Here is a 53,321-nt window from a genome sequence, read left to right as displayed (position 1 = left end):
CACGAAGTTTTGCCTGTCACTAGATTTAATTCTCGCAGAATGTCCAGCGCCTGGCGCGAAAGGGGAACATTGTGCGGGCGTTTCATCTTCATTTTGCTCGCGGGGATACGCCATGTAGCTGTATCCCACTCAATTTCATCCCATGCAGCCGAGCATAATTCACCAGGTCGGACGAATAGCAACGCAGCCAGCTTAAGGGAACATCGGCGCTGGCAGTTGCGATAACGCTCAATCGAGGCCATGAGTTGGCCGATCTGGCGTGGCTCAGTAATTGCGGCACGGGGCTTGCCTTTATGAGGTGTCAAAGCCCAGCCAAGGTCACGGGCCGGGTCACGGCTGACCAACCCGCATGCGATGCCATAACGCATAATTTGAGAGATATGGCTTTTGACCTTGCGCGCCACAACTAAAGTACCGCGTTGCTCAATACGCCGTAATATCGTCAAAATATTAGGCGCAGTAATTTTGCCCAAAGGCTTGTCACCAAGCCTGGGCATGACCTCACGTTCCAACCGACGCCACGACTCTTCTGCATAATCAACTGATCCTTGGAGCATGTACCGCTCCCACCAGTCTCGGGCCACTGTCCGAAATAAAACGACTTGTGCCATCTTTCCTCCTATATTTTAGGAGGCTTATCGGCAGATATGCCAATCTCCCGGCGTGGGAGGTGTGCATGGGGACATGATCCGCAACATTGTAGGCACTGGCGTATCCTATCGCTCGACAACTGCCGCTTGGGGGGCAATCGAGATGCTGGCAGGGACAAACTGGAATACTGGCCGCGCGGAAAACGACATCTATATGTATAATTCAAGGCTCAACATCGCGCGCGTTGTACCTACTGGTAGTGCCAACAAACCCCGTGCGTGGGGTGCTCTGGCTTGCGCCTACCTTGGCACTCCGGCTTTATAATGCGGGCTGACCCAAATACGCGCATGCCAATGCTCCCCAACGCCGAGGGGCATTGGCGGCACCCGTTGGCACGACGAGCGCCGTATCAAGGATCAAGTCGGAATATCCAACTCCGGAGCCGTACCCCGAAACGGCTGTAGAGGTCTCTCGCCGGAATGCCCCGGAGATTGGCTCTAGATTTGATCCCCAAATTGCTTTGGCACGCCCCACAACTCGCCGTGCTTGATCCCCATGCACACCTCCCACGCCGGGAAATGTCCACAAGGACAACAATGCGGGTGCTAGGTTACAATTATCAGTACCCAAAGCCCCTGACGCCATCGAATGCATGACACAACTATTTACACTCATAGGAGCTTGTAACTAACACTTCTGTCCATTAACGGGATGCAATGAAATTATAAGGAGACATGTTTTAGGCCAACATATTTTGTATATTTGATTATTTGCTGTTGACGATGTGGGTACAGATGGCTGCAAGCTGTCCTGTCGAAATTTTTACGCCATTACAAGAGAAGGAGATTGTGTCAAATTTATAATTTATCCCTGTAACAGAGTTGCACTTTGCGAAATATTTATCTACGCTTTGAGTGTCCCTGCGGGGATAGAAGGCGGGCATTTCATACTGTGCCGTTGCACCGTATGGGCCATGATGCGACATTTTGGCGTCGCATCACACCGGCGGGGGTGCTGCCACGCCCCCGCCATAGCGAAAATCTTATTCCCCTATGCAATTGTCAAAGAAGCCGGTTAGACGGTGACAATGTCAAAAAAGCCCGTCAGCGGCAGACAGAGCCGTTCCGTCATGTCTGGGCAAATGGCCTCAATTTGCTTAACTATCTCCCTGGCGGCGGCCCGATCTATATAGTTGTTGCATCCGTCAATCTTGATCCAAGGCCGATTGCGGTAACAGCGCGTTGCCAGCACCAGCCCGCCTGTATCCGCCGTCAGTCCACGGCACGGGCCGGGCATGTAGGTGCGTGGGAACAGCATCGCACTGAGGCCGCGATCGTTAACAGCCTGGCCGATGTGGTTGGCCACGTCGCGGATGGCCTTGAATACATCATAGCCCCAAGGCCATATCTCTCCCTGCGTAAAAAGGCTGTCTTCCGCTATAATCCGTGCGCCACGGTGTGCCCAACCACCAAAAGCCCGCACGTTATAAGTTTGACCAAAATCATGTACCCAGCAGCGACGCATAATGACCGTTGTACCGTCCTGGGCTTCAGGGCAGCGGCGACCTGCGCCAATGATAACGCAATCCTCCAGCAACCAGCGTGCATAGTGCGCATCACTGCCGGGGTGGTCGCCGTTACCAGCTAATATTGCTTTGATCCCGCCTAAGATCACAACCCCCGACAGATAAACCTCGGCACCGTCAACACCGCTCAAGACCTCATCCTGATCAGCCGGACGGCAACCCCTGAAATCAAAAACCCGTTGGCGCACCTCAGTGGGTTGTCGGCTGGAGCCATACACAGTCAGCCCGTCGTCCTTTGGAGACGCAGGGCCGGTGCATACACCTCCGAAGATCTGGTTGATCACCCCCATAGCGTTGTTACACGGCGTAGCTGACGGTAATAGCCTGCACGGCTTCAGCCGTTTCGGCGGCTTCCACGGCTGCCAGTAACTCGTCGCGGCGTTTCGCATGGGTCTGCATGACAAATGCGAGCCCCTCCGCATCCTCCGCAGCAAAAGCGGCTGCACCGACAGTTACGTCCTGGGCCGTTGGGTTGGCCGTGGGCATGGTAAGCGATGCGGCTACAGCGGCGTCATAGCCTGCGGTTATCTCCGCCGTTTTGACTGCCCTGGCCTCGGCCAGCAACTCGTCTTCAGTTTTGGATGGGCGCTCGGTCAGAGCACCATCCGGCAGGGGACCGGGCTTGGTCATGTGGCGCGCAGGATTGGCGTTGGTGTCCTCCGGCAGCCAGTAATCTGTGGCATCCTGGGCCAGTGCTATGTCAAACAGCGGGGCCTTGCGCTCGCGGTGGTCTTCCACAAGTACCCACTTATTGCCTGTCCATTGCGGCCAGACGTGATCCCAGGGCTGTTTCGGCGGTGCTGTGTATGTGGCGTTGTTGGGCAGCAGGCCATAATCTTCAGCTTCTCCGGCGAAGTAGCCGTCAACAGTATATTGGTAGGCGATTGCCATTGGTTACTCCTTGAATTTATTTCCAGCTCCCGGCGTGGGAGGTGTGCATGGGGACATGATCCGGGATATTACGGGTGCGGCATGGATCCTGGATCTGCTGTCCACTACGTTGGGGTCGAATGGCGCTTTTATCAGCGATGCTGCTGGTACGCATACATCAACAGCTCAACTTGTTAATGCCTCGCATGCTCTGCCGCGGATATCTTTGCAGGCCTCTCGCGTAGTACCCACAGGCGCAACCAACAAACCCCGTGCGTGGGGTGCTCTTGCCTGCTGCTACCTTGGCACCCCGGTGGCATAGCTATGCTGGCTGGCCAAGATAACAACATGCCAACGCACCCCATGCACGCGGCTTGTTAGAACTACCAGTAGGCACAACGCGCGCGATGTTGAGCCTTGAGTTATACAGATAGATGTTGTTTTCCGCACGGCCAGTATTCCAGTCTGTCCCTGCAATGGCCTCGATTGCCCCCCAAGCGGCAGTTGTCGAGCGATAGGATATGCCAGTGCCTACAATGTTGCGGATCATGTCCCCATGCACGCCTCCCACGCCGAGAGAGTCGAATCCGGCAGCCTCCGCGTACATTCCGCGCACGTCAGCCATACGCAGGGTGCCAGCGCCCATATCCTGCACATAAAACGGTGCGCCGCCGATACCGTTCCAGCCTACCGTTGAGCCGTCCGCGTTTGTGTGCCAGATGACCCTGGTCATTGCCTGCCATTCGGACTCTGTCTTGAGCAGCAATCGTCCTTCTGCCGTCTGGAGGTATTGCCAGATGGGGTACTCTGTAATGTGTTTCCCTTGATAGTCCCCGCTAATCAGTCCGCCCTGAAGTGGAGCGAAGCCGGGCTTGAGCGTGGGATGCCGGAAATAGTAAAATTCGCCCAGATCATACTTGTCTGCCTGCACAACAGAGATCTTGCCGCTGGCATCAATTTTGATAGTCACACCGTCAGGGCGGCATATGCCGTTGACTTCCTCTGTGGCAATGCCGGGAAGTCGGGATTCCAGCAATCCCATAATAACAGACACAAGCGCCGCCTCAACTTTATCCAGGTCGCCATCGTCTTTAACGCCAGGCGCATAGCGACGGGCCAAAAATTGCGCCAAACCAGCGGACATGTGTGAAACCTGCCGCGCCTGTTTGTTGGCCAGCTCCTGCCGTGCGATGCCCGGTTGATGGCCAATAGAGCGCTGCACGTCAGTGGCGTAGGCCTCTTGAGTCAGCAGGTCACGCCCATCGACTCCCTGAGAGCAAAAGGGTAAGATATCGTTGATAACAGAGCCAGATTCAACGGTTACACCAGTATCTTTGGTAGTGGCCATAATGCCCTCCATGTCCCCGGTATAACCGGGGATAGATGTCTTTGGTCACCCTGATATTGTTCAGGGTATTACGCTGTTGGCCGCAGCACGATGGGCCACATGCCCATGCCCCAGCCAGCCAGTCCCTCGGACTGACAGCCCCAGGCCATCAGCGGGCCGCCATCCTGCGTAACGGCATACCAGCTCACGCGCACACCCTCGGGCTTGAGAGGTATGTAATTGCCCATGAGCAAAGCCTGGGTAACGGCATCTGGTCGCATGCCCGCTATGCCCACAACCATGCTCATGTCCTGGTTATCCTGTATCATTATGATGCTGCCGGTATCCGCAAACGCGGATTCCCATACGTCGTAAGCTCCAGGAATTGAGCCGTTCCATGCGTTAGCGGCAATGCGTGCTTTGATCAGTCGTCGAAATACGTCATCCGGCAGGCTTGTGAGGCCGCTTTCAGGGTCATACGGGCCTTTCCATATGCCTTGCGCCCAGCCGACACCTTCAACTCCCCAAGCAAAATAAACGCCCGATAGGGGCACGCGCAGCACGCGGGTAATGCCAGCCCACAAGCCCACGGCATCAAGCTGCACGCCCACGGCGGTGTCTACGTCAAAGGCGGCGGGCAATGATGCCAGCAGCGTCTGGGCGTCAACCAGCGGTTGCGTCAGCACCGCCACCAGAGCTGTAAAGCGCGATTGCTGGTGCTGGCTGGTTACAAGGCCGGGGTAATCGTTATTCGCCATCACTCAACCCCAGGCAGGCTGATGTCATCGACCACGCAGGTGGCGGCGGCATTGAAGGCGATGGAAATATTGCCTGTTAGCCATGTGGCTGCATCACCGCTGGCATCTCCCGTGCAGTACTCAATGCTTACCACGTCAAAAGTCCTCGCCCCGGAAGCGTCCGCTGCATTGATAGGCGTGAGCAGGCGGCTGGCAAGCACATCATCGCCAATGGTCAGCGCGTTGATGTAGGCCGTAAGGTTGGCTTTTATGGCCGTGCCGGTAGTGGATAAATACCCGGACAATGGGGAGAGAGTAACTCGCAGGCGCACGCGCACCGCCTTAGGACGGTAAAACCGAATGACATTGGGCAAGCCTTTGGCATCGCGCGTCATAACTTCAACATCGCCCATAGTGTAACAGCCCGGCGTTTTTTTAAGCGCTATGGCCTCGGCTATAGCAGAGTTGTCGCCGCCCTCCACAACCATGCAGATGCTGTGCGGGGGTAATCCGTTAGCATCAACGGTAGACGTATCGTTTTCGTAGCCTCGCCAGCGGCTGACTCCCTTTAGGTTTGCTACTGCCCCCAAAGTACCCTCAAATACCGTGCGGCTAGGTAGTGCCGTGGATACAGCCTGACGGGCCCGCAGAGCAGCATCTGTCTCAACTGCCGCACCAGGCGTGGCGGCCTGTGGGTTGTTGACGCTCTGCCAGCCACGGCATGGCGTGGCAATCTTGTTGACCTCGCCAGCTGCGGCGCGCACATCGCCGACATCCTGGGCAGTGGCTGTAACGCTTATCTCGCCAGACGTGGGGATGGTGACGGTTGCGGGCAGATCCCATTTTTGTCCGGCGGTATCCTCCACAATGCCCCCATTGATGATGGTGCCCGCAGTACCCACGCAAACCACAACTACAGTGCTATAGCTGGCTGGCTGCCTACGTATGCCGTTAATGACAACCATACGCGAGAGGCCAGCGCCCTGAGCAGTATGAGGACTAAACGCATTGTAAACGCTGGCGGCCAGGCTGTACGTGTCCTGCTGGGCCAGGGCAAAAATCGCTACCAGCTGGCCCTCCTGACTGTCCGGCTCCAGATACAGATCGTCGCCAAAAATGGCTTTGACCTTGGCTTGCAGCGTGGTCAGCGTGGTGGCGTAGTCGGGCAGGTGCATGCCGTCGCGGTCGATATATGCGCCGTCAGCCATAGCTTATCCTTATAATGTGATGTTTACGGAGGTCTCACCGTAAACGGTATTAAGCTCAACAGATACCGTCAGCTTGCGTAGTTTGGGGTCAAATGTGCTTTCGTAGCTCACCAGTTCAGTCACGCCTTCAGTCTGCAGGATACGCCTGCGCAGCAGCGGATCGTAGGTGTCCTTGGTGTGCTTGCCCCACACATGGGTGACGTAAGGTGTGCCCTCGGTCAGATCCAGGAACCATTCACCGGTCAGAAGAGCCAGTCGCGTCTTGACCGCCTGGGCCACACACTCTGGCGTGTCCACGTGATAATCGGCATCGCCATGCCCCATCTGAAAATCACCCTTGGCGTCCAGCTTGCGGTATCGCATTACTTGGGTTGTCCCGTTGTCCCACCACTATCACCAGGGTGCGTATGGTGGGCAGTACTTTTGCCTTCGGCCACCTGGTCGCCTGTGGATGTCAGGGAACCATCCAGAGATATAGTGCCCTTCATCTGCACGGTGCCAGCATCGCCGCCTGCCCCGGTGGTGGTGAGATTGCCCTCCAGGGTGATCTGTGGGGCCTTAATTGTCACCTGATCTGCCGCCTCCAGCGTGATTGCACCAGCAGGTGTAAGGGTCACACCAGCTTGCGGATTTTTTGCCTCAATCGTATAATCCGGCTTCATGGTCAGGGTGGCTTGGCCGTCGTCAGTCCTCAGCTGGACGTTTTCCGTATCAACTGGGGGATCTAGTTTTGTTGCCTGTGACCTGGGGCCAATGATGGCCATGCCGTCCGAAAGATCGTGCATGCGCCCGCTGGGCGGCGGCGTGGATTCTCCGCCTTGCCACCAGCCGTCTATGCAGCGGCTGGAAAATACAACCAGGACCTCGTCCCCTTTTTTTATCGGATAGGTCAGGCTGAAGCCGCCCCCGCACACAAAAACCACGGGCACGTCAACCAGCAAGGGCATCTGCACGTTGTTGCTCTTGCCGTGTTCATCCCGTACGCTACCCTGCACGGCGGGCTGCACACTGACGGTCATGGCCACTGGGTCAAAACCCATCACGATTCCAGGCAGGGCCGTCCACATTTGGGCCTGAAGACCTTCCAGCGCCAGACGCTGGCTTTCTATGGGGTCATTTTGACGTTCGCTTCTGTCCATCTTTACCTCGCCATATCCAGCGGAAGGCGCATGGTGTCGTCAATGCCTATGCACAGCATGTCCGCATACCAGTCGTTGCCGCGCGTATCGCCGCTAAACTCGACTTTTAAGATTCTGTAAACACCGTCATCGTCCAGACGCGGCGCAGTCTGCCCAGCGGCCATTTTGAGCGGACTCTGCATGCGTTTGACACTCTTGTTGTCCAGCTTGATGCGCCCGCCGACGCGCAGGGTGGGCAGCAGCAGGGAACGCACGGTTATGCCTTCCTGAGTTTGCTCTGGTGTGCCGATCAGCCCCGTCTCGTGAGTCAGCAGTACGGCCTGCCCCGGCAAGTAGCCATTGCGCGGCACCATCTGCACCTTGCCGTCCTGTATGCTCCAGTCCGTGCCGGTGTTTTGCGCCTCATCTCTCATATATTGTCTGGCCATGCCGTACATGACCACGCCGCGCGGTAGTGCCTGCCCGCCGAGGTCGGGGGTATATCCCGCCTCTGTCCCCTTGGCGGCCATGCTGCCCTGGCACACTCGCACCCGGTCCGCAGGCATGCTGCCCGCCGCCAACGTGGTGTTGACCGTGGCAAAGTTGTAGGCACGGTCACCATCGGCCGCTAATATGGCCAGCACGGTGTCAACGCCGTTCTCCCTCCACGTGCGCACTTGGCGAATGTTGCCCCGGAAGATCAACCCGGAATTGCCCACATACCCGGCGGACAAAAGCACCTGCGTAAATTCGCGTTGTATCCTGCTGGCCGTGGCCTCTGACAGGTTGTAGACGTTAATTTCCGCGCTGTTGGGGGTTTCCAGGTCTCCCTTTTTGGTTTTGAACGTGATGCGCAGTTCGGACAGATCCAGCCCGCTGCCGGAGTTTCCTCCCACAACCAGCGAACAGGCCCGCAACCAGCATCGCCCCTCTTCAGCCTTGTTTTTGGCGCTCATGCGTCCTCCGTCTGAAAAATCAGCAACACGGTGTCGCCCAGGTTATCCAAAGTTGGCGGCATATCGCCGGATATGCGCAACGCACCGCCTAGCTTTAGGTAGGCATAGGGAGCCAGCAGGTCGCAGCCAGCGACCAGCGGAATACCGCAGATCAAGGGCGTGGCATCGTCCGGCTGATCCATGATGTCGAGCAGCCAGCCGCCGGGCACATCTGCAGCTGGGCTTTCGGCCCAGCGCAGCACCAGGCGCAAAGAACGTCCGGCCAGCGTAATGCCGAAGGCTTGCGGCTCAGGGGTGAGGGGTATTTCGTACAGTGCCATGAGGGCACTGTACGTTGGGGAGGAGTAAAGGTTCACCCTGATATTGTTCAGGGTGTCTTTCACTTGCTCGTTGACTTTTTTTCTATAGGCTTACAAGGTAAAATAATATTGATGGTCTTTACTTGGAGGATGAAAACCGCATGGAATTTGAAGACAGCATAAAATCTCTGGCAGAAAGAATCCAAAAAATGAAGCCCAACCTTTTAACTGAAGAAGCGACAAAAACTGCTTGTGTTTTACCTTTTATTCGTTTGTTAGGGTATGATGTATTCAATCCTACAGAAGTTGAACCAGAATTTATTGCAGATATCGCAGGTCGAAAAGGAGAAAAAATCGACTATGCAATCAAAAGTGATGGCAAAGCAATCATTTTAATAGAATGCAAAACATGTGGCAGCACTCTTGATAATAATAACTGCGAACAGCTTCATCGGTATTTTACAACATTGGATGCACGGATTGGGATTCTGACGGACGGATTTCGTTATCTGTTTTTTTCAGATCTTGAAGAATATAAAAAAATGGATAGTCGTCCATTCATGGAATTCAACCTTGAAGCCATTGATGCAACGCTGATTCCTGAACTTGCCAAGCTCCGCAAGGGGGCATTTGATCTTGAAACGGCACTGGGCACGGCCAAGGAACTCAAATACAATCGGCAAATAAAAAATCTGTTGCTCGCTCAGATTGAAGAACCCGCAGAAGGCTTTGTAGATTTCTTCATACGGGAGCTATATCCAGGGCGCGCAATGAAAAGCGTTCGCGAACAGTTCGCAGCCTTTGTAAAAAGGGCATATTCAGAGTTCATTGAAGAACGTGTGGACGCCCGCCTCAAGTCTGCAATCGCCGCAGCGCCCAAAAAGACCGAACAGGTGCCGACTCAGGCCGTGGAAGAAGAGGACAAAATAACCACAACTGAAGAGGAATGGCAGGCATTTTATCTAGTGAAGTCCATTCTCATGGGCACGGTTTCACCAGAGCGCGTGTTTATCCGCGACGCCCAGAGTTATTGTAATGTGCTGTTGGATGACAACCGCTTCAAACCTCTTTTGCGTTTGCATTTCAACAACATAAAACGCTTGCGGATTGAAATGTTTGGAGAAAATAAAGAAAAAATAATGCAGGATATCAACAACCTTGAAGACATTTTGCAATATGCCGACATTATCCGCGCTACGGCAACACGGTACGATAACGGATAGGCTCTCGCAGATAGACATAGCAGCAAGCAAGAAAGGGGGCGCAAGCCCCCTTCTTGTTGATCATTTCGCCGCGCCGCCGGGACGGGTATATCCGCCGCTGCCCGCGCTGGCGTTTAGTATGCTGTTAGGCTGCTTCTGACCTTTATCTGCAACGCCACCGGTCTTGGCGGCGTTTTTGTGCCTGCTGCGCGGCGGCACGCTGGCCGTTTGTGTGCGCACGATAATGACCTCCTTGCAGTTGGCAGTCACCAGCAGGGCTTTTTCCGTGGTCTTATCAGTGGTGCAGGTTACGCCTTCAACCAGCATATTGTCATAGAGGCGTTTACCGGTAACAATGCTGATCGGCTCGCGCTTGCGCATCAGGTCCAGCAGCTTGTCGTACATCTCCCGCGCCTTGCCGTCTCCGGCCGTGTCCGACACACCCGCGCGTATGGTAACAGTGGCTGGCATAACATAGGCGTGGTCGTTGATCTTTGCGCCTTGTTCCACAGGGTGTTCGGTGATCGTCAGCTTATCTTCGTGCTGCTCCTCCACGACCACCGCAAATTGCAAGCCGCCCAGGTTGCGCCCGGTAATGACAGTGCCGTTAGTGCTCATCGGGTTGCCCCCTGCATGTGCCGCGCCATATCGGCAGCGGCCCTGTCCTGGTTGCCCGCCACCAGTCCGGCCACCTGCTCAGGGCTTTGCGCGCCATTAAGGGTAATCTCCGTTTTTGATTCTACTTTAACCTCGCGGGATGTATGGCTGGCTGCCATAGCTGGTATGGGCTGCGGTTTCAGCGCCGGTCCGTCTGGCGGCGGGGTTACATTGGCGTTTACGGCCAATCCCATTTTTTCCTTCACAAAGTCGGGCAACCAATCCGTCATGCCGGAAAGTTTTTCCTTTAACCAATCCAAAGCAGGCGCGAAAAAGTTCTTTATTGCAGCAGCGGCTTTTTCTGCCCAGGCTGCGAAGTCTGGAAACTTCTCACGAATGAGGTCCCAGTTTTCCCAGATCATGGCGGCGGCTGTTATGATCAACCCCAGGGGGTTGGCCTTGACCAGACCAAACAAAACACGGAAGGCCATACCCACACCGCCGACAGCGCCCTTGAGGAGCATCATCACAGCCTTTAGCCCCATGACTATGGCTATGCCTTGAGCAAATCCGGTAATGAGCTTTTCATGCTCGCGGAAAAAATTGGTCACGCTGTCAATGGCGCTGCTGATCGCGTTACGCACACCCTCAATGCTTTTTTCCCACGGCCCCCAGTCAAAATAACTGCGCCCTCCCTCCATGTACGTTTGATAATCGTCAATCAATCCTACGATGGCGGCCAGACCGGCCACAAGCATGCCCAACGGCGTGGCCAAAAAACCGGCATTTAAAAATTTCCAGGCGGCAGCAAATAACACAAGGCCCTGGATAATCTTTTTTTGCCCGCCATCCAGCTTATCGTACCAGCTTACCAGGGCAGATGCCCAGGTGACCATGCGGCGCACAAAGGCTCCAATAGCTCCGGCAACCCGAAAAACAACGCCGATCACGGTTTCAAAGATGGCCTTGATCTTGCCGAAATTTTCCATGATGACACGGCGCAAATTTTCTACATCGCCGCGCAGCTGGCCCAGGAACACTCCGGCCACGGACTTACCCAGTAAGCCGCTCATAGTGTGCAGTTTGTTCAGCTCTGCCAAAAATCCCCGGCTGTCTTCTGCCGCCTTGGCAGCATCGCGACCGGCCACGTCGTACATGGCCGCAAATTCGGTTTTGAGGCCGCTGACATCGCGTGTCAGCATGGGCACCAAGGTGGGGTCAATGCCCATCTGTTTGGCATATAGCTTGGCGGCCTGGTCGCTCATGCCGCGCATGTTGTTGCCCACGCGCTCAAGGAGCACGCTGGTATCTTTGATGTATGGATACTTTTCCTTCAGGCCGCCCAGGGCTGCGGCCACGGCCTCAGAGCTGCTGCCAGTCTGCTCGGCTACATAACCAAGCTCTTCCAGCTTTTGAATGGGCACACCCAAGGTATCTGCTTGCTTTGCCAGTGCAACCTCGCCCTGGGCAATACGCATGATGCCCGTAAAGGCTGCACCAGCTGCAAGCGTGATACCTGCTGCAAAGCCTGTAACCTTGGCCAGAGCGCCCTTAAGGCTGGCTTCGTCAGCCTGAAAGCCCACAGAGGCCAAAAATTCGGCGATGGTTACGGCCATCAGGAGGCGTCCTTATCCTTGAGCGCCGCCAGGTAACGGCGCTCGTTTTCGTCCTGCACGTTGCAGGCGTCATTCATTAATGCGATGTCCGCCAGGTCGAGAGTACAATCCTTGAGGCTCTCATATCGGCACATACCTCGCAGCACGGGCCGCAACAGCCAGTCCTCGCCGCCCGGCAGGCATACCCAGTCAACGTCTACGTCGTCTTCGGTTCCTGTCCCGGCGCTTGCAACGCCGGGAGTGCGCGAAAAAAAGTGGTCAGGTTATCCTTGAGCACGTGGGCCGTCAGGGACAACATGGTGAGCAGATCCATGTCCGGGTACATGAGCTGCCCCTTGCTGCGCACGGGTGCCCAGCCGCCGCCAGCCTGGCGCATATCCACAACGTCCAGAGCGGCATTGCACACATACTCCAGGCTTTCGTCCGGCAGATCGCCAATGACCGCGCCCAGAGGTTCAAGCACGTCTGCCAGCTTGGCATCCTTGTTGTCTGCGGCGGCAAGCACGCCCTGCAACTTGCCAAGCACCGGGGCGGCGCGCTTAAGAATATACATCTGCGCAAAGGCGTTGAGTTTGCCAATCTTGTAAACAGTGCCCTGGATTTCAACTTCATTCATGGCTTACTCCTAAGAGATTTCCGGCGTGCCACTGCCGTCCTGGATACTGATTTTGCCTGCATGGAACGTCCATTGTCGTGTGCCACCTTCCTTGCCAAAAGGCTTTTCCGGCTGTTTGGCGAAAGCCACCTCCTGACAGGTCACGGTGTCGCCGCGTGCCACATCGCGCACGGTGATGGTGTTGCGCCCCCAGTTGGCGCTGCTCTGACGTTGATAGTTATACATTTCCTGCAACTGCCTGTTTGTGGGCGATGTGCGCAGCAGATTGACCGTAACAGTGCCGCTAGCATCTGCCAGCAGGCTGTGCATGACAGACCCGTCTGCCCCCACGGTCATGGTGTTTTGATCGCCGGTGGGGACGATGGTCAGGCCTTCCTGGGCAATGCCCGCCCGGTCACCCGAAAGTGGGAAGTTGCCGCCAGGGCCGCTGATGGCCGCGTGTACGTCCAAAAAAGAGTATGCGTATCCCATGCTGTTACCTGTTTACGTTGATGGCCACATCCACAGAATGGATAGCACCGGCCAGTTTGATGGCGCACTGAATGGGCGGAGCCACGCGCTTTTCGCGCTCGCTCTGCGCCTGCAATTCAATCGGCTCCGAATAGACATAGAATCCCTTGGGCAAATAATCGCCGCGCTCCAACTGGCCGAAGCCGTCGCCGTGCCAGGTGCCGGGGGCAACCAGGGCATTGTTTACGGCCTGATCCAGCACGGATTCGATGCAGGTAATGAGCTGATGCACGCCGCTGTTGGTCTGCGGAATCTTGGTCTTGCTCTGGTACAGCAGGTTCCACAGCTCGGTCTGTACTGCGTTTTGCAGCCAGTCCGTGCCGTGGATCTCGTCAAACCAGGCATCGCCGCTCATGACGCCTTCCTGAAGAATTGCCGTATCGTTGTTGTAGACGGCAAAAACGTTGCAACGCTTTGCAGCCAGAGTGTTTGCCTGGGTTTCCGTCAGCCCTTCGGCCTCAACACTCGGCAGCTGTTTAAACTTGAGCGTGATGGTGCTGCGGTTGGCCGAAAAATTGACCGTAAATGCTCGCCCAATGGCGCTGATTGCGGCATATTTGTTGGTACTGTACGCAACAAACAAACGCGACAGCTTAAGCGCTTTGCCCCGGCTGGCCAGATCATCCGTATAGGCGGCATCCAGCACGCGGGTGTCCGTGATAGTGGCCGCGTAAATACGGCTTTTGCTAGCCGCCTGGATGTACTGGGCAACAATCAGATGGTCATCCACTGTCAGGCTGCTGTCGGCTATGGCCAGCCCGTACCAGTCGCCCCGATCCGCCAGCTCAACCACGCACTGTTTGATGGTTTCCGCCGCCTGGCCATCCAGTGGGGCAAGGGCCGTGTCTTCGGTCAGCTTGAGTTTTGCGGCCAGGGCCGTGCCTCCAGCCGTAGCGTCCGTGCAGTATGTGAGCGTCGCATCCGGCCCTGTGCCCGTAGTCGCGAGAGTAAACCGCTCGCCGTCCCATGTGCAGACCACGCCATTAGCGGCAGTCTTGGCACTGATGGCCGATGCTACGGCATTAAGATTGGTGACAGACCGGAAGTCCAGGCCAGACACCTCATGCGTGGCCCCAGCCACATGCACAGTCAGGCTGCCATCACTGATGCCCGTCCACTGCGCAAGCGCCGCCTCTTCGGCGGTCAAGATACCGCCGCGCAGCATGGCGCTGGTAGCCTGCTTGAGCCAGCGTCCGATCTGCAAAATTGCGGGGCGAGGGCTTTGGCTGAAAAACAGTTCCGCCGCCAGATATTCCGGTGCTTCCACTCCAAAATCTGCCGCAACGCCGTCTATACCAGTGTAGCTGCGAATGCGCTCACTGGCCGTGATAACGTCGGAGCTGCCCACAATCAGCAGCACGCCAAAATTGCGGCGGCTCGCAGCCAGGGCCTGCAAATTAATGGTGACGTTGACAACTCGGTCAACGGCAAGTGCCTTTGTTGCCATAGAATTCTCCTATCGCGAGCGACCGCACAGGCCGCATGCCTTGACGCTGTCGATATCTTTGATGTCCGTAAGACCCTCGTCCGTGTCCATTTTAGGACCACGCGTGAGGGTGATTGTGATGTCCTGGCGGCGTATCCAGCGCAGGTTAACTAGCTCGTGCGCGGGCATAATGTCCCCGGCCTCCACAAAGGCCAGATTGGCCAGATCACGCAGCATCGACCGGTTTTGCTCCACATACAGGCCATCCCGTAGTGACCTGGCCAATGCCCTGGCCTGCGGCCCGTAAAAACTGCACATAACAACCAGGCGCTCGTGTATTTCCACATGCGTGGCACCGCCCTGGTGCCACGCCGTGCCGCCGGGCGCGCTCTCGTTGACAATCCCAAAGGCGCACCAGTTTGGGTCCGCCCCAGGCGTTTTGGGCGGGTTCGGTTGCCAACGGGGACGCACCATAGGACCGGGCAAACCGGTGAGGCCGCAAACCATGTCATGCAGCGCATTTTCCAGGGCGTCTTCGTCCGGGCCTGGACCAGGGAGCACCCAGCCAACCTGCAAACTGTTGCCGGGCGGTGTGACTGCATCAGGCATGGTCAAGCTCCCGCTGGGCCAAAGCGCGGGTATATCCCGGCCATGTTTCTACGGCGGAAACGGTATAGCGCGCGCCGTTGTACAGCACGCAATCCGCCGCCGTACCTTCAGGCAGGTTGCCCACGTGCAACGGCTGCCGCGTGTAGATTGTCAGCGTTTCCTTGTCGCGTTCGCCTTCGGGAAGACGGTCAAGCTCGCGGGCCGTGGCAGGCTGCACCACGCCGGTCATGGGCATGGAGGCCTCCGCATATTCGGCCCGGCCGTGATCGTTTACGGCTTCCGTGATGCGCAGCACCGTAAACGCTGTGCAAAACGCCGTGTCGTCCAGCAGTGCCGATACATCCAGCATTATTTTCCTCCCGGCGTGATCATGCCCTGGCCGCGTTTACGGATTACATAGGTATGGCTTTTCATCAGCTGACCGGTATTCAGCAGGGGGTTGGTCTTGCCTTCATCCCGTCTGGACTTACCCCGTTTGACCCGGCCCTTTTTGTCCGTCAGCGTGTTGCCTTCAGCGTCTTTTTTCGGCGCGGCGTAGTCCAGGGTAGAATCTTTAAGTGGCGGCCAGTCGTTGTTCTGGAATCGCGCCCGCACGGCGTTCTGGCCCAGCAGGCCGATGCGGTTCAAAGCAGGCTCTACACTCCCTTCATTACCTTCCAGGGCTTGCTTTGCCGCATCCTTCATGGTTTTTGCAGCCTCGCCCTTGATATCCTCAATGCCCGGCACAAGGTGGGGACGGGCCGGTATGCCCGCTGCTGGAGCACCGAATTCGTGGATATAGGACAATTCCGCGTTATTGATGCCGCCCGCACGGCTGCCCGCGTTTTCGGCGGGTACGCCGATGTACACGTCGACCTTGGTCAGGGCTGCGACGCCTTGCGTCATCAGCTTTGTCATATCCGCAGTCTGTTTGACGGTTACAGTCGGCTTCATGCCACCAGCCCGCCTGCGCCTACAATCTGCATGAGCTGCCAGAGCTGCTGGCCGTAGATTGTGTTGTTGTACTGCCCGGCATTGACCAGGGCGCTGCCCTGGCCAGATGCACCGGCCCGCGTTACAGCGTGGGACATACTCCCCACGGTTTTGGTTTCAGACGTTACGGCTCCGGCTGCCGCGTCAATGCCGCCCGTACCGTCCTGGGCTTTGAGAGCCTCCAGCTCCAGCGTGAGCTGGTGGGCAACATACAGGCCCAGACCCTGATCCAGCAGATCGTCCCACCGCTTGGCGGACAACAGTTTGCCCGCCATGGTGAGATGAAACTGCACACGAGCGTCCGGCACCAATTCCGCAGAAAATTGCGGAAAAGAGGCACGAAAGGCGGCAATATCCATGGCTAGATGCCGTCCGCGTAGGCCACGGTTTCAGGGTAAACAAACTCCAGCTCGCCCAGGGCCGCGTAGTAGGTGGTGACCTGGTACAGCCCCCGATACTCCACCGGCGTATGCTGCAAGGGCACCAGGGGATAGCGTACGTACTGGCGATTCTTGGTATAGGCCACCATGCGGTCCTTTTGTCCCTGACCAGCACCAGACAGATGCTTGACCGGAGCAATATCCAGAAGGCGGCCGTTGACAGTGTTGCACAGGCACTGTTCGCGTACATACTGGAGAACGCTCTTGCTGCCTGCATCCGTGATGGGCTGGGTCAGCTTGCTCATGGCCATGGGAGGCACCAGCAGCCGGTCAGGCAGCACGGCAAAACCGGTCTGTTCCCAGGCCGCTTCCAGCACCCTGTTGATGCTTTTCAGGATTTCCAGGGGGGTGGAGGCTTCCCAGGTTTTTGTCTCATCCATGGGGGTGATGGACGCGTTATTGCACAGCCCGGTGGCTCCCACCACCTCGTCTCCCAGATAGACCATCTGGTCTATGTCCATCTGATGTTTGAGTTTGAGGCCGTCAAACTTCTGCAGGTCAATGGGGCGGCCCACACGCTGGGCCGCAGCCAGTTCCTGAACGGAAAATCCGATCTCCTGGCCCCACAGGCGCAGGGGCTTGCTGGTTTTGTCGATGCTCACGGCCATGCCGGCAATGGCAGTACTGTCCTTGCCCACCCAGTTGATGCCGTTGGCGTAGATACCGCCAGCAGCAGCAAAGGAGGAATTTGTAAAGCTGCTCAGTTCATCCCCCAGAACCACATCCTCGCGCAGGTCAATATCCCTGCCCCAGGTAACAGAAGCCAAAGGCGCGTGCAGCTCCGGATCAAGACGCTCCAGCTCACCAATGAAAAATGCGCCAGCATCGCGGATAGTCTTTTTGTCAAACGTAAACATTGAGTCTCCTACAGATTGAAGGATATTTCGACGTTGCCGCTGCTATCAGCTTCACCCATGAACAGGCATCCCGGCACTGCCAGGTTTTTGCCCTCCACTGCGGCGGCCTCGATGTCACCCACAGCCTTGCCGGTTTCTGCCGTGTGGCGCACATAGACCTGGCCACCCTTGGCAGATGTCCCCTGGGTCAGCTTGACGGTCATGTAACCGCGTCGCAGCACGTCCTGAATACTGCCGGATGCCGCTGCACTGCCCATGGTCGGATACGGGCGCACCACAAAGCCGTAGACAGCATCGGACGCGCCAGAAAGAGCTACAAGCCTGCCTCCGTCCATTTTGACCGGTGCGCCAAAGGCAACGGCTTCACCCATAAGCCCGGCTTCCACCGTAGCTTCGGCCTTGCGGCTTACGTCGCCGGGTATACCGGCGGGCATACGCTTGAGATAGGCGTTACTCATTACTTGCCCCCTTTGCCGGAGTAGTACGCGGCATTCATTTTGTTGATGTCAGCGGGGGTAACCGGCCCTTTACCGTCTCCCGCGCCAGGTCTGGAAAGACTGTCAACTGTGCGGCGGTTGTTGCCAGCTCCGGCAAGCACCCCCACAGCAGCAAACGCGGCCCGCACTTCGGCATTTGTGGCATTGGCGATGGCCTTGCCGCCAAGGATGCTGTCCACAATGCGGCGGGTGTTGGGGCTGCGGCAGGCCATGCCCAATGCAGTGCGGCGTACAACATCAGCGTTATCGCCCACGCGGCAGCCCAGCAGTCCCATGCGCTGGGCACTGCGCACAGTGGCGGCATCAGCCATGCGTCCTGGCTTGCGGTCTGCGCTTTTGACCGGGATGTCTTCATCAGCCTGGGGATCGTCTTCATCCGGTGTGTTCTGGTCCGGATCTTCATCAGTCTGGGGATCGTCCCCGTCCTGCGAGCTCTGGTCCGGATCTTCGCCCTGGGTCTGCGGATCTTCATCCGTGCCCTGCGGCTTGAGCATCTCGATCAGTGTGCGTAGCGAGAGCTTGATTTCTTCGAGACTTGCGGCCACGTCGTCATCCGTGGTGGCCACAGGATCATCCTCATCCTGCGGGGGAGGCGTGTCTTCGTCCTGCGAGCCGTTGGCTTCCTCGGCTTCCGCGTCCTTCAGCAGGAGGCGCATTTTATCCGCCCAGCTGGGCTTTTTTGTCTTTTTGGGGGTCATAGGGGTCTCCCTTTGATCTTTGATTTTGCAGCGCGCCCCGGCCCGGCCGTGGTCTACAAGCGCCACATGGTTGCCCATGATATTGATTTGCCGTCCCACGCCGGGACGGATTGCCTCGAAATCACAATCATACCCGCACGACAGCTCGCGCATGCCGTCATGCAGCACCGCATCAATGGCATCAGCCTCGGTAATCAGGATGTCGGCAAGCATCAGATCCTGCTGGCGGCCGTCACCCCGGCGCACGTTAAATACAAATCCGTGGGCCAGCTCTGGCCAGTTGTCTGGATTAACGTCTTCGTCCGGGTGATCCAGCGTGAAGGGTTTGCCCTCAAAGCTGGCCAGCGTGGCAGGCCGGAATACTTCGGCAGCATCACGGGTAACAAGCACCTGGTCGCCATGGAAACCTTTTACGATTTCCGGCGGCACCTCTTCCGGCAGGTAAGCCATTGCGCCAGTGCGCGCCAGTGCTGCTCCCTTGCAAAGCAGGTAGCCTTCCGGGGTACGCAAGATGTTTTCGGAGAGTTTGGCAGTGGTATGGATACGCATGGGTAGACCATGCAAGTAGGCTGCAAAAAAAGACACCCTGATATTGTTCAGGGTGTCTTGTCGTGGTCATGGTGTTTACGGGTGTTTACCGCGCCGCGTGTGCGGTTTATTTGTCATTTTGGCACGGTGATACGCTCCGGTCATGCATAAGGCGTTAGACGGCGTTTTTGGCGATCCTCTCAAATTGGGCCGGATCCAGCGTGATCAGCACATAGCCATAAGGGGCGTTGTCACTGACACCAACGAAAAACTCTACATCTGCCGCGCCGTTGGGATACGCACTCATGACCGTACCCTCTGTACCCGCAGGCAGAGTAACGGCACTGCGCACGAGGTCAGCGCTGCCCTTGCTGGTTATGGCCTGAGTCAGGCGGATGTCGTCAAGTTCACGCAACATATCATCTGTCCACATACATGGTTATAAGCCGGGGGGCGGTACGTATGCCGCCATCCGTATAATCATACTGCCATACAGTCTTGACCTCAACCGTTCTGCCGTTGAGACCAGTTATGGGCATAACCACGTCAAACCGCTGCCCGTATTCCGTACCGGGCCTGACCAGAGCGGCCACGGTGGACAGCTGCTGCATAACCTGATCACGCAGCCACCCCGCGTCCTGTGGGCCAAGACCCAGGGCAGACGCAAATACGCGGGCCTTGTCGCCGCCACGCGGATGGTCAGGGTCAAGGGCGTAGGCCGACAATTTGCCCATGTCCAGTTGCGCCCGCTCAACGTTATATAGTGGTGCGCCTGGCATATGGCGAACCACTTCAGCCCCCTGACTCTTTTCCCACTGGGTGTAGAGTTTCTGTTCCCCACGGGCCTGTTCCTGTATCTGCGTGGGCAAACTGCTGACGGCAAAAGTTTTGCGCGTACCATCGCCTTTGGGGATGACAGGCTCCGGGTAGCAGCGGCAGTAGGGATACTCTCCGGCGTGGCCGGTCATGCCGTCCAGCGTTGGCGGTTTGCCCCATAGCACAAATTTGCCCCCCATCGCCCGGTGGCTGGGTCGAGTGGCACCGTCATGGACATCACGCCAGATGTAGCCATCACTACCCACATACTCGGCTCGCTCCTGGGTAAGCGCCGTGCTGGCCTTGCTGACCTCGGTCAGCGCAATACAGCGCGCCCGACTCATGGTGGTGCCGCCAATGCTGGCCAGCTCCGCCGCCATGTCCTCGGCCCGCATGCCGCTGATCAGTCCCTCGTGGGCCAGCGCACCTGCGCGCATGGCTGCCTCCAGAGGCAGGCTTTTGATCAGGGTTGTGTTAGCCTCGATGCGCTGGGCCACGATCTGGCCAATGGGATCGCCCTCCAGAAATATGCGCATGTCCAGCCCCATGCGGTCGGCAATGCGGCGGAACTGATCCAGATTGCCGCGCGCCACGCCGTCCAGCATATTGGCGGCACTTTGACGCGCCCACGGCGTGATGGTTTCGGCATAGGTGCGCAGAATGTCCTCGGCATCCTGGGGCCGGTGGTTGCCCAGCACCTGAGATATCTGTCCGGCCAGGCTGCGCAGGGTGCGCTCGTAACTGCGCTCCGCTGCGCGCGAAGGTGTAAACACTCCGGCCTTGGCTGTTGCGGCATCTGCCCACGTCCACGCCAGGTTGGGCCAGGGCGCTGGGTTATTGGTCTGCAGTGTTGCCATTTCCCATACTCAAGGGTGCAAATGGTTGCCTGGGCTGCGAGATAGGCAGCGACGGCAATGGTGGGGCCTGCTCAGCTTTTTCAGCGCGGTCAATATCTGCATCGCTGATCCCCGCAAAACGGCCGGTCACGCGAGCACTGTCGCGCAGTGCGGCAAGCCCCTGACTAGGAGTAATAATGCCGCCCTGAACGAGCGCCGCCACAGCCTGGGCATCAGATGTTGCGATCTGCGATTTTTCAAGCTCGGAAGGCTGCATCAGGGACTCAAACTCAAAGCTGAAGCCATCCGGCAGGCTTTCACCCCACAGGTGACGAGACAACACGGCAAAGATCACGTTAAGCGCGGGCCGCAGGTCGTCATCCTGCAAGGTGGCGATGGTGTCGTAGTAGGTGCGCAAATCTGATTCACCCGTGGAAAATCCCTTGGGGCTTTGACCAAGCAGGCGCACCAGAGGAATACCGGTGGCCCCGGCTATTTGCTCGGCAAAGGCCTGCATTGCATCGTACACACCTGCAAAACTGTAACCGGCAGTTGTAAATGTATCGTTTTTGTCCAGCAGGGTGATGCCTTCGTTACTTTGCATCTGGCGGACCATTTCAAACTGGCGGATTAACGCCTGTTCGGCCTTGCCGCCAGCCGCCAGAATTGACCGCAGGCCATCAACGCCGATCACTCGCAAAAACGATTTGTACAACAGGTTGGCGGTGCCTTCCGTGGCGCTGTCATATGCCAGCATACGGGATTCCATTTGTTCGACTACGCTGGCTCCCCAGTGCTGCTCACTGATCCGCTGCTGAGACGGCAACTCAACACCCACAAACCGCAGGGCGCGAGTGTGGTGTATGCGCTCGCCAGCCATACCGCCGACAGTGTTTACACTGTAAAATTCAGGGTAGCCCAGCATGGGGCCGAGGTCAGAGATCAGCTCGCTGCTGGGCTGTACCTGCCAGCGATCCAGCACATGCAGACCCAAAAAGCTGCCCTCGGTTATGCTGTCTATCTCCAGCGGAGTGGACAGGTCATCGCCGTCTATCAGTAACACGGCCAGCGCTCCGCCATACAGGCGGCCCCACTTGATGGCGTCACTCAAACGCCCAGGGCAGCCAGTACGCCGATGCTCACGCAACAGCTCGTCTGTTCTTCCAGCGTCCCACTGAGCGCGCACGTCTACACCGCCGCGCACCATGTCCTCGGCAACCACGTTGACGGTACGGCCCACCAGCCAGCTGGTGCGATACATATCATCAAGCTGCTGACGGTCACGAGTCAGGTATGTTCCCTGCTCATAGCCACTCTTGGCCAGCATGTTGTCCTGGCCAAGTCCAAGTTTTGCCGCAAAATTTTGGAAACCATCACGCATGCTGCGGCGGCTTGTGGCCCGAAGTGCTGGGCGCGACGTGCGGGTTTTAACCATCAGCTAATTTCTCCCATGTACGCAATGTGTCCGGTCCTCCGGCAGCAGCAACGGCCAAAAAACAGGCCCAGGTCCGGTCTGCATGTCCGATGCCGTCACGATCTGCCACAAGCCGAGGCGCACCCGTGTCGCCACTTACTTTTTTCAGTTTATGCAGGTCTGCCCGTAAAATGCTGTTTCCCGCAGGAATACGTATTTTGCGATCTTCAAATCGCTGTTTACCTGCGGTGGCGATGGCCAGGCGACGGCTGCTGGACAGGATTACCCCCTCCACAACCCCTTCACCATATTCGGCCGTCATGTCTTCCACAGGCTTTTCGCCCATGCCGGTTTGGTCCATTGCCAGCTTGGCCATATTGTAGTTCTGGTTTAGTCGGGCAATCTCCAGGTCATGTTCCGCAAACTTTGCCTTGCTCAATTCCGATATTTCGCGCGTCCAAAGCACATCGCCAACTTCTTCAAGCACCCAGGCTACCCACAAGTCACGCCTGGCACCAATATCATTGCCGATGTAGCACGCTCCGCCTGTGTATAGTTCAGGTTTCCCGGCGTTTTCGTCTTCACAGGCTGTGATAAGATCGTAGGTCAGCCACGCGCTGCCCTCATCGAGAAATTCCAGCTCGTACTCTTGCAACCAGCCGTCATCGTCGTCCAGGGCCGCCTTGAGCATGTCGATATCGCGGTCTAGGCCCTGAGCTACCGCAGAGTAGATGTCCACCTGGTGCTTTGACCAAACGGTGTCCTTGTTTGTCCAAAGCTCGTAAAATTTATTGTCTTTGCCGTTGGGCGTGCTGGTTATGCGCAGCTTGAGACCGGGCTTTGAAATAACCGGGAACAAGGCTTTCCAGATGGCACGGCTATCCTTGTGGAATGCAAATTCATCCAGGAACACATTGGCAGAATAGCCGCGCGCAGTGTCCGGGTTTGCGGGCAGGGCTGTAATGCGCGATCCACCGGGGAAAATGACTTCCTGGGTTTTGTAAACGGCATTGTCAGCCGTACGATATTCACCTTCGTAATAAACTGGATCCGCGCGACCTTTCAGCAGACCTGCATAGATAATGTAAAAGGCTTTGCAAAAAGGCTTGATTGCTTCGTCTATAGCTTCCTTAGCTTGGCGCTCACCACGGGAAAGGATAACCCAGCGTACCTTGCAGCCCTTGATTTCAGCCTGAATGCAGTCGTCAACAATTTCGGCGCATGTGGTAAATGTTTTGCCCGTCTGGCGGGCAAACATGCCGATTTTAAAACGGGCATTATCCGCCAGCCAGGCTTGCTGATATGGCAAAAATTTGATTATGGGCTGGGCTATGTCCATCACTCAAATCCGAGGACGCGGCGGGCTTCCTGGGCAACAGCGGGATCAAGACCACCAGCGGCAGCCGCGTCCAGTTTATCCCGCGCCTCATCAAGTGTTTTTTTGCGTTCTTCCTCGCGTATGCGCTTGGCAAAGTCCGCTTCCAGACTCATGGCTTGAGACAGGTTCTTGAGGCTGCGCGCGATTTTGTCCACCTCCGCCGGGTCAAATTTGGCATCCGGTTCCGTCATGCGTTCCTGCATGGTGCGATATACAAGGCCCCGCAGCATTTCCACTAGCAGCCGTCCCTGTTCACCTTCCACACTTTCAGCACCCAACTCCTGGGCAAGAGCGCGGGCCATGTCGCGGTTCTCTCGCATGACCTGGGCAGCGGCAGAAAAATTGGTGGAATACCGCCACAAGGCCGTGCGCGATGGAGCATCGGCCCCGGCAGCCGCGCACTTGCCCGATACAAACTCGTGCAACTCGTCCAGAGTCATGCGGCCATCGGTAAGCGCCTTGTCTATCTGCCTGCGCAGATCTGGCGACAATCGTGTGACGCTGCTTTTACGGGGCATGGCTATTCCCCGCGCGCGGGCTTTTTGACGCCGGGCACGTCAATCAACCCCTTGGCCACCTCCGCACCTCGCCCAGTCACCCGCAGCATGGGCACGCTGCCCACATATTCCACGCGCAGCAGGCCCAGGCCTTCCAGATATCCGGCATCTTCCAGTACCGTGGTGCGGGGCACACGATGGCTCATGATTTCCAGCGCGTCGGTCATGAGGCTCACGCTCATGCGGCCGTCAGGTTCTTCATCCAGGTAGCGTAGAATCACCAGACGGCGGTCCTCCACAATACGGCGCTGGAATTCCTCGTTATGCGACATTACTTCCCTCCTCCAAGATGCGATTCCGTAAACATGTCAACTACGCGTTCAATGCGGTTCACGGCATGGTATAGTCCGCGCACTTCGGCTTGACTGGCTTTTACCGCGCCATCTATGCCGGTCAGGCTTACCTCTATGCGGTGCAGGTCTTTAGCTGTGGGCAAAGCGGCAAGCGCGGAGACAAGTTGTTTGTGCATGCTTTCCACTTCAATCTGGCGCTGTTCCATAGCTTTGAAGCGTTCATCCACTCCCTGCGAAAACGACGCAAAGAACGTATGCGTTACAAAGCCCTTAGACAGACTCCAGCTTACCCACAGGCCCAAAAGCTGGAGAGCGAGAGCGAAGGCCCAACCATAGCGCCAAAAAATTTCCCACGCGCTCATTTGCCCTCCGGCGCAGTGGCCTGGGCTTCGTAGCAGTCCAGGGCGTCGTTGCACTGGGCGGAGTACACACGCAGACGGGCATCTCGGGTGAGTATCGCCTCCACCTGGGCGGGGTGATCAAAAGGTATGTCCCCGCGAATTTTGGGCAGCGTGGGCTTCGCCGGGCGGGGACAACGCTGTGTTGTGACAACCTCCGGCACGGGCATGGACACGCTGCCCATTGCGGCACACCCGCCCAAACTACCAAGGCCGATTGAGCATATCAGCAGCACGCTGGCGCGTAGCATCGTCCACCCCCTGCCGGACCTGTTCCGGCGTAATATCATTCGGTCTGGCTTGGGCCATAATGTCGGCAATGGTCTCCGCGTCTTTTTGGGCCTGCCCCTCGCGCTTCAGGCAAGCCTCCGCCAGCTTTGCCTGGGCATCGGCGTTTGTGGTAAGTCTTTTGCCCAAAGCCTCCCAACGCGCGGTGTCGGCCTTGGCGCTGGCAACATCCTTTACCAGCGCGTCAACACGTGCTGTTGCCTTCTCAAGCCGTAATGTTTGCCACCCGGCAGAGCCTCCTGCCAGTATCAACAGCACGCCCAGGATCGTCAGTGCGGCCTTTATGCCCGTGGTCATAAGCTGCCTCCTGATGCCAACGTGGCCAGCGCAGGACGATATCGCTCGCGCTTGTCACCCATAATGTTGCGCACATAGGCGCGGTTAATGGCGTAGGGGCTTTTATCTGCGTACTGTTTGCCTAGGCTTGACCGACTTTTGCGACTGTGGGTTTCCACGTGACCCGTCCAGCGGGTCTGGTCACAACCTTTGACCTGGCGGCAGTAGGCCCGGTCTTGCAACACGCCGCCGATACCGCCGTTGTATGCGGCCAGCATCATTGCGGCCCGGTCTTCATCAGTGGCGCATCCCGAAAACGCATTCCACGCCTGCTGGTCCTTCAGGATAAGGGCGCGCAGTTGTAAGCGCGGATTATAGCGGTCTTCCCACGTCCAGGTGCGTAAATCTTTATGGAGCCTGCGCATGTCCTCAAAGTTATTGAAGCGTACACGCCCGGCACTGTCGTAGGCGATTGTGAGTTGGCCCAGTCCAAATCCGTACTCGCGGCTTGTCTTCATTTCAGTCTTGGGATTCCAGCAGCGCTTATCTGCCAACCCGTAACAGGTCTCTTGCTCCACTTGCCCTGCGTAGACAGCTGGGTCAAAAAATTCGGGACTGTAGGCCTGATGCTCAACCCAGAGCATGGGCAGATATAGCAAGGCCAATGGGGGCAAAATGGAGGCGCGCAACAACAGGCGACGCATGCTATTTGCCCCAGGCCATGATACTGATGGCAATGCAGATCAGTAGCAGCACACGGGCCAACACCACTATTGAAGCGGCGGTATTTCCGCTCAGGGCCGATCTGACGTAAGCAGACATCCGGATGTACGGAGTGAGAATTTTGGTTAACATGAGCGCCGCGCCCCACATGCCGATGACGTAGGACAAATAGCCAGCAAGTCCCAGTGTGCTCGCCGGGTCAACCAGCATCCCGGAGCAAAAACACACAAGGAGCAACAGCCACGCGCGGAAGTCGTACAGAGGGCGCAGGGTGAGAACCAGTTTGGAGTACAAAGATTCATATGACGTATCAATGGGCATGAAAAAGCCCTCCTTGCAGCTGTTATGCCGTAGGAAGGCTTAAATTCGTACCCTGATATTGTTCAGGGGAGCTAGAAATCAAAAAGGCTGGCTTGCCTTATGCCAGGCCGCGCGCTTGCGGCGACATGCCGCACGTAACGCTCTGTGAGCGCCAGCTTCAGAGCCACATCGCGCGGGCACATGCCTTCGTCAAGCAGTAGTAATACTTGTGATTTTTTGGGCTCATCCTTACGGCGGTTGGGCACTACTATGCAGGTGCCTCCATAAACGAATGACAGACTACACAATGCAGGATAACCAATGAACTTTACCAGTTCCGAAGTGTGAGTGGTCATCTTGGGTATGTGCAACTCGACCCCGCCATGAGTCCGACAGAGCACGTTGGCCATGTCTGTGCCTATAATTCCTGCTAACTCTCCATAGCTTACCCATGTGCTGGCCATTAGTAGGCCCTCCGTCCCTTCCTTCTGGCATCACGGGTTAGCGCAGCTATAACTCCGCGCAGTTGCTCCGCTGTCGCATGCTCAAAGCAGCGCGTGACACCACCGGACTGTTTTTTCAGGACGGCCACAGCATAGCCCCAGGGCACATGCGTACCCTCGACCCGGCCCTTTTCCGTCAACAGGGCCTCAATTTTTTCCATAAGCGGTCTGCGGTCCAGGGGATCATCCGCCCCAGATTGCAATGTTGCTGGTATGTTTTTTTTGCGGGTTGCCTTACGCTTTGCGCTGCCCTTTGTCGGTTTAAACCCATATTCTCGCATAACAAGCACGAGGCCTTTCAGCCCGGCCAGGTCCAGCACACCGGCACTGCTCACATTGTAATAAGATTCAAGGAGGGTAGCATACTCGTCATCCGTCATGCCCAGTTGCGTTTTGGCAATATGCACTTTGGCCAGCAGAGCCTTGCGCATCTCGTGTACTTCAGTCCCACGCTTGCGGCGAGCAGGCGTCTTTGGCGCTGGCGTGATTGCTCCATCTGGACGCTGCAAGGGTTGGCCTGTGCGAAAATCTATAACCGGCATAACCGCCTCCGAAGACCTCCAGGTTGTGTTCCTGGCGGCAACAGGCGTACATCCTCGCAGCGCGCAAAAAATCGACGCCCTCCGGCGCTCACCACCACATACCACAGCCCGTCATCTGCCCTGATCGGTGAGCTATAGGTCCATCCGCTTAACTGCCTTGGTTCATCTCCCCGCCATACCGTCACACTCACACGGGCGTCGTTAGGTAGATTGGGGCATGCCGTCCCTTGCATCGGTGCAGCGCACATGAGATCCGCCAGCAATACGCCTAATGACGCCCGGTCAACAAACAAAGGATTTCCGTCATGCCCGTTACGCCATATCCTGTTCACACGCACGCGGTAGTAGCCCTCTTGCCCTCCGTAGATTGCGGCTGGCGAAAGTTGCACACGCAGGGCGCTGCCATTAACCTTGAGCAGGCAGGATGCCGTGATTTTACGTTTATCGGACATAAGTTGCCCTCTCTACTCAGAGTCGGGGGCATGGTCAGAATCGCCGACAAGCCAGTCATGCATGTCTCGTATGCCCTGTTCATAACTCATGCCGGGGTAATGGCTTCCCTCGTCCTCGCCTTGGGCTGCCCAATTCAAAACACGGTCAATTTCTTGTTGGCTTCTTACGAGATGCGACATGCTTCCCCCTGCAGGTCAGTTTTTTCGATTCCAATACTTCCGGGCTTTTGCCATTGACGTAAACACCTTGCAGCGCGTGGGATTGCAGCGATGGCAAACAAGGCCCACCAACCAGTGGATAGGAACAACATGCAGAACTGGTTTGCCCCCACAGTGGGCACATTTTCTGTTTTTTCCGAAATTGATTCGCATGGTTAACCCCTCGTGCATGGTTCCAAGGTACGGGGCAACAGCGCCAAACCATCCAGCATCTTGGTAAGGTCAGGCACGATGCAGGCCGCCGACCCCGCAAGCAGATACATAAGTTCCGGCTCTGCCGACCCCATAAGTACCACCAGCGTTGGCTTGCCCTTGCCAATGGAGTACCCGGCTTCGAGGTGAGCCGACTTTCCGCAAGGCAGCAACAGAACGCAGGTATCCGCCCAGTCAAGTCCACGCTTGTCAAGACTGAAACCGTGCTGGGCTATGGGATGAGCAAGCCCGGCAATGAATTGCTCCGGTCTCCAGTTCTTCCAGCCACGGTCTATCTCTGCCCATGAAAAGCCCTTTTCACCTGGGGCAGGGTTGCGAAAATCATAAACCTCGTGCCCTGCTGAACGCAGCAACCGCAAGGCTTCTGGCTGAAAAGGATTGCGCCATGAACTTGCAAGATAAATACGTCGTTTCATGTGGCTATACCGTTTCAATCTTTAAGGATTTGGCGACTCGAGCTTCAAGCCTGCTGGCAGTGGAGGGCAGAAACCACAAGCTCCTGCCTCACCACCACCTCAGCAGACCTATGCACGTGATTCCAAGCCTGTTCCTGGCGAAAGGAAAAAATAGGTTGGAATCTCTTTGGCCCGGAGGCTCGTCCTCCGGGCCTTTATTAATCTAGTTGAATGCTTCCTTAAAATTTTTGCTCAAATTCACGGCCAGCACCCTCCTGGCAGGGATATCAATTGTCGCGCCAGTGCGGGGGTTGCGCACCTTGCGGGCAGCGCGCTTCCTGATGACAATCTTGCCCACACCGGGCAGGGGTATTTCGCCACCGCCAAGTAATTCTGCTGCAGCAATGTCCCCAAAGCGTTCCAGGTATTCCTGGGCCTGTTTGGTGGGTAGTTGAGTGGCCTCCTGAAAGGTCTTCACAAGTTCGGCTTTAGTCATGGCTGTATCTCCACATGGGGGGTATTTTAATGAACGGTTTGTCTGGCGCGGGCAGCGGGGCAGTCGCATTTGGCCATTTGTTTAGAAATTTTTTGTGAAAATTTCAAAGTCTCCACGCATAACAGCCCTAAATCACCGACACTGAGTTCTCCACCAGCGCTATGCCCGATCATGAGACCGTTGGACCTGTTAATGGAAAATGTGAGTGCATAGCCCTTGGCACCCTTCAACTGATCGCGCAGTGTCTCAATGATTTTTTCGACAGCATCGTCTCGTCCCTCGCATGCAATGGTTATGCTTTTGGCTCCCGTTGTCATAAAATTCTCCTGAGGTTTATGCATCCGCAGGGATGGAGTCCTTCTTGATTTCGATAAAGAAGGCGTTCGCTTGTTGCCGCCGTAAACCCACAATCTCCAGGCGTTCATCCGGCCAGCCTAGGGCCACTTCCTTGTTGATTTCTTCTTTTACGCGGATGCCATCGGCAAAATCATACTGATGCAGACGGGCCAGAGTCATCTCCGGGGTTATCCCGCTCATCTGCACAACCTTAGTGCTAGCGCGAAAGCCGATGATGCCAAATCCAAGGTCAAGACTCTTGCTCTTGCCGAACAATTCCTGCTTGTTGAGTTTGGCGTAAACGGCCACGGCATCAGAAAGTTCTTTCCTTCGGGCCAGCAACGGGGTGGAAAGCTGACTGGCCCGGCTCTTTGCAAGGTCTATGCGCTCTCGCATCTCAGATTCAATGCCGGAGAGATTACGATCCAAGGCGGCCATTTCCGCTAGCGCGGCTTCCGCCTGGGCGCGGTCGGCAACAATGTAGGGGTCTGGTTTTATGCGGGCCATTACGCACCCTCCTTGGCGGCCTTGCCACTTTTTTTGTTGCTGGTTGCGGCCTCGCCCTGGGTTTCCAGTGCCTCGGCCTCGTTTGCCAACAGCGCCAGTTCGTCACGCACCGCAGACAGTTTGCGCCAGTCATCGGGGTTGACGCGCCCGGCCATTTCACCCAGGGCAATGCCCACGGAACGTATTTTTTCATGCAGCATGGGTGTCCTCCTCCTGCTGGTTGCTGTTGCGGGGGATAAAGTTTGCTTCAAGGCACTCAACGCCTTCTGCAAGACCGTCCAGATTGAGTATGACCATGTTCAGCCGCTGCCGTGCATCTGGGGCAGCAAGGTCAAGATTCCGCAAGGTTGCTGTTACATGTCTAATTTTGTTATGCAGCATGATCACTCTCCTTCTGCGCCGCCCAGTGGCGGCAGCCTCCCCGGCAGGCTCTGTAAACGGCAACAGCCAGAGGGTTGATGGACGTAAACGGTTTTCGTTGTTCGTTGTGGCATTGCTCGGCGCTGATCAGGCCCAACACCGGGCAGGATATAATAGGCGTCATGAGCATTTCGCGCACGCGCGCCTCGGCTTTGGCATATGTGGCGTGGTGCCTCTTGCGGATTACAAGGCTTACCAGCGCCGGGGACATCCTGATTTTTCTGGCGGTCTGGTTAAGCCCGCCTGTGTCGCAGGCCTCGGCCAGACGCTGCACCCAGTCAGGCACCTCACCCCAGGCTTCACGGGCTTTGTCTGCATTGGTGGGCTTGGATACGGCAGTCATGATGCGGTCCCTCGGATGTCTGAAGCATCGGCAGAGTCCAGGGCTGACTGGATGTCATCCCCAACAACCACCTTGCCAAGATTGCAGTCGTACAGTTGCTTGACGCGCAGTATCTGCGGGGCCTTTGCCCCGGAGTCGTACACAAACCGGTACCGGACAACATCACTGTCAGACCGCGCCATACTGATCAGATATTTTCCACGTGCCAGCCATCGGCAGTAGGCAGCCGCCGCACTGGGCGCTATGGGGACATCCGGCAAAGAGGCATGCACGACCAGATCCTGCACGCTGAACGTGCGCAGCACCTTCATGGCCCGCCACATGCGCTCCTGGGCGGTATCCGGCAGCATGGAGCCATCCTTGCGCACGCGGGGGGCATCCACGCCCAGGTCGCGCAGCAGGGTGTGTACGGCCGGGACAAACCGCGCGGGCTGTTCCTTGCCCAGAATGCCTGCGCGCACCAGCCCGGTAATGTAGTCGCTCATGTAGTAGGCGTGACGATCAACCGTTGCAGCACGTGCCAGTTCCGGCACGGTGAACTGTTTCAGCTCGCGCATGGCTGCCCACAGCTTTTCCCGCGTGGTCAGCACGCCCACAAGTGAGAGGCGAGGCTTTGTTCTTTTGCGGGTTGCCATAGCTAGCGGCCCTCTCTCACCGGGGCTTCACCGGTGTACAGGGGGCGCTTGCCCCATGTGGTCAGGTCCATGGACTTTTTGCCAAGCTCAAGACCCGCCTGCTGTATGCGCTCCAGGTTGACGCAGATGCGCCGGGCCACGCCCTTGCTTTGCGCGTGGATATGTTCCAACAGATCATCACCAACGCCCACCTTGACGCAGTAGAGATCGCGCAGGGCGCGGGCATCATCCAGATCAGCATACTGCGCGGGCACCCATTCCAGCACACGGTTGTGGATGCGCTCCCAGCGGGCAAGGTTTGAGGGCAGATGCTCTTCGCCGATCAGGAGAATGGCCGCGCCGCTACCCTCGTAAATATCGCGCACCACTTCGATAATGCCCTTGGCAACCAGATGGTCGCATTCGTCCACAATGAGCGGGCGGCGACTGGCCGCAAGTTGCGCCGTGACCTGTTCTTCCATCTCGTAAATCGTCTTTGCCGGGTCCACGCCCATGCTCTTGAGGATGGACTGATACACGGCCTTGCGCGTCCAGCTTGATTTGGCCTGCACGTAGTAGGCTCGCAGTTGAACGGTGGCGATGGACGCCGATGTGCTCTTGCCCAGGCCTGAGGGGCCGTACAGAACCACAATGCCGGGCAGGTGCGAGGGGCGGTTGATGGCCCCGGTAAGCGCGCCCAGGGTAAGCCCCACGTTGGCAAGCGGTGCCTTGCCGGGCAGGTTGACGGTTGCGGTTGCTTCCTGCATAATTTCCTCACTTGGTTCTTTGGGGCGTGTTCGGTGGTACGGCGCGCCCCGTTTTTGTTATTATCCGTTGGCGGCAATGAGCTGCATCTGCTCAAGCATGGCAAAGCCTGCATATGTATTGCTGCCTGCGAAAATTTGCGCCCATTCGGCTTGCTCCTGCGGCACCGCGTCCCCTCGTTCCAGTGCTGCCTGTAAACGGCGGCACAGTTTGTATTGGGCCTTGGGGCTTTCAGGCAGCCAGCGCTCTTCCTGGGCGCTCTGCTGCGCCACAGCCAGAGCACGGGCTGCGGCCACTTCGGCCTCATGCGCACGGGGGGGCACGCCTTCGCGCAGGCGCGCTGCGCGTGCTGCACTATCCAGCATGGGCGTGGTGTGCGTGGTTTCCGTGTGCGCCGCAGGCGCGGCTGCGGCGACGATTTCTGCGGCGCGGGCCTTGTGCATGTCCATGATGCGCTGCCCAGCATTTGCGGCGTCCACGTTGCGGGCGGCTTCGCGCATTTCCTTGGCCTTGCCGTTGATATCCGTTTTCTGTACGCGGCGTTTGGCTAGGGACACTTCGCGGCGTTTCGCGCTCTCCAGACCGTGCATTGCTACAGCCTCACAAATGAACTTCCCGGCCTCGTCAAATATGCAGGCGTGTTCAGCATCTGCCCTGTTTACGCGCACCTGCACCCGCTGGCCGACGTAGGGGCCAAGTGCAGCGTGGTCGTAATAGCCAGATCCGGCGCGAATGCCTTTCTTGCCTACCGAGCGCCATCCGCCATCTGTGGCCAGAGGCGTCAGTAGCACGTCCAGGGCGCGCACATCTTCAATACGGGCAATCTCTCCGGTGTATTCCTGCCGCATTTGCCAGGGCGTTTTACCTTTCAGCCCGCTGTGGGCGCGGTGCGCGTAAACGCTCTTGCACCAGTCGTCGCAAAATTCCTGCAAGGCTTCGGGGCTTATGGCCATGCTAAGATCCTGTGGCTCTTTGCGATCCATCAGGCGCTTGGCAAACGTTTCCCGTTCGCGGATTTCCTGCCGCGTGGCCACGTTATGGCCCACATAGCAGGGGCACAGGGTCAGCAGGTGGTGGCTGAATGATCGAAACACGCGTTCAATGGCGGGCTTGAGGTCTGGCCGAAACGGCGGCAGGATGGTGGGGATGATGCCCAGATCCAAAAACAGTCCTTGCGCCTCAGTGCCCACAAATTCTTTGCCGTTGTCGGTAACAACTTCCTCGGCTATGCCCCAATCCAGCAAGGCACGGCGTGTCAGGTTGTTTACAGTCTGCCCCGTCGAGGTCTCTGCCACTTCCAGCAGCAGCTCACGGCTATAAACATTGATCACACCCACGATGGCGTACCGTTTACCGTCGTTCAGCATGATGTCCGAGGGCGTGCCGTCATACTCCCACCGCTGGTTGTACCGGGTAATCAACTCGTACATGCTGCCGCAGGCCGCCATAAACTGGCCGCGCCATCTATCCGGCGCACGCATATACAGGGCAAGCTGTGGGTTCTGTTCCTTCCAGGCTGCAAGCCAGGCTTGCACGCGGCGCAATGAGGGTACACGTATGGCAGACTGTTCTCTGGCCAGGCGCTCGATGTCCTCGCGGATCAGCTCGGCGCTGATGGTGGGATATTCGGCGATCAGTCCCAGTACCAGCTCACGCACCTGTGGTTGACTGTCTATGATGCCTGCGCCCTTGCGGTGCTGACCGAAATTGCCCGCCAATGAGGCCATGCCTTGACTCTGAGCGCGGCGCTCCCAGTTGATGAGGCTATTGCGGCACAGGCTTGGCAGGGCCGCGCGCACGTCTGGCTCCACGGCTATTTCGCCCGCGTTATAGCGCACCACAAACTCGTCCAGAGCACGGGTGCGCGCCATCTTGCTGGCGGCTGTAAACACGCGTGCGGCCAGCACTACGGCGGCGCGCGCATGCGCGCGGGTTTTGGCCGCGCCTTGCAGGGTGAGAGGAGAAGCAGGAGACACAGGGGTTGCTATGCATTGGATACTGGCGGTCTCGCACACCTGAGGGCAGGCACGTGCCGCTATGGCCAGACGGGTGCGCTCAGGCATGGACGCCACAAGCCAGCAGTTGCCGCCGCCGCGCTTGGTTGCAGGCCGAGAATCCCAGTTCTCGCGATTCGTTCCGGCTCGAGCAAGAACGCTTTTCACAGATAATCCGAGGAGATCTGCAAGTTCTCTTGTGGTGTATGCGTCCTTCATGTCTTGTCCCTCAAATTTGTTCCCCGGCCTTGTGCCGCGTCCGGGGTGGCCGCGTCCCCACGAGGTGAATGGGGATTCGCCGTTGCACTGGCCGTTGCGATGCAGGATGCTACGGGGAGCGCCCACATCGCGCGCCTTGCCTGACCCATCCCGTCAGGTTCTACACGGGCGCGGTAGCGTGAGGGCACTGGCTCGCGTGGGGCGCTGTCCCTCTTCAATTGTTCCGGCTCCTCTGCTAGCCTCAGGGCTACCGTTCACTTCAACCAATCAAAAAGAGCCGGAAATATGCTGAACAAATGCCCAATAACCTTAGTCGAAATTGACGGTAAGCGAGGAGGGGCTTTTACTTGTCCGACCTGCGGCAAGAAGCACACATTCCTGCTTAAGAATTTCCCCAAAGGATCAGTCTTCCATTGTCCCTGTGGTTTCAATGTGGCCAGTCCCCTCAATGAGGACGAGATCCTTGCTCAAATCCGACAGCAGATGGAGAAAGCGCTCAAGGAAGGGCTGAAGAAGTAAACGCTGTGATTCTGGCAACGTCTCAAAATCACGTTGTAGCGCACGGACTTCTGAAAGCAGGGTGTCAAAGCTCTCCTTGCTTGCAGCAGAAAGCACAAAGCGGAATATTGAGGCTGGGGTAGAGTTTTGCATGCCCATTACGCTGCCTCCTCTCCGCACTTGCGCGGGTCGCACAAAAACCGTTCAGCCAGACCCCGATCCCGAAACCAGTTCAACACGCGGGGGCTGTGCAGGCTGCCGTTGATGGTGCGGTTGATTGTTACCGGGCTAACCCCCAGCTCTGCGGCCAGGGTCGTGCTGTTATGTCCGCACTCTTCCAGCTTCTCCCGGAAGCGGTAGCGATATTTACAGCGGAGAGTTCCCAACGCTGCCCGACGGCTAGGAATCATTGTCATTACAAATCCTCCTCAAGTTTTTTCAGGCGCTTCCGGCAGGCCTTGGCGTCTCGCACGGCCTTGCCGTAATCGCGCAAACGGCGGTCTTCATCCGTCATCAGATCCACGCCTAGGCAGCGCGCCATAACCCGCAGAGGTTCATGGTTGCCAGTTGCCTGACAGTACGCCAACAATGCATGAATGGACGGGGGATGGCTGTCATCAGATGGAGAAAGCCATTTGTTCAGTGTCTCTTCGCTGACAGCCCGCACATTGCCGCTGGTCAGCTTGATACCGCTGGCTTTGGCAATGGAGTTTAACTTGTCAGGCAAAGCCTTGCGTCCCTCTCCCTCAGACGCAGCCGAACGCATGGCCGCCCGTATGGCAGCCATTACGCCCGCAAGGCGCGTAGATTCATCCAATAGGGAGAGTTGGCGCGGCATGTTCACCTCTACTTGCCCATTGCTGCTAAAGCGATACGGATATTTCCATATGCCATTTGCAATGCCTCAAGACGGGCTTTATTGCCCCATCCCGCCCGGAAAGCATACGTTTCCCAAAACCGCGCAGAAACGGGATTACACATGTGAGCATGCGGAAGAATGCACTCGACAATATAAGCTCCTGATGCATCAGCAAAGACCGCGCTGTCATCAAGGTGACTGCTGGCTCCGTCTGGCAGGTGAGCTAATTCATGGGGACATGGGTAATTCATTGACGGTCTCCACTCTGTCCAATCTTTGTCCGTTGCTGGACGTTGACCCCTGTCAAGGCGGGCTGTTATGTTGTTTACAGAGAGTTGAAAAATAACCGCCCGCAAGTCCTTTTTAGGACAATATTTCGGTTTTATCAACCGAAATTTAGGGTAAAACTTAAATATCGCCCATATTTTTTATTTTATGTGTTACTTCAATAGATTATATAAAATCTATCGGTAACAGTTAGGGTAAAGCTTAAGGGCTTGGAACTTTTACCCATGAAAACACTAGGTGAACGTATAAAGATTGTTAGGGGAAAAGAAACCCAGGACGCGTTCGCATCAAGGATTGGCGTGAGTAAAGCCTCACTCGGAGGTTATGAGCGAGATGAAAACTCCCCAAGTGCCGAGGCAATCCTAAAAATTTGTTCAAAAAACGATATTTCGGTCGAATGGCTTCTGACTGGCTCAGGCCCGATGAAGAAGGGGGGAGTGCCAGAAGACGAAGATGACAGCGACTTGATCATGATTCCCATGGTCAATGCAGTGCTTTCTGCAGGCTCTGGCAGCTTAGAAACGGATGGCGAAAGCGAACGGTCGTATGCTTTCCGACGCGACTTTATAGCGCGTAAGGGTAACGCTAAGAACATGGTGCTTATGCGTGTATCTGGCGATAGCATGGAGCCGGAAATCATGGATGGGGATGTTGTGCTCCTTGATCAGTCCAAGCGCACGGTGGTTCCTGGTAGAATTTTTGCTGTAGGATTTGAAGAAGCCATTTATCTCAAACGGATAGACTTACTGCCGGGGCAAGCCATATTAAAGTCGATCAATCCGGCATACCCCCCTGTAAATCTCGATCTACGTGATCAGAATGTCGGGAAGTTGCGTCTTATTGGCCAAGTACTTTGGGTTGGTCGCGAATACAGATAGCCGTGCCCACAAATGCAAAAATAAAGCCCCGCAGGTGTCACTTCTGGCACATGCGGGGCTTATGTCATATAGTCAAAACTAACCGTCGTTTTTGTACGCGTGTTACGATTTAACCGTCACTTGCTATTCTGACGTTGACCACGTTTTGGCCTGCGCCTATTCTCTCCAAACCAATAGCCCGTGCGGCTTTCCCGTCCCACTATGTCCTTCTATGTTCCGGTATATTCCGGCTCATGTTTCTCCAAGTCTATCTGTCGCTTAACAAACCGCCTCCTTTTATGCGTGCTATCTTGACCTTATACCCCACCTGCGTATATCACTTGTAAGTTAGTGGTAGCCCCACTTGTGACGCGCTACACGGGCGTTGCTGGCGTCCGGCCCGGCATCCTCAAGGGCGTTTTCCACGTCTTTCATTGTGGCAACGCGGAGGGTGAATTTTTTATGGAATTTTCCGTCACGCTCCACGCCCACAAGCAGGGTGCCGTCTTCTGTAAGGGTACTCATGCCCATCACTCCTTTACTTTATCCACGGCAAACATGGTCAGATCGCGCTTGGCTTCGCCTTCGCTTTCGTACTTCTCGCCCATCTTTTCGACCACGCAGCCCGTATAGGCCTTGCGCTGGCCTTTGCCGTTGACGGGATAGATCACCAGCTTGGCATCAACCACGTTTTCCCAGTCCATCTCCTCGCCATCAACAGGGATGGGGACAGACACCGTGAGGGAGTACGTGGCAACGCCCGTGCAGAAACCCGCAATACGGCGTTTGCGATTCATGGTTTTCACTGGTTTGCGGCCCGTATCCGTATCATCGCTAAAGCTGGAGCATTCGACCTCCTGGCCGTTCACCTCCAGCACCACAGCGCCCACAAATTCCTTGATTGCCATTTGAGGCTCCTTGATGGTTTTGCGGGCCTAAGAAAGACTGGAGGAGACAGCGGTTATTTTATGAAATTAGGACATTGCTGGCTGTAACTGGCCTGAAAAATCCAGCCCAGCTTGTCGTCTTTTATGCGCTCCAGACAAACTCCGCTGACCTGTTTATGCAAAGTTGTAGGCTTGGCAGTTTGAAACTGGTTTATCAGGTCGGCGGATTCAGCACTTTTGCCAAGCATGGTGCGGATAGTTTGCTGAATGCCTTTCATATAGCGCACAGGAGCACCCTGAACGTAAAAAATTCGCACTCTGCACGTTGCCAGACTCAAGCAGAAAGGTTGCTGTAACCCCTTGGTCGAGTATGTAGGTTTTTGCATCGCCCTTATCCACAATCTGGACGCTGTCACGCCCAAAGACCTGCATCCACTGAGGCTCAAATGTTGCCCATGGCTGCGGGGCTGGTTCAGCGGCATAGGCTGGCAAGGATAGAAATAATGCCAGAAAAAAAGTTGCAAAAGGCATCAAAAAACCTCCTGTGTAATTTCAAATAGATACAAATTTTATTATAAAAAGCAAATGTTGCATAGCTTGCGGGATAGTTGGCACTGGGGTAAAAGTCTAGAAAATTTATAAACAAAAATTGAGTATTAAGGGGATAGAAATGTCCATAGCACACAAAAAAAATACACTTGTTGAACAGGATCAAAGTCTCCACAAAAATACGTTCCAGCAAGGAGACGAAGTTATTCTTGATGGAGAATCTGAAAAAAAATATTGCGATGCTCTCTGCTTCAAAGAAAGATGTAAGGGGTGGGCAATACTTGCTGTAGCTATCTGTGCTATAAAGAAGACTTTTTTCTCAGAGAAGAAAGCAATCGTTCAATAGCATATCAGATGAATATATTAAAAATGTAAACATCAAGCTTGGAATATAATATGCGTTGTCCATACTGCCAGCAACATTATGTCATATCCTCAGATACCCATGAAGAACACAGTGTAACATTATTAAAAAAAGACTTTTCAGGATGCTATAAGAAGTATGAAATTCATCACACAGTTTGTCCAAACACTGAATGTTTAAAAAGCACCTTGTTGATAGAGGTGAAATATATACTGTCTGGACAGGTTAAAGGAAAAGTGCTCGAGAGAATACTGCTGCCAGATAGTATTTCAAAAATCTATCCAGACTATATCCCTAAGCAGCTTAGGGAAGATTATGAAGAAGCATGTAAAATCGTAGAGCTCAGTCCGAAAGCGGCTGCAACTCTTGCTAGGCGTTGCCTGCAAGGCATCATTAGGGATTACTTTGGCATTACAAAGGGGCGTCTTGTTGATGAGGTCAATGCGCTACAGGGGATAATGGAGCCGGAACTTTGGGATGCAATTGATGGATTGCGCAAAGTGGGCAACATTGGTGCGCATATGGAAAAAGATGTTGACCTTATAATTAACATTGAGCCTGAGGAAGCACGCCAACTTATTTGGTTGATAGAGACCCTGTTTGATAGTCTCTACGTCCACAGGGAAGAGACGCGAAAAAGATTAAGGGCGATACCTGGGATTGCGGCTGCCAAAGATGCGCAGAAAAAAGGGTTGCCAGCATCGCCAGTTGCTGGTGGGACAACACTGCTTACGCCATAACAACTATCAAGCTGGGTTTCCCCGGCTTTTTTATTTTATACTATAGTGCCCATGCGCCGCCATGTCCAAGGCGGTATGGGGCTATTTGACCTTCCCCCCTAAAAGTATGCCACTGAAACGTTAGTATTCCTGACATAGGAGCATACGAATGAAACGAAGCAGATTCGCCGAAGAGCAAATTATTGGGATATTGCGGCAACGCGGGTCTTGAATTCGGCGGTGAAATTCCTTTGACTTTTTACGTCCACCTTGGCTCTTGGTCCTTGTTTCCTGAGAACCCACCCTGCCTTCCAGATTCAATAATGAAAGCTTTAGAAGAAGTGTTTTTGCTCTAATTTTGCTCTACGTAACGAGTGTAAATGAACGTGAACTTCATTTTTTGTCAGCGCGTAAGTATCTAAAAAAATTGATAATTTTATAAATTATGTTGAAAGGGTATTATGAAACCCTTCTAAGTTCTTGGTCGTGGGTTCGATTCCTCTCGGGCGCGCCATAAATAAATCAGGATGTTACATGGTTTTTCATGTGACATCCTTTTTTGTTTTTGGGGCAAAATATCTGTTTGGTTGCCCGCCAGTCACCTACCTGTCTGTTTTACATGATCGAGGGGCGGTTGGCACTGATTGGCGCACGCGTTGGCACAGCAATTCTGTTTAGCTCGGCCTGCTTCAAGCCGCTATTCTTCATCATCAGGTGAACTGCAAGGTAATCAGCGCAACCACGATATAGCGGAGAGTTTTTGCCACAGCCACAATGGCGATGAACGAGGGGAAGGGTTCGCGAAGAATTCCCGCTACGAGCGTGATGGGGTCGCCCACAACAGGCATCCAGCTTAAAAGCAGCGACCAGCGCCCGTACTTGCCATACCAAGCTTCGGCCCTGGCAAGGCTGTTGCGCTTTATGGGAAACCACGAACGATCCTGATAATGGATAAAGAACCGTCCGAGCAGCCAGTTGGTGGCAGAACCCAGTGTGTTGCCGAGGCTGGCGGCGGCGATCATTGCCCACAGCGGCGCGTAATCCTTTGCCAGTGCTCCTGCCAGAAAAAGCTCTGACTGCGCAGGAAAGATCGATGCTGCCACAAATGCAGAAATAAATAATCCCCAAAGTACGCTCACGCTCATTTCCGCATCCTGTCTGCAAGGCTTTATTGATTGCGCTGCGGCATGCCAGCACCGCACCATATAAAAGTGCCGCGCAGCGCACAAGTAGCAGGAATCCTTGCCATGAATAGCTGATGTCTTTTCTCATCCATCATTATTTCTTCTGCCGTTGATAACGATCCTGATCCCATATCTATTTCTGATACGATAATGTTGGGGGTATTGTATTAAATATTTTAATTATGCATGTAGAAAAGAGCTATTTTGTGAAGACAGGACGTGATGATCGTATATTGTTTTTCGTTGCATTTTTGCAACACTATGTTGCAAAATTACAACATATGAAGATATTTTTGCTGTGTTTTTGCAACAGCATTGACTGAACAAAAAAATTATATAGTGTTTCCGAGTTGACTCTAAAGAATTTTAGCGAGCATTCGATACTATTGCAGTGTTTTGTTGAAAATAAGTTGATGCTCAATAAGGAGAACGTGACGTGGCAATGAGTGCAAAAAACAAAATCCTCCTAAGCGTAGTCGCATTCTTTTCGCTGGTCATCATCGCGATGGCCTACAGCTCGTACCGGAGTTTCTGTGCCTCGTCATACGACTCTGAAATGGAGCAGCTTGACACCATGTCCCAGGCAGTGGGCAAGGCTGTGTCGGAAAAGATGGATGTGTATTTCAATGTGCTTGAGCTTAGCTCGCGCATGCTGACGAATCCTGTGGGCGCTTCCCCGGATGAACTTTATGAATATAAACGCAATGTTTTGATACAACTGCTCAAGCAGGTGAACCTTGTTGAAGCCTATTATGCTTTTGACAGCGGCGAAACGCATAATGATAAGGGCATGATCAAGAATTTCAACGCCAAGACCCTTGGCCGCGAGTGGTTTGTGCGGATGTTTAATGGTGAGAAGAGGGTTGTAACAACCCCTTATACCTCGTCTATCGGCGCAACAGTTATGGCTGTGGGCGTGCCTTTGATAGATAACGGCAAGATGGCGGGTACGCTCTGCATCAACCTTGGCCTGACGGACATAACCAATTTTACCAATCATGTTCTTGAGTTCGACAACATTTTTCTTACGCGGGCCGATGGCTACATCATGGCCAACCGGGATGACAAGCGCATTGGCAAAAGCCTGTGGGAAGTTATCCCTGATATGAAAAAATACAGCGGGTTGCAGCAGAACAGCCGCATCCAGTTCACCAGCAAAGACAGAGTGTTTGAGGGGAGCCTGTATATTATTCCAGGTCTTGGCTGGAAAGTGTGGACTTACAAGCCGCTGGAGGAAATTCAGCGTGACTCAACCGCCAATCTGCACTCCAGTGCCATAACCGCAATTGTCGCCCTGGTGCTGTCTGCCCTGATGGTGCATTTTCTGGTATCCATGCTGATTTTCAAGCCGCTGGGCAAGGGCGTTATTTTTGCCGCAGCGGTTGCGGAGGGGAATCTTGATGAAACCCTTGATATCAAGAGCAAGGACGAAGTGGGGACGCTTGCCGATGCCCTGCGCAACATGGTTGCGCGGCTGAAAGACATGATCCGCACGACAGAAGAGAAGGAACGGCACGCCCTCTCCGAAGCCGAGCGTGCGCAAAAAGCGGTTGCCGAGGCGGAGGAAGCCCGCAAAGAAGCGGAACTAGCCACCCAGCGCGGTATTTTGCAGGCTGCCAGCCAGATTGAAGGCGTTGTGGCGCGCATTGCCTCCAGCACGGAAGAGCTGGCGGCGCAGTCCGAGCAGATATCCAATGCTGCGGAAATTCAGCGGCAACGCATGACGGATACCTCTGCCGGAATGGAGCAGATGTCCGCCTCCATTGTTGAGGTGGCGCGCAATTCCGGGCAGGCAGCTTCCAATGCTGTCAAAACGCAGCAGGAGGCTGGGCAGGGCGCGACTCTGGTTCGGCAGGTCATTAACTCGGTAAATCATGTGCATGAACAGACGCAGGCCATGAAGGTTGACCTGACAGCCCTTGGCAAACAGGCCGACAGCATTGGCGCTATCATGGACGTCATCAACGATATCGCTGACCAGACCAACCTGTTGGCACTCAATGCAGCCATTGAGGCGGCGCGGGCTGGCGAGGCTGGCCGTGGTTTTGCCGTGGTGGCAGATGAAGTGCGCAAGCTGGCAGAAAAGACCATAGGCGCCACCAAGCAGGTGGGCGAGAATATCTCCGGTATGCAAACCGCCGCCAGGCAGAGCATCTCTTCCATGGACAAGGCCAGCCTTGTGGTGGAGGAAACAACCTCCCTGTCGCACAAATCCGGTGAAGTTCTGGATGCCATCCTGGTGCTTGCCAAAGAAAATGCCGACCAGGCGCAATCCATAGCAACAGCGGCAGAAGAACAGTCATCCGCTTCGGAAGAAATCAGCCGCAGTCTTGATGAAGTTTCCCGTCTGACCACAGACACCACACGTGGGCAGGCTGAATCTGCAACAGCCATTCAGCAGCTTGCTGAAATGGCTGGAGACCTCAGCAGTATAGTGGATAAACTGAAAAAATCGTAGACGCCTTCACTTTTAAGAACAGGCCGGAGTGGAAACGCTCCGGCTTTTTTTATGTCCTTTGAATGCAAGAGCAGGGCTGTGCCTGTGAGGACGCCCTCCATGCTTTTGCTTCAGTCGCTTCCAAGGAGTGCGTGGCTTGAAAAGTGATAGTGTGTTAATTTTTTACAGAAAACTGAAATTGGAATTTGGGTGTGTGCTCAATGTCTGTGTCAATTTTCAGATCAGGGTTGAGCTGGCAGTCAAGGCATATTCTTTGCGAATGTGATATTATAAAAGTGTATATTTGATACTGCTATATTAATCTAAAATAGCAACAGATAAATTTATTTTTATTTGTGTATTTGTTTACTATGTTGCTATTAAAATTGGTAATCGATTCTACTGTTTTGAGAGATGTTAGATAGCTATTTATTACTGCAACAAAATTTTAAATTTCATATCATACTGAAATTTTATATTTTTATTTTATTCCAGAAGTGTTGAAAAAAATCACAAGCGGGCATAATGCAGGTAGCGTTATAGCCGATAGACTATATTTGATGGCGGTGTGACGCTCATGATCTCCATCGTGTGATTTTAACTTCAGCGCCGAGTAGAAAACAATGAAGCTTGTAACAAAAATTTCTTTCGGGATGGGGATGCTGGGTGTTTTGATGGCTCTATTAGCCGGATACATGCTCTGGCAAATGGCAGAACTCAACAACATCACCTCTGTACTGGCGCATCGCAATGTGCCAGTTTCAGAGCTTGCGGGTGAAATTAATACGGATACTGCAGAATACAGAATTATGGAATTTCGCTACCTCATTGAAAATGATATGCAAAAATCCTCGGCGCTAAAAGATAGACTCGATGAAGTTCGCAAAAAGTTTGAGCGTGAAGTACGTCAGATTGGAGACCTTTGTATTTCTGGCAATGCCAAACAATGCGTGATCGATATTGAACGTGATCTGAAAAAATATCTGGATATTTCCAAAGACGTGTTGGGGCTGCGACACGATGGCAGGGTAGATGATGCCTTGGCCCTGCTTACGGGTAAATCCCATGCTGAATACGAAGCCCTCTCCAGATCCATAGACAGTTTGGTAAAGGTTTCACACGACAACGCCCACGCCCGTGGCCTTAATGGGGATAGTCTGTACGCCACTAGCAACGCTATGGGCATCGGCTTGACCCTCTTTGCCATTGTGCTTGCTGCTGCATCGGCCATGGTTATTGCGCGTGAAACAAACCGACAGCTTGGCAGAGACCCGGGGGAACTGCTGGTGGTTGCGCATCGTGTGGTGGATGGGGATTTTAATGTTGACGATGGCCACGCCAGAATTGGCGTGTATGGATCAATTATCGCCATGGTGGAGGCCTTGAAAGGCCATATAGAAAAAGCCCGGCGCGAATCAGAAAACGCCAGGGAGCAGTCGCGTCAGGCGCACGAAGCCATGGAAAGCGCCAATGCGGCCAAGGATGAGGCGCAGCAGAAGACGGAAGCAATGATGCGTGCCGCAGGCAAACTGGAAAAAGTCGTGCAGATTGTCAGCTCGGCTTCCACACAGCTTTCTGCCCAGATCGAACAGGCAGGCAAGGGGGCCGGGCATGCTGCGCAAAGGCTTGCGGAAGCGGCCACGGCCATGAACCAGATGAACGCCACCGTGCAGGAGGTGGCCCGCAATGCCGGTCAGGCCTCTGTGGCATCCACCGATACAAAGGACAAGGCTGAAGCCGGGGCCGACATTGTGCAAAAATCGCTTGTCAGCATCGGCCAAGTGCAGAGCGTGTCGCAGGAACTCAAGCAGGATATGCTGCAACTGAACACGCACGCCCAGGCCATCAGCCAGATTATGGGCGTAATTTCAGATATTGCGGACCAGACAAATCTTCTGGCGCTCAATGCCGCCATCGAAGCCGCCCGTGCTGGCGATGCCGGGCGTGGATTTGCCGTGGTCGCCGACGAGGTGCGTAAACTGGCAGAGAAAACCATGGCCTCAACCCATGATGTGGGTAATGCCATAAATGCCATACAGGAGAGCACTTCAAAGAGCATGGCCTCAACGGATAACGCGCTTGAGCAGGTTAATCAGGCAACGGGATATGCCAGCCAGTCCGGGCTGGCTCTCAATGAAATACTGGAAACTGTTCTGGGTATGGCAGATCAGGTCAATGCCATTGCCACTGCAAGCGAGGAGCAATCTGCCGCCAGTGACGAAATCAACCTGTCGATCGAGAACGTGAACGAAATGGCCAAACAGACCGCCACCGCCATGGCCGAGGCGGCCAGTGCGGTGGCAGAGTTGGCGCGTCAGTCGCAGGATCTTGAGCTACTGGTCAATGAGATGCGGCAGGGATAGGCAAAATTACTACTTCATTCAAAAATATGAATATAAAGGCGGTCTGTTGCATCTGTGCGGCAGACCGCCTTCATGCTTTGAATCATGGTGCATAATTACAACATATATCACTTTGTTAGATGCAATAATGCGACAATTATCGTTGCGTTGTTGTGATTTATAATTGTACTTGGCATGGTGTATATGTATTGATTGTATTTTTTGGGGAGGTTTGGTATAGAGACCCCCAATATCCTATGGTATGTAATGCTTATCTTCTCAGGAGTGCATATGGCAAGATTTCTAACTGTGCTCGGCGCCCTGTGCGCCGCGCTTCTTGTGCCCGGTGTCGTTCTCGCAGGGGAGGGACATCCCAATATCCCTGGTGCGCAGCTTTCAGTCCTTTGGGCAATCCCCTTTGTGTGCATGCTGCTTTCGATTGCCATAATGCCTTTGGCATTGCCCCATTTTTGGGAAAAACACTTTGGTAAAATCGCGGCCTTCTGGGGCTTGGCCTTTTTAACGCCCTGTCTTCTGGTTTATGGGTTCAATGTGGCCCTCTACGAGTTTTTGCACATTATTCTTCTGGATTATGTTCCTTTTCTGGTGCTGCTGTTTACACTCTTTACCATCGCAGGCGGCGTGCGGCTTACCGGTTCGCTGGTCGGAACCCCCGCAGTCAATACTGGGCTGCTGGCGGTGGGCACTGTGCTGGCCAGCTGGATGGGAACAACCGGCGCGGCCATGCTGCTTATCCGCCCCTTGCTTCGGGCTAACGCGCACCGCAAATACCGTGTTCACTCAGTTGTATTTTTTATTTTTCTTGTGGCCAATATTGGCGGCTCGCTCACGCCTCTGGGCGATCCGCCGCTGTTTCTGGGTTTTCTGAAGGGTGTGGATTTCTTCTGGACCACAACCAACCTGTTGATGAAAACAAGCCTTATGTCGGCAGTTTTGCTGGGTATCTTCTTTGTCCTTGATACGGTGCTGTTCAAGAAAGAAGGCAGCCCCAAGCCTGAGGCCCCGGCTGGCGCGGCAGAAGAAAAGCTCGGCCTTGACGGCAAGATCAACCTGCTGTTTCTTCTGGGCGTTGTTGTGGCCGTGCTGCTTTCTGGCCTCTACCCTCTGGGCGAACTGGTTTCGGTCTTCGGCGTGTCGGTCGAAGGGCAGAACCTGCTGCGCGATGTGGCGCTGCTGTGCCTGGCCGGGCTTTCGCTCAAGTTCACGAGCAGGCGCTGCCGTGAACTCAATGGTTTTTCCTGGGGCCCCATTGAGGAAGTTGCCAAGCTGTTCTTTGGCATTTTTATCAGTATGATTCCCGCCATTGCCATTTTGCGCGCAGGTGCTGACGGTGCGCTTGCTTCCCTGATTCACCTTGTTTCGCACGATGGGCAGCCGGTAAATTCCATGTATTTCTGGCTCACGGGCATCCTCTCCAGTTTTCTGGATAATGCGCCGACCTATCTGGTATTTTTCAACACCGCTGGCGGTGACGCGCAGCACCTTATGCACGATATGCCCGCCACCCTTGCCGCCATATCAGCGGGTGCCGTGTTTATGGGCGCCAACAGCTACATTGGCAACGCGCCCAACTTCATGGTCCGCTCCATTGCAGAAAGCGATGGCGTGCGTATGCCCAGCTTCTTTGGCTACATGGCATGGTCGGTAGGCATTCTGGTGCCCCTGTTCGCACTGTTGACCTGGCTGTTCTTTATCTAGCCAGTGCAAAACCCGCGAGGCGGGATTTGTAATCAGTATAAAACAAGCCCCTCCGCCTTAAGGCGAAGGGGCTTGTTTGGTGTGTGCCAACATATTCCCACGCATGCTTATACCGCGCCCAAGGGCATGCCTCCCTCAAGGTAGCGTCTGCACAGGCGCACCGTGTGTTCAAGCCAGTGCGCGCCGAGGTTTCGGGCGGTCTCGGTATTGGCGTGCGTGGCCATCCATGCTGTCATCTGGATACGCCGCTGCATGATCATATGCGGGATCATGGCTTCATCCTGAGCGTCCAGATGGCTGACCAGCTCATATCCCTGAAGCCAGTTTTCCAGCCAGCGGGGGGCCTGCGGGCAGTGTTCCTCAAAGCTCATGGCCGCGGCAATGTCGTGAACAAACCAGCCCATGCCGCAATCGTCAAAATCAATGACGCGCGTACCATCCTTGTGCAGCAGCAGATTGGTAAGGCGCAGATCAGCATGGATCAGGCCATAACGCCGGGCAGACTGGCCGTAGGCGCGCAGTTTTTCGCCAATACAGTTCAAGGCCGCTTCCAGAAGCAGGGAGTCCTCGCGTGGCAGGCCGGGGCTTGCCCGCCAATCCCCCCAATGGGCGCGCGGGCCAACCATGCTTTCGTGGTTCCAGACAATGCGCTGGAAGCCTGCCGGTTTTTGCCATTGGCGGCTATGCTGGTGGAGGCGCGCCGCGACCTCGCCAAGCTGCCGAAAGGCGCGCGGGTCTAGGTGCACGGTTGGCATCTCGCCGTCAATCCACTGAAAAAGAACGATATTTCTGTGTGATCCATCTGGGAGGTGCAGGGTCAGCACCCTTTGGCCCTCCATGCTGGGCAGGGCCTTTGGCGTGACGATGCCGGTATCTTGCTGCAAGGCATCCAGCCACATCAGCTCGCCCATTATATTGATATGCGAGTGATAATTTTCGCGGTGCACACGCAGGGCATAACGGCTGTTGCTGGTCTGGACAAGAAATGTGGCGTTTTCTGAACGGCAGAGCAGGTGCAGGCTTCCCTGCATTTCCGGGGGGTATTGCTGCAACGCCTGCCGTGCCAGTTGCGTCACGGCCTGATCGCTGAGCGAGTCATTTTGCTGAAGTGCCATATTCCCCCCTGCGTTGGGTATGGGTGCCAGTTTGTTCCATCGGCTGCCGGGGGGGGGAGCTGCGCGATTATAACCAGCATCGCCTTTCATGCCTCGCAAACGGCTGCTTCAAAGCAGTATTGCGGCGCGCGGCGGATGGTAAAAACAGATGCTCAGGCCAGAATGACTTTTGGCAAAATTTCTTTCAGCTCCTTCAGACATGGCAAATCTGAAGCTGCGGCATCGGTAATGAGCATGGAAATTTCGCGAGGTGAGGCGTAGTTTATCCGGCTGATAACGCCAAGCTTTGTGTGATCGGCGAGTATGCACAGCCTGCTGGCGCGCTGGGCCATGCAGCGCGCCACGGCGGCTTCTTCCGGCAAAAAACTGCTTGCCCCGTGGTGTGCATCCAGCCCCACAGGCGAAAGAATCGCCATATCTGCCCGCCAGCGCTGAATTTCTTCAATCACACCCTCGCCGCAGGTCTGCTCCCGGCCGGCAAGAATGCGGCCTCCCACCAGCACCACTGTACTGTCGTTTTTTTTATCTTCATCCCTTTCACTCAAAATAATGGCCGCGCGCAGGCTGTTGGTAACAATGGTAAGCCCAGGCATGGTGCAGAGTTCCTCGGCCAGAGCCGTTGTTGTGGTGCCTGCGTCCATAAAAACCGTTTGCCCCTGTTGCAGTTGCAGCACCGTGGCGCGGGCAATGGCGCGTTTTTCCCGTTCCAGCCGGGTTCTACGCTCTTTGAGAGACGGTTCGGAAGTAGAGGAATCCAGTGCCACAAGCCCGCCGTGCACACGCCTTGCCGCGCCCTGGTTTTCCAGCTCGATAATATCCCTGCGGGCAGTTTCCCGGGAAATTCCCAGCTCCTTGATGAGCCGCTCTGTGCTGATATGGCCGTTGACTGCTATGAGGGCAAGTATGCGGTGCAGGCGGGTTTCGCGCAGCATGTGTTTCAACCTTGTTAGATATGCGCTGACATTCTGGTTAGCATATAGCTTTTTTCTGTGTCTGCAATATGCATTTTTGTGCATTTGTGCGTTTTATTGTTGTAGCTGATGAAAGGGGCAAAATTGCTGGGGCCGGGCATTATTGATGGCTTGCGTCCAAAGGATGCAAGACCATGAATGCCCGGCAAATCTCCATCAGGCCGCGTGGCTTGTCTCCCCAATGCTTTCAGCGGGCCAGAACCGCAGTGGACTGGGCGGTGCCGTCCGCTGAGGCAAGTGCCCCCTTGCGCGTCAGGCAATGAGATTTTTTCAAAATTGTATTGCCAATAAGGGCGCATGCCCCTGTTTTTATGTGGATGCCTTGGTGTTTCATTGTATTAGTGTGTTTTTGTGTAAAATGTTGATTAACAAAAATGTGCTAATCATTACAAAATTGTTTCAGAATATGGGCCGGTATTCTTCGCTCTGAATGTAAAAATGTGCTGAATAAAAACATAAAATTAATATATTTTAATATATTATCAAAAATAATTTCGCCTCACCATCCTCTGGCTCGCAATTTGCTTAGTGCCATTTCATGAGTGCAAGGCTAGGGCAGTAGCCTGAGTTAAGTGCATTTTTGAGGCGTAGGCGCTTGCGGTGAATAAACAGTTTTTGTTTTGAGGAGGTTAGTATGGAGAGGCGTGAGTTTTTGAAGACAGCGGGTATGGGCGCCACGGCGGCGGTTGCCGCTACAACTGGCATTATGGGGGCCACTGAGGCAAAGGCCGCCAAGGCTCCCATCAAGTGGCGCATGCAGACCTATGCAGGCGCGGCGCTTGCCGAGTTTGTCATCAAGCCGCAGATCGACGCCTTCAACAAGGCCGCCAATGGCGAAATGGTCATCGAACTTTACACCTCCGACCAGCTGGTTCCCACCAGCGAGCTTTTCCGCGCCGTGCAGAACGGTACCATAGATGCCGTGCAGTGTGACGAAGACTCCATGTCTTCCCCTGCAGATGTGGCCATCTTTGGCGCGTATTTTCCCTTTGCCACCCGCTATTCGCTTGATGTGCCCGCTCTTTTTGAACACTGGGGCCTGAACGACATCTGGAAAGAAGCCTACGGCGAGATCAAGGGCGTTGAATGGCTTGGCGCAGGCTCATGGGATCCCTGCAACTTTGCCACCACCAAGCCTATCCGCAGCCTTGCCGACCTCAAAGGCAAGCGCGTGTTCTCCTTCCCCACGGGTGGAAAGTTCATGAGCCAGTTTGGCGTGGTGCCTGTTACCCTGCCCTGGGAAGACATTCAGGTGGCCCTGCAAACCGGCGAGCTGGACGGCGTGTGCTGGTCGGGCATTACAGAAGACTACACCTCCGGCTGGGCAGAGCAGTGCAAGTATTACCTCACCAACAACATCTGCGGCGCGTGGATCGGTTCGTACTTTGCCAACAGCAAAAAGTGGGCTGAAGTGCCGGAACACCTCAAAACGCTGTTCAAGCTCACCTGCGACAGCTCCAACTATTTTCGCCAGCACTGGTACTGGTGGGGCGAGGCTCACTACCGCGCCACCGGCGGCAAGATGGAACTGACCTCCATTCCCGATGCTGAATGGGGCACTGTTGAAGAGGCCGCCCACAAGTTCTGGGACGAAACAGCCAAGAAAAGCCCGCGCTGCGCCAAGGTTGTGGATATCCTCAAAAAGTACAATGCCGAAATGGCTGTTGCGGGCCGTCCGTACCGTTATTGATTGCAAACCCTGTGGGGGCAGAACCTTCCGTCTGCCCGATGCGCCGCCGTCAGAAACACCCGGCGGCGGCGCATCAAAGCCTGCCCCAGTCAAAACGAGCGGCGGGAAATTTGCGGAATAAAGGTTTGGGAGGAGAGCGTCATGCCAAACTGGATCAAGCTGTTTGTCAAATATGTGGATGCGGTTAACCGCCTGGTGGGGCGGGGGGTTCTTTATCTTGTGTTCGTCATGATGGGCATTTTGCTCTATTCGGCCATATCCCGTTACTGCTTTGATGCGCCGGTTATCTGGGGCGTGGAAATGGCCCAGTTCACCATGGTGGTCTACTACATACTTGGCGGCGGTTTTGCCCTGCTTACCAATTCGCACGTGCGCATGGATGTGTTTTATGGCCGCTGGAAGTGGAGAAAGCAGGCAAAGATGGATGTGATCACGTCTGTTTTTCTGGTCGCGTACCTTGCGTTGCTGTTCTACGGTTGTGTTTCAAGCACGTGGTACTCCATAGAGTTTGATCAGCACAACAATTCTGCCTGGGCCCCGGCTTTGGCCCCCGTCAAAATCACCATGGGCATTGGTATTTTTCTTACGCTGTTGCAGGCCTTTTCGGAATTTTTCAAGGCGCTGGCGCGCTCGCGCGGCCTGCTGCTGGGCGAGGAAGTACCCGAACGTCTTATTGTAGAAAGCGGTTATGTGGAACCAGAAGCGGAGCCTCAGCTTGTTGGTGTTGTGGCTGATCCGGTTGCTTCGACGCAGGTTCTTGCCCCGGCGCAAGCGCTGGGTGGCTCGCGGTAACGCCCCAATTTTCATTTTCCAGCTCCGGCGTATGCGAGCGCCGTAAAGGACGCGAGGACATGTTCGATCTTACGTTCACTCTTTCTCATGAGGGCATTGCCCTGATGCTCTTCGCATCCATGGGCATGCTCATGCTCACCGGACAGCGGGTGTTTGCAGCCATCGGCTTCACCGGAGCCATCGCGGCCCTCTTTCTGTGGGGTACCGGCGGTTCGCAGATGGCGTTCAACGCCAGCATCACGCTGATGAAGTGGTTCCCCATGATCACGCTGCCCCTGTTCATCTACATGGGCTACATGCTCTCGGAATCGGGCATCGCCAACGATCTTTACCGCATGTTCCACGTCTGGATGGGGCCCTTGCCCGGCGGCCTTGCCATCGGTACGGTCATTCTGATGGTGGCCATTTCCGCCATGAACGGCCTGAGCGTTGCGGGCATGGCCATCGGCGCAACCATCGCCATGCCGGAAATGCTCAAGCGCGGATATGACAAGCGCATGGTTTCGGGCGTTATTCAGGCAGGCAGCTCGCTGGGCATCATGATGCCGCCAAGCGTTGTTATGGTGCTCTACGGCATGATCGCCCGTCAGCCTGTCAGCAGTCTCTGGATGGCTGGCATCGGCCCCGCCCTCATGTTCGCGGTGATACTCATTGGCTACATTGTCATCCGCTGCAAGCTTAATCCCGCCATGGGCCCTGCGCTGCCCAAGGAAGAACGCGAATCCATCACCTCGGCGGAAAAGTGGAAGAGCCTCTGGGCTGGCCTGCTGCCGCTTGCCATTATTTTTTCTGTGACCGGCGCGTTCATGACCGGCATCACCAGCCTGGTGGAAAGCTCCGCCGTGGGCGCTCTGGTGGCGACCATCGCCGCCCTGGTCAAGGGGCGGCTTACGGCCAGGGTGATGCGCGTGGTTCTGGTGCAGACCCTCAGCGTGAGCTGCATGTTCATGTGGATCATCATGGCTGCCCTGTGTTTCAGCTCTGTTTTTGACGGCCTTGGCGCAGTGCATGCCATCAAGAAGCTCTTCATCGACGGCTGGAACCTCAGCCCCTGGGGCGTGCTTATCGTCATGCAGCTTTCGTATCTTTTCATGGGCATGTTTCTTGACGATACGGCCATGCTGATCATTGTGGCCCCGCTGTATATTCCGCTGGTCAAGGCGCTGGGTTTTGACCCCATCTGGTATGGCGTGCTCTACACCATCACCTGTGAGATCGCCTATATGACGCCGCCATTCGGGTACAACCTCTTTTTGATGAAGGCCATGGCTCCAAAGGGAGTCACGCTGAACGACATCTACGCCTCCATTGTGCCAATGGTCATAATAATGCTGGTGGGGCTGGTGCTGGTTATGCTCTTCCCTGATATTGCCATGTTCCTGCCCAGAACATTCCTGTAGCAGAGGCGGACAGCATGAATGCCCACAGCACTCTGCGCGAAATCCTGGCCAAGGCGTCGCCCCTCAGATCGGGCGACGTGCTGGCCGGGGTGGC

Annotated in this window: 67 protein-coding genes (2 of these 67 only partly in view); 11 read left to right on the top strand and 56 right to left on the bottom strand. The window is 55.3% G+C overall.

Annotation, left to right across the window (positions count from 1 at the left end; all coding sequences use genetic code 11):
- From NE637_RS08445 to NE637_RS08400, 10 genes are all read right to left on the bottom strand, one after another.
- Positions 1-611, bottom strand: the 5' portion of a protein-coding gene (locus tag NE637_RS08445; protein ID WP_256267685.1) for a tyrosine-type recombinase/integrase. Its footprint begins 307 nt before the window's first position; only the first 611 of its 918 coding nucleotides appear in the window; its start codon is at positions 609-611; its stop codon lies off the left edge, out of view.
- A 1,054-nt stretch (positions 612-1,665) separates the two neighbouring features.
- Positions 1,666-2,307 carry a hypothetical protein gene (locus NE637_RS08440; RefSeq protein WP_256267684.1) on the bottom strand — a complete coding sequence of 214 codons (642 nt, stop codon included), beginning with the start codon at positions 2,305-2,307 and terminating at the stop codon, positions 1,666-1,668.
- A gap of 166 nt (positions 2,308-2,473) precedes the next feature.
- A complete protein-coding gene (locus NE637_RS08435) occupies positions 2,474-3,067 on the bottom strand; it encodes a phage tail protein (RefSeq protein WP_256267683.1) in 594 nt (197 codons plus the stop codon).
- Positions 3,068-3,368: 301 nt separating this feature from the next.
- Positions 3,369-4,394, bottom strand: a complete 1,026-nt coding sequence (locus tag NE637_RS08430; RefSeq protein ID WP_256267682.1) for a hypothetical protein — start codon at positions 4,392-4,394, stop codon at positions 3,369-3,371.
- A 68-nt stretch (positions 4,395-4,462) separates the two neighbouring features.
- Complete coding sequence (locus NE637_RS08425) at positions 4,463-5,131, bottom strand: DUF2612 domain-containing protein (RefSeq protein WP_256267681.1); 669 nt, start codon at positions 5,129-5,131, stop codon at positions 4,463-4,465.
- Entirely contained in the window at positions 5,131-6,318 is a 1,188-nt protein-coding gene (locus NE637_RS08420) for a baseplate J/gp47 family protein (RefSeq protein WP_256267680.1), read from the bottom strand. The genes NE637_RS08425 and NE637_RS08420 overlap by 1 nt, the downstream gene beginning before the upstream one ends.
- Positions 6,319-6,327: 9 nt before the next feature.
- On the bottom strand, positions 6,328-6,681 hold the full coding sequence (locus tag NE637_RS08415) for a contractile injection system sheath initiator (protein WP_256267679.1): 354 nt from the start codon (positions 6,679-6,681) through the stop codon (positions 6,328-6,330).
- On the bottom strand, positions 6,681-7,457 hold the full coding sequence (locus NE637_RS08410; protein WP_256267678.1) for a Gp138 family membrane-puncturing spike protein: 777 nt from the start codon (positions 7,455-7,457) through the stop codon (positions 6,681-6,683). The genes NE637_RS08415 and NE637_RS08410 overlap by 1 nt, the downstream gene beginning before the upstream one ends.
- A 2-nt stretch (positions 7,458-7,459) precedes the next feature.
- A complete protein-coding gene (locus tag NE637_RS08405) occupies positions 7,460-8,392 on the bottom strand; it encodes a phage protein (RefSeq protein WP_256267677.1) in 933 nt (310 codons plus the stop codon).
- Complete coding sequence (locus tag NE637_RS08400) at positions 8,389-8,712, bottom strand: phage baseplate plug family protein (protein ID WP_256267676.1); 324 nt, start codon at positions 8,710-8,712, stop codon at positions 8,389-8,391. The genes NE637_RS08405 and NE637_RS08400 overlap by 4 nt, the downstream gene beginning before the upstream one ends.
- 140 nt (positions 8,713-8,852) lie before the next feature.
- Here NE637_RS08400 and NE637_RS08395 point away from each other — a divergent pair, with 140 nt between their 5' ends.
- Entirely contained in the window at positions 8,853-9,914 is a 1,062-nt protein-coding gene (locus NE637_RS08395) for a type I restriction enzyme HsdR N-terminal domain-containing protein (protein WP_256267675.1), read from the top strand.
- Positions 9,915-9,974: 60 nt separating this feature from the next.
- On the opposite strand, the gene NE637_RS08390 is transcribed toward NE637_RS08395, so the two are convergent.
- The 40 genes from NE637_RS08390 to NE637_RS08195 all read right to left on the bottom strand — a co-directional run bounded on the left by NE637_RS08390 (position 9,975) and on the right by NE637_RS08195 (position 36,164).
- A complete protein-coding gene (locus tag NE637_RS08390) occupies positions 9,975-10,511 on the bottom strand; it encodes a phage baseplate protein (RefSeq protein WP_256267674.1) in 537 nt (178 codons plus the stop codon).
- Entirely contained in the window at positions 10,508-12,106 is a 1,599-nt protein-coding gene (locus NE637_RS08385) for a hypothetical protein (RefSeq protein ID WP_256267673.1), read from the bottom strand. Before NE637_RS08385 ends, NE637_RS08390 begins: the two co-directional genes overlap by 4 nt.
- The gene (locus tag NE637_RS08380) at positions 12,106-12,240 is read right to left on the bottom strand and encodes a DUF6889 family protein (protein ID WP_256267672.1); all 135 of its coding nucleotides are present in this window, start codon (positions 12,238-12,240) and stop codon (positions 12,106-12,108) included. Before NE637_RS08380 ends, NE637_RS08385 begins: the two co-directional genes overlap by 1 nt.
- 62 nt (positions 12,241-12,302) lie before the next feature.
- Positions 12,303-12,722 carry a phage tail assembly chaperone gene (locus NE637_RS08375; RefSeq protein WP_256267671.1) on the bottom strand — a complete coding sequence of 140 codons (420 nt, stop codon included), beginning with the start codon at positions 12,720-12,722 and terminating at the stop codon, positions 12,303-12,305.
- A 9-nt stretch (positions 12,723-12,731) separates the two neighbouring features.
- Complete coding sequence (locus NE637_RS08370) at positions 12,732-13,193, bottom strand: phage structural protein (RefSeq protein WP_256267670.1); 462 nt, start codon at positions 13,191-13,193, stop codon at positions 12,732-12,734.
- Between the two features lie 4 nt (positions 13,194-13,197).
- Positions 13,198-14,679 carry a DUF3383 domain-containing protein gene (locus NE637_RS08365; protein ID WP_256267669.1) on the bottom strand — a complete coding sequence of 494 codons (1,482 nt, stop codon included), beginning with the start codon at positions 14,677-14,679 and terminating at the stop codon, positions 13,198-13,200.
- Between the two features lie 9 nt (positions 14,680-14,688).
- On the bottom strand, positions 14,689-15,267 hold the full coding sequence (locus NE637_RS08360; RefSeq protein ID WP_256267668.1) for a phage neck terminator protein: 579 nt from the start codon (positions 15,265-15,267) through the stop codon (positions 14,689-14,691).
- Positions 15,260-15,616, bottom strand: a complete 357-nt coding sequence (locus tag NE637_RS08355) for a hypothetical protein (protein ID WP_256267667.1) — start codon at positions 15,614-15,616, stop codon at positions 15,260-15,262. Before NE637_RS08355 ends, NE637_RS08360 begins: the two co-directional genes overlap by 8 nt.
- On the bottom strand, positions 15,616-16,200 hold the full coding sequence (locus NE637_RS08350; RefSeq protein ID WP_256267666.1) for a hypothetical protein: 585 nt from the start codon (positions 16,198-16,200) through the stop codon (positions 15,616-15,618). The genes NE637_RS08355 and NE637_RS08350 overlap by 1 nt, the downstream gene beginning before the upstream one ends.
- Positions 16,197-16,598: a DUF4054 domain-containing protein gene (locus NE637_RS08345; protein ID WP_256267665.1), complete on the bottom strand. Its 402-nt coding sequence runs from the start codon at positions 16,596-16,598 to the stop codon at positions 16,197-16,199. Before NE637_RS08345 ends, NE637_RS08350 begins: the two co-directional genes overlap by 4 nt.
- Before the next feature lie 2 nt (positions 16,599-16,600).
- A complete protein-coding gene (locus tag NE637_RS08340; RefSeq protein ID WP_256267664.1) occupies positions 16,601-17,536 on the bottom strand; it encodes a DUF2184 domain-containing protein in 936 nt (311 codons plus the stop codon).
- 8 nt (positions 17,537-17,544) lie between these two features.
- Positions 17,545-17,994 (bottom strand): structural cement protein Gp24, encoded by a 450-nt coding sequence (locus NE637_RS08335; RefSeq protein ID WP_256267663.1) that lies wholly within the window; start codon positions 17,992-17,994, stop codon positions 17,545-17,547.
- Positions 17,994-19,280, bottom strand: coding sequence for a DUF2213 domain-containing protein (locus NE637_RS08330; protein WP_256267662.1), 1,287 nt, complete (start codon positions 19,278-19,280; stop codon positions 17,994-17,996). The genes NE637_RS08335 and NE637_RS08330 overlap by 1 nt, the downstream gene beginning before the upstream one ends.
- Positions 19,281-19,434: 154 nt before the next feature.
- Positions 19,435-19,677, bottom strand: a complete 243-nt coding sequence (locus tag NE637_RS08325) for a hypothetical protein (protein WP_256267661.1) — start codon at positions 19,675-19,677, stop codon at positions 19,435-19,437.
- A 1-nt stretch (position 19,678) separates the two neighbouring features.
- Positions 19,679-20,932 carry a phage head morphogenesis protein gene (locus NE637_RS08320; protein ID WP_256267660.1) on the bottom strand — a complete coding sequence of 418 codons (1,254 nt, stop codon included), beginning with the start codon at positions 20,930-20,932 and terminating at the stop codon, positions 19,679-19,681.
- Complete coding sequence (locus NE637_RS08315) at positions 20,910-22,292, bottom strand: DUF1073 domain-containing protein (protein WP_256267659.1); 1,383 nt, start codon at positions 22,290-22,292, stop codon at positions 20,910-20,912. Before NE637_RS08315 ends, NE637_RS08320 begins: the two co-directional genes overlap by 23 nt.
- A 46-nt stretch (positions 22,293-22,338) precedes the next feature.
- Positions 22,339-23,664, bottom strand: a complete 1,326-nt coding sequence (locus NE637_RS08310) for a terminase large subunit domain-containing protein (RefSeq protein ID WP_256267658.1) — start codon at positions 23,662-23,664, stop codon at positions 22,339-22,341.
- On the bottom strand, positions 23,664-24,221 hold the full coding sequence (locus tag NE637_RS08305; protein ID WP_256267657.1) for a phage protein Gp27 family protein: 558 nt from the start codon (positions 24,219-24,221) through the stop codon (positions 23,664-23,666). Before NE637_RS08305 ends, NE637_RS08310 begins: the two co-directional genes overlap by 1 nt.
- A gap of 2 nt (positions 24,222-24,223) precedes the next feature.
- Positions 24,224-24,532: a VpaChn25_0724 family phage protein gene (locus NE637_RS08300; RefSeq protein WP_256267656.1), complete on the bottom strand. Its 309-nt coding sequence runs from the start codon at positions 24,530-24,532 to the stop codon at positions 24,224-24,226.
- Complete coding sequence (locus NE637_RS08295) at positions 24,532-24,915, bottom strand: DUF2730 family protein (protein WP_256267655.1); 384 nt, start codon at positions 24,913-24,915, stop codon at positions 24,532-24,534. The genes NE637_RS08300 and NE637_RS08295 overlap by 1 nt, the downstream gene beginning before the upstream one ends.
- On the bottom strand, positions 24,912-25,136 hold the full coding sequence (locus NE637_RS08290; RefSeq protein ID WP_256267654.1) for a hypothetical protein: 225 nt from the start codon (positions 25,134-25,136) through the stop codon (positions 24,912-24,914). Before NE637_RS08290 ends, NE637_RS08295 begins: the two co-directional genes overlap by 4 nt.
- Before the next feature lie 19 nt (positions 25,137-25,155).
- Positions 25,156-25,536 (bottom strand): hypothetical protein, encoded by a 381-nt coding sequence (locus NE637_RS08285; RefSeq protein ID WP_256267653.1) that lies wholly within the window; start codon positions 25,534-25,536, stop codon positions 25,156-25,158.
- Positions 25,533-26,219, bottom strand: coding sequence for a transglycosylase SLT domain-containing protein (locus NE637_RS08280; RefSeq protein ID WP_256267652.1), 687 nt, complete (start codon positions 26,217-26,219; stop codon positions 25,533-25,535). The genes NE637_RS08285 and NE637_RS08280 overlap by 4 nt, the downstream gene beginning before the upstream one ends.
- Before the next feature lies 1 nt (position 26,220).
- The gene (locus NE637_RS08275) at positions 26,221-26,559 is read right to left on the bottom strand and encodes a hypothetical protein (protein WP_256267651.1); all 339 of its coding nucleotides are present in this window, start codon (positions 26,557-26,559) and stop codon (positions 26,221-26,223) included.
- A 442-nt stretch (positions 26,560-27,001) separates the two neighbouring features.
- Entirely contained in the window at positions 27,002-27,583 is a 582-nt protein-coding gene (locus NE637_RS08270) for a phage protein GemA/Gp16 family protein (RefSeq protein ID WP_256267650.1), read from the bottom strand.
- A 464-nt stretch (positions 27,584-28,047) separates the two neighbouring features.
- Positions 28,048-28,215, bottom strand: coding sequence for a hypothetical protein (locus tag NE637_RS08265; RefSeq protein WP_256267649.1), 168 nt, complete (start codon positions 28,213-28,215; stop codon positions 28,048-28,050).
- A 194-nt stretch (positions 28,216-28,409) separates the two neighbouring features.
- Positions 28,410-28,883, bottom strand: coding sequence for a hypothetical protein (locus NE637_RS08260; protein WP_256267648.1), 474 nt, complete (start codon positions 28,881-28,883; stop codon positions 28,410-28,412).
- A 202-nt stretch (positions 28,884-29,085) separates the two neighbouring features.
- The gene (locus NE637_RS08255) at positions 29,086-29,358 is read right to left on the bottom strand and encodes an HU family DNA-binding protein (RefSeq protein ID WP_256267647.1); all 273 of its coding nucleotides are present in this window, start codon (positions 29,356-29,358) and stop codon (positions 29,086-29,088) included.
- Between the two features lie 26 nt (positions 29,359-29,384).
- Positions 29,385-29,675: a hypothetical protein gene (locus NE637_RS08250; RefSeq protein ID WP_256267646.1), complete on the bottom strand. Its 291-nt coding sequence runs from the start codon at positions 29,673-29,675 to the stop codon at positions 29,385-29,387.
- Positions 29,676-29,691: 16 nt separating this feature from the next.
- Complete coding sequence (locus NE637_RS08245) at positions 29,692-30,201, bottom strand: host-nuclease inhibitor Gam family protein (RefSeq protein ID WP_256267645.1); 510 nt, start codon at positions 30,199-30,201, stop codon at positions 29,692-29,694.
- Positions 30,201-30,401: a hypothetical protein gene (locus NE637_RS08240; RefSeq protein WP_256267644.1), complete on the bottom strand. Its 201-nt coding sequence runs from the start codon at positions 30,399-30,401 to the stop codon at positions 30,201-30,203. The genes NE637_RS08245 and NE637_RS08240 overlap by 1 nt, the downstream gene beginning before the upstream one ends.
- Positions 30,391-30,582, bottom strand: coding sequence for a hypothetical protein (locus tag NE637_RS08235; protein WP_256267643.1), 192 nt, complete (start codon positions 30,580-30,582; stop codon positions 30,391-30,393). The genes NE637_RS08240 and NE637_RS08235 overlap by 11 nt, the downstream gene beginning before the upstream one ends.
- Positions 30,572-30,964 (bottom strand): hypothetical protein, encoded by a 393-nt coding sequence (locus NE637_RS08230; RefSeq protein ID WP_256267642.1) that lies wholly within the window; start codon positions 30,962-30,964, stop codon positions 30,572-30,574. Before NE637_RS08230 ends, NE637_RS08235 begins: the two co-directional genes overlap by 11 nt.
- Positions 30,961-31,599, bottom strand: a complete 639-nt coding sequence (locus tag NE637_RS08225) for a hypothetical protein (RefSeq protein ID WP_256267641.1) — start codon at positions 31,597-31,599, stop codon at positions 30,961-30,963. The genes NE637_RS08230 and NE637_RS08225 overlap by 4 nt, the downstream gene beginning before the upstream one ends.
- 2 nt (positions 31,600-31,601) lie before the next feature.
- A complete protein-coding gene (locus NE637_RS08220) occupies positions 31,602-32,345 on the bottom strand; it encodes an AAA family ATPase (protein ID WP_256267640.1) in 744 nt (247 codons plus the stop codon).
- A gap of 60 nt (positions 32,346-32,405) precedes the next feature.
- Positions 32,406-34,505, bottom strand: a complete 2,100-nt coding sequence (locus NE637_RS08215) for a Mu transposase C-terminal domain-containing protein (RefSeq protein ID WP_256267639.1) — start codon at positions 34,503-34,505, stop codon at positions 32,406-32,408.
- Between the two features lie 453 nt (positions 34,506-34,958).
- Entirely contained in the window at positions 34,959-35,213 is a 255-nt protein-coding gene (locus tag NE637_RS08210; RefSeq protein ID WP_256267638.1) for a hypothetical protein, read from the bottom strand.
- The gene (locus NE637_RS08205) at positions 35,213-35,470 is read right to left on the bottom strand and encodes a hypothetical protein (protein ID WP_256267637.1); all 258 of its coding nucleotides are present in this window, start codon (positions 35,468-35,470) and stop codon (positions 35,213-35,215) included. Before NE637_RS08205 ends, NE637_RS08210 begins: the two co-directional genes overlap by 1 nt.
- The gene (locus NE637_RS08200; protein ID WP_256267636.1) at positions 35,470-35,892 is read right to left on the bottom strand and encodes a hypothetical protein; all 423 of its coding nucleotides are present in this window, start codon (positions 35,890-35,892) and stop codon (positions 35,470-35,472) included. The genes NE637_RS08205 and NE637_RS08200 overlap by 1 nt, the downstream gene beginning before the upstream one ends.
- A gap of 8 nt (positions 35,893-35,900) precedes the next feature.
- Complete coding sequence (locus tag NE637_RS08195; protein WP_256267635.1) at positions 35,901-36,164, bottom strand: hypothetical protein; 264 nt, start codon at positions 36,162-36,164, stop codon at positions 35,901-35,903.
- A 261-nt stretch (positions 36,165-36,425) separates the two neighbouring features.
- On the opposite strand from NE637_RS08195, the gene NE637_RS08190 reads away from it, so the two are divergent.
- The gene (locus tag NE637_RS08190) at positions 36,426-37,079 is read left to right on the top strand and encodes an XRE family transcriptional regulator (RefSeq protein WP_256267634.1); all 654 of its coding nucleotides are present in this window, start codon (positions 36,426-36,428) and stop codon (positions 37,077-37,079) included.
- A 327-nt stretch (positions 37,080-37,406) separates the two neighbouring features.
- Here the strand turns inward: NE637_RS08190 and NE637_RS08185 are convergent, their stop codons facing one another.
- From NE637_RS08185 to NE637_RS08175, 3 genes are read right to left on the bottom strand one after another with little or no spacing between them, the layout of a single operon-like run.
- Positions 37,407-37,583 carry a phage tail assembly protein gene (locus NE637_RS08185; protein ID WP_227118231.1) on the bottom strand — a complete coding sequence of 59 codons (177 nt, stop codon included), beginning with the start codon at positions 37,581-37,583 and terminating at the stop codon, positions 37,407-37,409.
- Positions 37,584-37,588: 5 nt separating this feature from the next.
- Positions 37,589-37,966, bottom strand: a complete 378-nt coding sequence (locus NE637_RS08180) for a phage tail protein (protein ID WP_227118230.1) — start codon at positions 37,964-37,966, stop codon at positions 37,589-37,591.
- Positions 37,967-38,019: 53 nt separating this feature from the next.
- On the bottom strand, positions 38,020-38,232 hold the full coding sequence (locus NE637_RS08175) for a hypothetical protein (protein ID WP_227118229.1): 213 nt from the start codon (positions 38,230-38,232) through the stop codon (positions 38,020-38,022).
- 383 nt (positions 38,233-38,615) lie between these two features.
- On the opposite strand from NE637_RS08175, the gene NE637_RS08170 reads away from it, so the two are divergent.
- Both NE637_RS08170 and NE637_RS08165 read left to right on the top strand, forming a co-directional pair.
- Positions 38,616-38,840, top strand: a complete 225-nt coding sequence (locus NE637_RS08170; RefSeq protein ID WP_227118228.1) for a hypothetical protein — start codon at positions 38,616-38,618, stop codon at positions 38,838-38,840.
- Between the two features lie 50 nt (positions 38,841-38,890).
- On the top strand, positions 38,891-39,598 hold the full coding sequence (locus NE637_RS08165; protein WP_227118227.1) for a DUF4145 domain-containing protein: 708 nt from the start codon (positions 38,891-38,893) through the stop codon (positions 39,596-39,598).
- Positions 39,599-40,287: 689 nt separating this feature from the next.
- Here the strand turns inward: NE637_RS08165 and NE637_RS08160 are convergent.
- A complete protein-coding gene (locus NE637_RS08160; protein ID WP_215648692.1) occupies positions 40,288-40,722 on the bottom strand; it encodes a YqaA family protein in 435 nt (144 codons plus the stop codon).
- Between the two features lie 481 nt (positions 40,723-41,203).
- Here NE637_RS08160 and NE637_RS08155 point away from each other — a divergent pair, with 481 nt between their 5' ends.
- From NE637_RS08155 to NE637_RS08145, 3 genes are all read left to right on the top strand, one after another.
- Entirely contained in the window at positions 41,204-43,219 is a 2,016-nt protein-coding gene (locus tag NE637_RS08155) for a methyl-accepting chemotaxis protein (protein WP_192113963.1), read from the top strand.
- A 602-nt stretch (positions 43,220-43,821) separates the two neighbouring features.
- Complete coding sequence (locus tag NE637_RS08150; protein ID WP_227118226.1) at positions 43,822-45,561, top strand: HAMP domain-containing methyl-accepting chemotaxis protein; 1,740 nt, start codon at positions 43,822-43,824, stop codon at positions 45,559-45,561.
- Between the two features lie 270 nt (positions 45,562-45,831).
- The gene (locus NE637_RS08145) at positions 45,832-47,259 is read left to right on the top strand and encodes a sodium:proton antiporter (RefSeq protein WP_192113961.1); all 1,428 of its coding nucleotides are present in this window, start codon (positions 45,832-45,834) and stop codon (positions 47,257-47,259) included.
- Positions 47,260-47,366: 107 nt separating this feature from the next.
- Here the strand turns inward: NE637_RS08145 and NE637_RS08140 are convergent, their stop codons facing one another.
- Both NE637_RS08140 and NE637_RS08135 read right to left on the bottom strand, forming a co-directional pair.
- Positions 47,367-48,374, bottom strand: coding sequence for a phosphotransferase enzyme family protein (locus NE637_RS08140; RefSeq protein WP_227118225.1), 1,008 nt, complete (start codon positions 48,372-48,374; stop codon positions 47,367-47,369).
- A 152-nt stretch (positions 48,375-48,526) separates the two neighbouring features.
- Positions 48,527-49,306 (bottom strand): DeoR/GlpR family DNA-binding transcription regulator, encoded by a 780-nt coding sequence (locus NE637_RS08135; RefSeq protein WP_192112830.1) that lies wholly within the window; start codon positions 49,304-49,306, stop codon positions 48,527-48,529.
- Between the two features lie 673 nt (positions 49,307-49,979).
- Here NE637_RS08135 and NE637_RS08130 point away from each other — a divergent pair.
- From NE637_RS08130 to NE637_RS08115, 4 genes are all read left to right on the top strand, one after another.
- On the top strand, positions 49,980-51,035 hold the full coding sequence (locus NE637_RS08130) for a TRAP transporter substrate-binding protein (protein ID WP_192112831.1): 1,056 nt from the start codon (positions 49,980-49,982) through the stop codon (positions 51,033-51,035).
- A 141-nt stretch (positions 51,036-51,176) separates the two neighbouring features.
- Positions 51,177-51,827 carry a TRAP transporter small permease subunit gene (locus tag NE637_RS08125; RefSeq protein WP_256267633.1) on the top strand — a complete coding sequence of 217 codons (651 nt, stop codon included), beginning with the start codon at positions 51,177-51,179 and terminating at the stop codon, positions 51,825-51,827.
- Between the two features lie 59 nt (positions 51,828-51,886).
- Positions 51,887-53,227 carry a TRAP transporter large permease gene (locus NE637_RS08120; protein WP_256267632.1) on the top strand — a complete coding sequence of 447 codons (1,341 nt, stop codon included), beginning with the start codon at positions 51,887-51,889 and terminating at the stop codon, positions 53,225-53,227.
- Positions 53,228-53,241: 14 nt separating this feature from the next.
- On the top strand, positions 53,242-53,321 hold the 5' portion of the coding sequence (locus NE637_RS08115; RefSeq protein WP_227118224.1) for an ethanolamine ammonia-lyase subunit EutB. The gene runs 1,279 nt beyond the window's last position; the window shows 80 of its 1,359 coding nt (coding positions 1-80); its start codon is at positions 53,242-53,244; the stop codon falls past the right edge of the window.

Origin of the sequence: Desulfovibrio desulfuricans (genome assembly GCF_024460775.1) — a bacterium.
Classification (GTDB): domain Bacteria; phylum Desulfobacterota; class Desulfovibrionia; order Desulfovibrionales; family Desulfovibrionaceae; genus Desulfovibrio; species Desulfovibrio desulfuricans_E.
Note: the sequence above shows the minus strand (reverse complement) of the source record. Positions and strands in the feature narration are given on the sequence as shown.

Bases quoted from the DNA above. Each gene is read 5' to 3' on its own strand.
- NE637_RS08390 (WP_256267674.1), bottom strand. From the start codon at position 10,511: ATGAGCACTAACGGCACTGTCATTACCGGGCGCAACCTGGGCGGCTTG.
- NE637_RS08270 (WP_256267650.1), bottom strand. From the start codon at position 27,583: ATGCCGGTTATAGATTTTCGCACAGGCCAACCCTTGCAGCGTCCAGAT.
- NE637_RS08130 (WP_192112831.1), top strand. From the start codon at position 49,980: ATGGAGAGGCGTGAGTTTTTGAAGACAGCGGGTATGGGCGCCACGGCG.
- NE637_RS08185 (WP_227118231.1), bottom strand. From the start codon at position 37,583: ATGAGTACCCTTACAGAAGACGGCACCCTGCTTGTGGGCGTGGAGCGT.
- NE637_RS08425 (WP_256267681.1), bottom strand. From the start codon at position 5,131: ATGGCGAATAACGATTACCCCGGCCTTGTAACCAGCCAGCACCAGCAA.
- NE637_RS08135 (WP_192112830.1), bottom strand. From the start codon at position 49,306: ATGCTGCGCGAAACCCGCCTGCACCGCATACTTGCCCTCATAGCAGTC.
- NE637_RS08200 (WP_256267636.1), bottom strand. From the start codon at position 35,892: ATGCCGCGCCAACTCTCCCTATTGGATGAATCTACGCGCCTTGCGGGC.
- NE637_RS08430 (WP_256267682.1), bottom strand. From the start codon at position 4,394: ATGGCCACTACCAAAGATACTGGTGTAACCGTTGAATCTGGCTCTGTT.
- NE637_RS08365 (WP_256267669.1), bottom strand. From the start codon at position 14,679: ATGGCAACAAAGGCACTTGCCGTTGACCGAGTTGTCAACGTCACCATT.
- NE637_RS08205 (WP_256267637.1), bottom strand. From the start codon at position 35,470: ATGACAATGATTCCTAGCCGTCGGGCAGCGTTGGGAACTCTCCGCTGT.
- NE637_RS08120 (WP_256267632.1), top strand. From the start codon at position 51,887: ATGTTCGATCTTACGTTCACTCTTTCTCATGAGGGCATTGCCCTGATG.
- NE637_RS08210 (WP_256267638.1), bottom strand. From the start codon at position 35,213: ATGGGCATGCAAAACTCTACCCCAGCCTCAATATTCCGCTTTGTGCTT.
- NE637_RS08165 (WP_227118227.1), top strand. From the start codon at position 38,891: ATGCGTTGTCCATACTGCCAGCAACATTATGTCATATCCTCAGATACC.
- NE637_RS08190 (WP_256267634.1), top strand. From the start codon at position 36,426: ATGAAAACACTAGGTGAACGTATAAAGATTGTTAGGGGAAAAGAAACC.
- NE637_RS08220 (WP_256267640.1), bottom strand. From the start codon at position 32,345: ATGCAGGAAGCAACCGCAACCGTCAACCTGCCCGGCAAGGCACCGCTT.
- NE637_RS08285 (WP_256267653.1), bottom strand. From the start codon at position 25,536: ATGACCACGGGCATAAAGGCCGCACTGACGATCCTGGGCGTGCTGTTG.
- NE637_RS08235 (WP_256267643.1), bottom strand. From the start codon at position 30,582: ATGCTGCATAACAAAATTAGACATGTAACAGCAACCTTGCGGAATCTT.
- NE637_RS08405 (WP_256267677.1), bottom strand. From the start codon at position 8,392: ATGAGCGCCAAAAACAAGGCTGAAGAGGGGCGATGCTGGTTGCGGGCC.
- NE637_RS08230 (WP_256267642.1), bottom strand. From the start codon at position 30,964: ATGACTGCCGTATCCAAGCCCACCAATGCAGACAAAGCCCGTGAAGCC.
- NE637_RS08305 (WP_256267657.1), bottom strand. From the start codon at position 24,221: ATGCCCCGTAAAAGCAGCGTCACACGATTGTCGCCAGATCTGCGCAGG.
- NE637_RS08410 (WP_256267678.1), bottom strand. From the start codon at position 7,457: ATGGACAGAAGCGAACGTCAAAATGACCCCATAGAAAGCCAGCGTCTG.
- NE637_RS08240 (WP_256267644.1), bottom strand. From the start codon at position 30,401: ATGCTGCATGAAAAAATACGTTCCGTGGGCATTGCCCTGGGTGAAATG.
- NE637_RS08150 (WP_227118226.1), top strand. From the start codon at position 43,822: ATGAAGCTTGTAACAAAAATTTCTTTCGGGATGGGGATGCTGGGTGTT.
- NE637_RS08290 (WP_256267654.1), bottom strand. From the start codon at position 25,136: ATGGGCAGCGTGTCCATGCCCGTGCCGGAGGTTGTCACAACACAGCGT.
- NE637_RS08260 (WP_256267648.1), bottom strand. From the start codon at position 28,883: ATGAAACGACGTATTTATCTTGCAAGTTCATGGCGCAATCCTTTTCAG.
- NE637_RS08125 (WP_256267633.1), top strand. From the start codon at position 51,177: ATGCCAAACTGGATCAAGCTGTTTGTCAAATATGTGGATGCGGTTAAC.
- NE637_RS08300 (WP_256267656.1), bottom strand. From the start codon at position 24,532: ATGTCGCATAACGAGGAATTCCAGCGCCGTATTGTGGAGGACCGCCGT.
- NE637_RS08160 (WP_215648692.1), bottom strand. From the start codon at position 40,722: ATGAGCGTGAGCGTACTTTGGGGATTATTTATTTCTGCATTTGTGGCA.
- NE637_RS08145 (WP_192113961.1), top strand. From the start codon at position 45,832: ATGGCAAGATTTCTAACTGTGCTCGGCGCCCTGTGCGCCGCGCTTCTT.
- NE637_RS08415 (WP_256267679.1), bottom strand. From the start codon at position 6,681: ATGCGATACCGCAAGCTGGACGCCAAGGGTGATTTTCAGATGGGGCAT.
- NE637_RS08315 (WP_256267659.1), bottom strand. From the start codon at position 22,292: ATGCGTGATGGTTTCCAAAATTTTGCGGCAAAACTTGGACTTGGCCAG.
- NE637_RS08420 (WP_256267680.1), bottom strand. From the start codon at position 6,318: ATGGCTGACGGCGCATATATCGACCGCGACGGCATGCACCTGCCCGAC.
- NE637_RS08375 (WP_256267671.1), bottom strand. From the start codon at position 12,722: ATGAATGAAGTTGAAATCCAGGGCACTGTTTACAAGATTGGCAAACTC.
- NE637_RS08195 (WP_256267635.1), bottom strand. From the start codon at position 36,164: ATGAATTACCCATGTCCCCATGAATTAGCTCACCTGCCAGACGGAGCC.
- NE637_RS08140 (WP_227118225.1), bottom strand. From the start codon at position 48,374: ATGGCACTTCAGCAAAATGACTCGCTCAGCGATCAGGCCGTGACGCAA.
- NE637_RS08360 (WP_256267668.1), bottom strand. From the start codon at position 15,267: ATGCCTGATGCAGTCACACCGCCCGGCAACAGTTTGCAGGTTGGCTGG.
- NE637_RS08330 (WP_256267662.1), bottom strand. From the start codon at position 19,280: ATGCGTATCCATACCACTGCCAAACTCTCCGAAAACATCTTGCGTACC.
- NE637_RS08385 (WP_256267673.1), bottom strand. From the start codon at position 12,106: ATGGCCGTAACCATCGCCGAATTTTTGGCCTCTGTGGGCTTTCAGGCT.
- NE637_RS08155 (WP_192113963.1), top strand. From the start codon at position 41,204: ATGAGTGCAAAAAACAAAATCCTCCTAAGCGTAGTCGCATTCTTTTCG.
- NE637_RS08170 (WP_227118228.1), top strand. From the start codon at position 38,616: ATGTCCATAGCACACAAAAAAAATACACTTGTTGAACAGGATCAAAGT.
- NE637_RS08350 (WP_256267666.1), bottom strand. From the start codon at position 16,200: ATGAAGCCGACTGTAACCGTCAAACAGACTGCGGATATGACAAAGCTG.
- NE637_RS08265 (WP_256267649.1), bottom strand. From the start codon at position 28,215: ATGTCGCATCTCGTAAGAAGCCAACAAGAAATTGACCGTGTTTTGAAT.
- NE637_RS08180 (WP_227118230.1), bottom strand. From the start codon at position 37,966: ATGGCAATCAAGGAATTTGTGGGCGCTGTGGTGCTGGAGGTGAACGGC.
- NE637_RS08280 (WP_256267652.1), bottom strand. From the start codon at position 26,219: ATGCGTCGCCTGTTGTTGCGCGCCTCCATTTTGCCCCCATTGGCCTTG.
- NE637_RS08355 (WP_256267667.1), bottom strand. From the start codon at position 15,616: ATGCTGGATGTATCGGCACTGCTGGACGACACGGCGTTTTGCACAGCG.
- NE637_RS08340 (WP_256267664.1), bottom strand. From the start codon at position 17,536: ATGTTTACGTTTGACAAAAAGACTATCCGCGATGCTGGCGCATTTTTC.
- NE637_RS08245 (WP_256267645.1), bottom strand. From the start codon at position 30,201: ATGGCCCGCATAAAACCAGACCCCTACATTGTTGCCGACCGCGCCCAG.
- NE637_RS08380 (WP_256267672.1), bottom strand. From the start codon at position 12,240: ATGTGCCGATATGAGAGCCTCAAGGATTGTACTCTCGACCTGGCGGAC.
- NE637_RS08255 (WP_256267647.1), bottom strand. From the start codon at position 29,358: ATGACTAAAGCCGAACTTGTGAAGACCTTTCAGGAGGCCACTCAACTA.
- NE637_RS08320 (WP_256267660.1), bottom strand. From the start codon at position 20,932: ATGGCAACACTGCAGACCAATAACCCAGCGCCCTGGCCCAACCTGGCG.
- NE637_RS08435 (WP_256267683.1), bottom strand. From the start codon at position 3,067: ATGGCAATCGCCTACCAATATACTGTTGACGGCTACTTCGCCGGAGAA.
- NE637_RS08400 (WP_256267676.1), bottom strand. From the start codon at position 8,712: ATGGCACTGTACGAAATACCCCTCACCCCTGAGCCGCAAGCCTTCGGC.
- NE637_RS08310 (WP_256267658.1), bottom strand. From the start codon at position 23,664: ATGGACATAGCCCAGCCCATAATCAAATTTTTGCCATATCAGCAAGCC.
- NE637_RS08345 (WP_256267665.1), bottom strand. From the start codon at position 16,598: ATGGATATTGCCGCCTTTCGTGCCTCTTTTCCGCAATTTTCTGCGGAA.
- NE637_RS08250 (WP_256267646.1), bottom strand. From the start codon at position 29,675: ATGACAACGGGAGCCAAAAGCATAACCATTGCATGCGAGGGACGAGAC.
- NE637_RS08275 (WP_256267651.1), bottom strand. From the start codon at position 26,559: ATGCCCATTGATACGTCATATGAATCTTTGTACTCCAAACTGGTTCTC.
- NE637_RS08335 (WP_256267663.1), bottom strand. From the start codon at position 17,994: ATGAGTAACGCCTATCTCAAGCGTATGCCCGCCGGTATACCCGGCGAC.
- NE637_RS08325 (WP_256267661.1), bottom strand. From the start codon at position 19,677: ATGTTGCGTGAACTTGACGACATCCGCCTGACTCAGGCCATAACCAGC.
- NE637_RS08370 (WP_256267670.1), bottom strand. From the start codon at position 13,193: ATGGGATACGCATACTCTTTTTTGGACGTACACGCGGCCATCAGCGGC.
- NE637_RS08295 (WP_256267655.1), bottom strand. From the start codon at position 24,915: ATGAGCGCGTGGGAAATTTTTTGGCGCTATGGTTGGGCCTTCGCTCTC.
- NE637_RS08395 (WP_256267675.1), top strand. From the start codon at position 8,853: ATGGAATTTGAAGACAGCATAAAATCTCTGGCAGAAAGAATCCAAAAA.
- NE637_RS08225 (WP_256267641.1), bottom strand. From the start codon at position 31,599: ATGGCAACCCGCAAAAGAACAAAGCCTCGCCTCTCACTTGTGGGCGTG.